The sequence below is a fragment of the Duganella sp. Leaf61 genome (genome assembly GCF_001421905.1).
GTDB classification, from domain to species: domain Bacteria; phylum Pseudomonadota; class Gammaproteobacteria; order Burkholderiales; family Burkholderiaceae_D; genus Rugamonas; species Rugamonas zoogloeoides.
On record NZ_LMLM01000030.1, the window covers coordinates 230,685 to 287,675 of the forward strand.

Here is a 56,991-nt window from a genome sequence, read left to right on the forward strand (position 1 = left end):
CAAGAAGTGGTACAGCGCAGTGAGCGCGAACTGCAGCCTGGATAAGGCGACGATATCGAAGTCCATGATGTTTCCCTGGTTATTACAATTTACAATAGTTGATTGCTGATTCAGTCCTGCCGCAGCGCAGCCAGCGCGGCGTCGAAATCCTGCGTTCCCCGCCGCACATCGAACGCAATGCGGCCGTTGCGCACGCCAACCAGCCGGTCGGCCAGCGATGCTTCGCGCCGCAGATGGGTGGCGATGATCACGGTCTGCCCTTCAGCGCGCGCGTGCCGGTCCAGTCTTTGCAGGACGTCGCGGGCAGTGGCGGCGTCCAGCGCTTCGGTTGCTTCATCGAGCAGCCACACCCGCGATGGATGCAGCAGCAACCGCGCCAGCGCCAGCCGGCGCGCCTGGCCACCCGACAGTCCCAGCCCGCCCTCGCCCAGCATGGTGTCCAGCCCCTTGCCGAAGGCGCGCACTTGCACATCGAGCCCCGCCGCTTGCAGCGTGTGCCACAGGCGGTCGTCATCGGCATCGGGCGCGGCCAGGCGCAGGTTGTCGCGCACGCTGTCCTGGAACACTTCCGTGCGCTGGGTGAACAGGCAGGCTTGGGCTGCCTGCACGCTGCCGGCGAGCGGCGCGATCTCGCCGGCCATCAGCGCCAGCAAGGTCGATTTGCCGGCGCCGCTGGGGCCGACCAGCGCTACCCGTTCTCCGAGGGCGATGCGCAAGTCGATGGCGTGGACCATCGGCGTGCGGCCCGACTGCGCGGCCGCTACGTGTTCGAAGACGATGGCGGCGCCGGGGTTGGCATGGCCGGCGACATTCGCGTCGGTCGGCTTGGCCGCTACCGTGTCAGCAGCAGCGCTCGTGGTCGCACCGGCCGGCGCCAGGCCCTGCTCCAGCCTGGGCCCAAGCCGTTTCATTGCCAGCCACAGTCGCCCTGCTTCCAGCGCACCGCGCCGCAGGCCGGCGAACGGTTCCATGGCAGCGAGCGCAATCAGGATCGCCAGCGCTGCCAGCGGCACCGGCATGGCGCGGTACTCGACCAGCGCGGCGGCGGCCAGCAACACCGCAGCAAGGGTGGCGCTGCCGGCGATGCCGAACGCCGCACCGGCGCGGGTGTCGCGCTGCATCAAGGCCAGGTCGGCGCGGGCCAGCGCATGGTCGGTGCGGGACAGGGACTGGCACTGGGCATTCAGGCGTCCGGCCATGGCCAGTTCGGTCTGGCCGGCCACCAGGTCGATGGCGCGGGCGCGCAGCGCTTCCACGGCGCGCGAGCGGGCCAGACCGGGACGGATCGCGCCTTTTAACAGCAGCAAGGTGATCGCGCCGCCGCACACCAGCAGCCACAGGCCGAGCACCACGCCCAGCTGCCACTGCATGAAAGCGACCACCACGCCGGCCAGCACGGCCGCGCACAACGCTGTGGCAGCCGGTACCAGCAGGCGCAGGTACAGCGACTCGAGCGCATCGATATCGGCGGTCAGGCGGAACAGCAGCTTGGCCGGGCTGCGCAGCAGGCGGCTGGCGGCATCGGGCAGCGACCAGCCCCGGAACAGCCGTACGCGCAGTTCGGCCAGCGCGCCGAAGGTGGCGTCGTGCGTGACCAGCCGCTCGGCGTAGCGGGTGCCGGTACGGCCCAGCGCCAGCAGGCGGATCCCGGCCGAGGGCGCAAACACGTCGAACATGAACGCGGTCGAGGCGCTCATGCCGGCAATGGCGGTGGCAGTGATGAACCAGCCGGACAGCCCGAGCAAGGCCATGCCGCCCAGCGTGGTCAATGCCGCCAGCACAGCGCCCAGCAGCAGGCGTTTCGGTTCGGCCAGCAGCAACTGGCGCAGTGCGGCATACGATGCGGCGTTCATGCGATGCTCCTATGTGGAGTGATGCGCGCGGACAGGTCGATGGCGCGGTGCAGGCGCGCGGCCAGCACCGGGTCGTGGGTGGCGACCAGCATGGTCTTGCCCTTGGCGAGCGTCAGCAGCGCATCGGTCACGCGGGTGGCAGTTTCGCTGTCGAGGTGCGCGGTCGGTTCGTCCACCAGCAGCAGGTCGGCGTGCGGCCACACAGCCACCCGGGCCAGTGCCAATCTCACGGCCTCGCCGCCGGACAGGCCGTGGCCGCCGTCACCCAGCATCACTTCCGGCCGTGCTTGCGCCACGGCGCCCAGGCCGGCCAGGTGCAGCGCGTCGGTCACGGCCAGGCCGGCGTCCACCGGACGGCCAAGGGTGATGTTGTCCGCCACCGGGCCGGTGAAGACGTGCGGGCGTTGCCCCATCCAGGCCATGCGCCGGCGCAGCGTCGCAGCGCTGGCGTGATCGAGGATGGTGCCGCCGATGCGGATTTCTCCTGCTTGCGCTGGCAGCAGGCCCGCCAGCATGGCCAGCAAAGTGGTTTTTCCAACGCCGCTCGCACCCAGCAGCGCCACGTGTTCGCCTGGGCGCACGGTGAAGGAGAAGTCGTCAAACAGCGGTTGCTCGCCGACGTGAGCGAAGTGCAGATTGCGGACCTCAACCGACGGCGGCATCCTTAAGGGAGCGACTTCGGCATGCAGGCAGAGATTATCACCGGCACCGACCAGCATCACCCCATCTGCCGCCAGGTCGCGCAGGCTGGCCAGTCCCGCCTCGCCGGCCGCCTTGTCGTGCCAGACGGCGGCCAGTTCGCGCAGCGGCTCGAAAAAGGCTGGCGCCAGCAGCAGGATAAACAGGCCCTGGGCCAGCGTCAGTCGTGTGCCCCATGCGCCAAAGTCGAGGGTGCCCAGCAGCGAGAAGCCGATATACACGGCCACCATCGCCACGCCCAGCGCCGAGAACAGTTCCAGCACGGCGGAAGACAAGAACGCGATGCGCAGCACGGCCATGGTGCGGCGGCGCAGCGACTGCGCGGTGTCGCCCAGGCGGGTGGCGGTGGCGTCCACGGCGCCCAGCGCGCGCAAGGTTGCCAGGCCGCGCAGGCGGTCGAGCAGGAAGGCGTTCATGCCGCCCAGTTCCACCATGTGGGCGCGACTGGCAGCTTGCGCGCCCATGCCTACCAGCGCCATGAAAACCGGGATCAGGGGCGCTGCCACCAGCAACACCAGCGCGGCGATCCACGAAAGCGGCGCGATGGCCGCCACGATGGCCAGCGGTGCCAGCACGGCTTTCCAGCGCGCCGGCTGGAAGCGCACCAGGTGAGGCACCACGGCTTCGGCCTGCTCGGCCAGCACGCTGGCCGCTTGCCCGGACCGGGCGCGATCGCGGTCCAGCGGCGAACGGCGCGCCAGCGCGGCCACGGCATGTGTGCGCAACGCCGACAAGTGGCTGCGCGCCGCCCCATACATGGCGCGGGCGCCCCAGGCCTCGGCCAGCGCGCGCAGCACGCCCAGCGCCAGCACGGCCGCCGCCGGCAGCAACGCCGCACGCCATCCGGCACCTTGTACCATGCCCTGCACCGCCCAGGCCAGCAGCGCCGCCTGCGGCAACCACACGAGGGCGGCGGCGCCCTGCACCAGGGCGGGCAGGCGGGGAACGACGAATACCGGCAGTGAAACGCTTGCGGAAGACATGGTAAAACATCCTGTAATTACTGAGTTTTCAGAAATTCTTGTAAATTCGATTTTTAGTATAATACGCCGGAACGATGATGTACATCAATTTTTATAGCCGGAGACGTCCACCATGCCCAATACGCCAGCCACGCCGACACCGAACAACTTCCAGATGACGCCACTGGCGCAGGGCTTCATCAGCCACTTTGGCGAGATGGGCAGCCGCTGGGGTTTCAACCGCACGGTGGGACAGGTCTATGCGCTGCTGTTCGTGTCGGAGCAGCCGCTGCACGCGGACGAAATCGCCGAGCACCTGACGTTCTCGCGGTCGAACGTGAGCATCGGCCTGAAGGAATTGCAGGGATGGGGACTGATACGGCAGACGCGCCTGCCGGGCGACCGGCGCGAGTATTTTTCATCGCTGGGCGATGTCTGGCAGATTTTCAAGGTGGTGGCGGCCGAACGACGCCGGCGCGAGGTGGCGCCGACGTTGACGGTGCTGCGCGAATCGCTGATGGCGCCAGCCGGCGAACCGGGCGACCGCTACGCCCAGCAGCGCATGCGCGAGATGTACGAACTGGTGGACCTGGCCAACACCTGGTTCGAAGAGATGCAGCACCTGTCGCCCGAATCGCTGGCGCAACTGATGAAGATGGGCGCCAAGGTGCAAAAGCTCCTCAGCACCAAGGACCGCCTGTTGGGCGGCAAAAGCAAGGCTAGCCAGGACTGAGCGGTTTGCTCATGCTGGTAACGCCATATGGGTCGCGTCAGTTCCTTTTGCCAGGTCGAGTCGGTTCCGCACGCAGCAGCGGATACGGATTGATTGCGCCGCCCATGTCATAGACGCCGTAATGCAGGTGCGGCGGCGTGCCCTTGGCATTGCCGGTATCGCCAACGTAGCCCAGCACAGTGCCCGCCTCGATGCGCATGCCCGCTGCCACGTCCGCGTAGCGATCGAGGTGCGCATAGTAATGACGCTGGCCGCCCGGTCCCATTACCCACACCACCTGGCCCCCTAGGCGATTGGTACCGACACGGGCAACGATACCTTCGGTCGTGGACAGCACGGGCGTGCCGCGTTTGGCGAAGATGTCGATGCCCTCGTGCTTGCGCCCCTCGCTGCGCGCACCGCCCCAGGTGTCGCGCAAGGCGCGCGGCTTGATGCCTTCGACCGGCACCGGCAGCGCGGCCGGCTTGTCCATCGCTGCCAGGTGCACGGTGTACATGGCGCGTTCGATGCCTGGTCCGAGAAACACGTAGCCCACGATGAGGACGACGGCAATCACCAGCATGCGTAGAAAAATCCGAACAGCCCTCATGTTTGCGCTTTGCTTCGATCAAATCCGGATGTTACCTCTTTCGCCTGATCGACTCGTTTTCTATTCGGGGCGCCATCCCCTGCCCCCGCCAAACCCCGCAAAAAATTCCGCGCGCGTCGTGTAAGCCGCCCTGGCCTCCTGCGCATCGAGCACCCGGCCAAACTGGCGCGCGCTGGTGTCGAGCGGTCGGCCTGCCAGGTCCATGCTGCCGTACTCGCGCCAGCCGGCGGTGGCGGTGGCCTGGCCCGGGTTGGGCGCCGGCTGCCTGACGTTCGGCCCGGCCCAGCCGACCGGTGCGATGTGCGGCCCCATGCGGCAGTTGATGAAGGCCACGTGGTCCCAGGTGGCGGCGTACCCGGGACTGCGGGCCAGCCAGGTGGCGCCAGCCGGCACGTCGTTGCCGGTGGGGCCGGGACCGTGGGTCAGGCGGCTGTTGACGAACATGAAGCCCTTGTCCTGCGCGGAGACGGTGCGCGCCTGCAGCAGGTAGCCGCCGCTCTTGCCATTGCCGCTGTCGCCGACGGTGCGCAGTTCGCTGTCCTCGAACAGCGCGGCGCGGTTGTTGCCCCAGATGTAGTCCACATTACCGGCGATGAGCGAGCGGTAGAACCACGAATAGCCGCGCACCTGCACCGTATCCTGCTCGCTGAACAGGCTGGCGTTTTTGACGATCAGGCGCCCCTCGCTATTGAAGAACAGCGCCTCGGCCTGGCCGCCGGTGGGTGAAGCGCGCAAGGCGCTGTTGCGCAGCGTGAGGCCGTCGATGGTCACCAGGTCCGCATCCTCGATCAGGAACACCGCGCGCCCGCCGGTGATGCCGGGCGCACGCGCTTCCTGCGCCGTACCGGAGCCGGGGTTGACGCCGTCGCTGTTGACGGCGTCGATCACTGTGCCATCGCGGCTCTGGCCGCGCAGGGTGAGGTTGTCCTTGCCGCGCAGGTAGAGCAGTTCCTGGTAGCGGCCAGCGCGGATGGTGACCGTGACCGGCGCCGTGCGCGCGGTGTGCTGCATGGCGTAATTGAGCGCGCCCTGCACCGTGCGAAAGTCCGCTGCACCGTCATCGTCCACCACCAGCGCCTGGGCGCCCGGCGGCAAGGCGGCGCGGGTGTGAAAAGTCCAGCCCTGCGCCATCGTGACACCGGTAAACGCCGTGCCGCCGATGGCGCCAGCCAGCACGCCGTCATCGACCGTCACCCGGTACTGTTCGCCCGGCGCCAGTCTGGCATTGTGCAGGTGGATGACGGCGTCGCGTCCTTCGATGGCCACCGGCTGCCAGCGCACCGCGCGCCGCAGCGGCTGGCCGGCGTAGCCGAGCAAGTCGGACTCGCTGCCGGTGCGGACGGTATCCACCAGCGCGCCATCGCGCACGCGGTACACGCGGATGGCGCCACCGGATTCTCCCAGCACCGGCGCCTGGTCGAAACGCAGCCGCAGCGGCGTATCGAACGGCACGTCACGTTCGCCGATGGCCGGCAACACCGCGCCTGCCAGTTTGATAGCGGACCGGCGCGCCGGGCTGGCGGCAGCTACCCGCACTTCCAGCACCGATTGCACATTGGGGCTGTCCGGGCTGGCCAGGGTGACGGTGGTGACGCCGGCCGCACGCGGCGCCAGCACCAGCGCGCCATCGGCCACCGTGGCAGTCACCAGCGCCGGCTGCGCGACACTGGCCATAAAGCGTATCGTTTGTGCGCCGTTCGCAGGTGCGGCCATGGCGGCGTCCTGCAGCGCGCTCGGCGTAAGGTAGCCCGACACGGCTAGAGACGTCTTGGCGCTGGCGGTGCCGTTGCCACTGGCGTTGGAACCGGCATCGGCAGCAGCCACGATGCGATACGGTCCCAGCGCGCTCACCGCCAGCGACACCGGCGCATCCCCCACCGACAACTGCACCCGCTGCGGCGCGCGCGCCAGCGCCAGGCGCGCCGGCTTGTCGGTGGCGGCGCCCGTCACCGGCACACTGATCTCGAACGGCGCGCCCTGCGCCACCACGCCGTAGCCGCCCGCCTGCGCCAGGCCGCCATCGATCACGCTGGTGATGCGTTCGCCGTCGAGGTAGGCGGTGAGGCTGTTGCCGGCCATTTCGAGCCGCACCGTGTAAAAGCGCGCGTCGGTGGCACCCGCGCGGTTGAACTGCTTGAGGCGCGTAAGGCGGCCGTCCTGCATGCGCACGATCTCGATCTGCATGCGTCCCTTGGCCTCCTGCCAGCCCAGGCCGGCGCCGTACCAGTTGCCGGCATCCTGGTAACGTCCCACCACGTAGACGCGGCCATCGGCGCCGGCAGCGGGCAATCGCCGCAACCGCGCCTCCACGTAAGCGTCGGCATCGGATTTGCCGAGTATGCGCACCGGCGCATCGGCGTCGATCCGCAGCGACTCGCTGGTTTCGAGGGGTGCCGCTGCATGCACCGGTGGGCGATCTCCAGCAACAGCGGGGGCCTGGGCGGCAACGGGTGCCAGCGCGGCCAGCGCCAGCAGAGCGGTCAAGGACATCGGGTCTCCAGGTTAAACGTTTTATTTGCCGCCCATTCTAAACCATGCGCAGTCAGTAACGAATACCCTCCCGCTTCAAAAAATCGAGCAGCGGCCCCGGTTCGTCGGTCTGGATGGTGTCCACGCCGGCGGCGATCAGATCGCCCCAGGCGCGGCCCGATGTGCGCAGCGCTTCGAGGTCGCCGCCCATGCCGATCACGCTGATCACGCCCACCGACGTCAGGGTATTGGCCCACAGCCGCACGCCGCCGGATGCCGCCAGCTTGCGCACTGGCGCCAACTGCTCGCGCGGCAGGAATACCAGCTCCACGCCGGCCGGCCGCCGCTGCGCTGCCAGCTGGCGCGTCACCACCTGCACCGCACTGGCACCCCCGCCCTTGGAGGTCCACGCGCCCACAATCGGCATATAAGGGACTGCGGCAAACGACGGATCGTCGGCGCCCACGCCGGCAGCATCACGATCGACAAAGCTCTTGACCAGCACATAACGCGCCATGCCCTGTGCTGCTGCTTCGGCGATGGTCTGGGCGTAGATATCGTCGTCCTTGATGTCGAGGTTGATCATGATGCGTCCCCTGGCGGCGGCCAGCATCTGCGCCAGCGTGGGCAACCGTTCGTCGGTCAGATCCGGCGACATCTGGGCGCCCATGTTTTGCTTGAGGCGCAGCGCTTGCAACTGCGCCAGCGTCAGATCGGACACCTTGCCCTTGCCGTCGGTGGTGCGATCGACGGTGGCGTCGTGGATCACCACCAGGGCGCCATCGGCGCTGCGGCGCACATCGAGCTCCATCATGTCCACGCCCAGCTTCACGCAGTGCTCGAGCGCGGCCAGCGAGTTTTCGGGCGCCGCCTCCAGCTTCTGGTGCGGCGACGCATTGTGGCAGCCGCGGTGCGCGGCGATGAACACGCCGGCGGACGGGTCGTCGAACTTGCGGCGAATATCATCGGCGCGGTCGGCCGCCATGGCGGACATCGAGCAAGCGAGCAGCAGCGCCGCCCGGCCGCAGGCATACAATAAGCGGCTCATGTCAAAACTCCGGCGTGTAGCGCAAGCCCACCCACGCCACCTTGGGCACCGAGTAAGTATCCTTGAGCAGGTTCATCGACGGACCGGTGAGGCTGGTCATGCGCTTGCCGGTGACGTTCTGCACCTGGCCAAACAGGGTCAGCTCGCGCGTGAGCTTGTAGCTGGCCTGCAGGTCCACCTGCGAGCGCGGCGCCCAGTACAGGTCCTGCCAGGCGATATCGGGCACGATCGAGCGCAGCGCCTTGCCCTGGCGGTTGTAGGCTGCGCGCAGTTCCAGGCCGGCGCTGGCGTAGAACACGGTGAGGTTGGCGGTGCGGTCAGGCTGGCCCACCAGGCGGTCAATATCGCGTGCGGCGCCATCGGAGCGGCGCACCGTCATCTTGCCATCGAGCGCGCTCCAGTTGGCACTGAAACCCATGTCGGCGATCAGCGGATGTATCCAGCCCAGCGAGTTGACCACCGCACTGAGTTCGGCACCCCGGATCGATGCCTTCGAGGCATTGGCCGGCCGCGTCACCACCGCGTTCACGTAGTTGACTCCCTGGTAGGTATAGCCCTGCGAGGCCTGGTTGAAGATCTCGTCCTTGATGTCCTTGTTGAATACCGCCAGCGACAACAGGCCGTTGGCCGCCTTCGGCAGCCGGTAGTTGAGCGCCAGGTCGGTATTGGTGGACAGGCGCGGCTTGATGTCCGGGTTGCCCACCGTGACTGCGATGCCGGTGGCGTTGGGGTTGCCCGTGTCGCCGACGTTGGTGAAGCTGATGGCGCTGCGCGCAGCGTAGGAATCGTAGGTAGGCCGGCCGATGGTCTGGCTGGCGGCCGCGCGCAGGTCGAGGTCCGGTTTGACCTGCCACGTGGTTTGCAGCGATGGCAGCAGGAAGTTGTAGCGCGACGAAGTGGGCAGCGGCGTCCAGGCACCGGCCACCAGCGCACGACCGGCGGTATTGAGCAGCGTGCGGTCTTCGCGCACACCGACCAGGGTTTTCCACTGCTCCGTGTTGAAGCTCACCTGGGCGTAGGCGCCCAGCGTGCGTTCGCGGTGCTCGAAGTTATCCTGGTTGCTGAATGCGGTCTGGTTGGTGGTGTTCAGGCCGCCGGCCGCGCGCAGCGCCTCGATCTGGGCGCTGGCCGCCTGCGGGTCGATGGTGATCAGCCCCAGGCCGTTCTGGCTGTAGCGCAGCGGCGCGGAGGGCCCGGTCACCCCAAGCAGCGTGAGCGCAGGCTGGCTGGTGTTCGGTTCCAGGTCGTTGCGGTAGATGTTGTAGCCGGGACGGTCCACCGTGTAGGCTGCGCCCACGGCAAAGCCCACGCCCGGCTGATCGAGATCGCGCCGGTAGTCGGCACGCACATTGCCGATGGTGTCCTGCGCCGAGCGGCGGTAGTCGTCGCGGTAATACAGCAGCTTGTAATTGGACAGATTGTTGTAAGCCGCTGGCGAGACGTTGAACGAGTGATTCAGGCCGCTGGTGTCGTAGTCGAACGCGTATTCCGGCGTGGCTACGGGAATTGCGCCGCCGGTGCCCGGTGCGCTGTAGCGCGCGTTGGTACCGTACTTGATCATCCTGATCGGTTCGCGGTATGTGGCGCGCGAAATATTGGCGCGCAGGCCCAGCGTCTCGTGGTCGGCGATCTGCCAATCGACGCCGCTTTGCAGCAGCCGCGTGGCGCTGGTCATGTCCTGCTGCGAATAACCCACTTCCACGTCGCCGCCGGGATATCGGCCCGACGTAGCGGTCTGGTTCAGCACCGTGAGCGTGTTGCGCGGGTCGATCAGGTTCTCGTTGCGCACCATCTGGTCGCGGAACCGGTAGTAGCCGCCGGTGACAAAGCCATACACCGATTGCCACGGCTTCGCTTCCAGCTTGACGGTCAGGCCCAGGCGCGAGCGCTCGTCCTGCACATACCAGTACTTGTCCTGCTGCGGCACGGCGTAGCCGTTGCCGAGGTTATTGCCGCTCACGCGATTGCCGGCAGCATCATAAAAATTCTCGAACACCGTGTCGGTGGTCATGTGCGTGTCGGTACTGGTGTCGAGCTTCTGGTAGTTGGCCGATACCACCATGCCGTACTGTTTGTCGTCGCCAAAGGTGAAGCTGCCGGTGGAGATCACCCGCTGTCCGAGGCGATCCTGCGGCCGGGGGCGCGAGCCGTCGCTGGCGGCGCCTGCCGCCCCTTCGATGGTGAAGAACGGACGGCCGCCGCGCTCGAAGGCGCTGCGCGTCTTGAGGTCGATGGCGCCGCCGATGGCATTCGGTTCCTGGTCGGCGCCAAAGGTTTTCGACACCACCAGTTCGCTGATCATCGACGACGGCAGCAGGTCGAGCCGCACGCCGCGTCCGATGGAACCGAGGTTGCCGTTGGGCGTGCCCGGCGAGGCCAGCGGCGAACCGTCGATGGTGACGTTGTTGTAGGCCGCGCCCAGGCCGCGCAGCACCGGCGTGGCCGCTTCGTCGCGCGGGTGTTCATTGTCCAGCGTGGGCAGTACCGACAGCCCCGGCACGCGGCGCAATGTTTCGACGATGGTATTGTCGGGCAAGCCCTGTACCTCGTTGGCGCTGACCACGTCGGCAATGCCGTTGCGATCAAGCTTGCTCTCGATCGCTTTCAAATAGGCGCGCTTGATGCCGGTGACGGTGACGACGGTGTCCGGCGTCGCATTGTTCTCAAGGCTGGCCTCCTGGGCGTGGGCGCTGGCGGCCATGCTTAATGCCACGGCGGTGGGCGCCAGCAGCCAGCGGTGTTTGGTCATGGTGTACTTCATGTTGTTCGATCCCCTTGCAGATGGTGCCGCGCCGGCTGGAATGCCTGCTGCGGTCGGAATCGAGTGTAGGGTCGGCGCTACTCGGTGTGGCGCGTTTCACGGTCAAATCTCACCGTGAAATACGCAGTCAACACCACTGTTTTCAGCGCGGCGCCACCCGTGTGCCCAGCACCGCGATATCGGTGCTGCCGTTGGCCTGCAACACGCATTGCAACAGCACTTCGAAAGCGCCGATGCCGCCGTCCGCGCGCTGCGCCTGCCGGATCAACGGCGCCAGTTGAGCGGGGTTCATCATGAATTCAATCGCGGCGTCGGTGCCGGCCGACGTGGTGCCGCCGATCAGCAGCGTGTGGCCGTCGTCGCTCAGGTTGCGCTTGAAGCCGATCAGCGCGTACCCGCGCCGCGCCGGGTCGCGCGCCGAGAACGGATAACGGGCGCGCTCGCCGTTGCGCGGCTGGTCGTTCAGGATGAGAAAATCGCCCGTTTCACTGTCCCAGTCGATGTGAAAATTGAACTGGTTGCGATACAGCGCCCACCAGGGATTGGACTGCTCCACCCCGACGAGGATGGTGTTGTCGTGCTTGAGGTCTGCCAGTTTCACATCGCGTGAAAAACGCACGTGATATCGCTGCGGTGCGGCGCTGGCCAGCTTGCCCAGTTCCGCCGCCAGGGTGACCGACGACATGCCGGTGTAACGGCGCGCGTTGTAGCGCTCCACCTCCGGCGCCGGCGTGTCCGCCGCGCCGGGGCGATTGGCGATGTAGTCGGCCAGCGGCACTTCGCGGCGGGTGTCGCCCTGGTACATCACCAGGCCGTTGTCGGAAACGATCAGCGTGGTATCGCGGTCGGCCGGCAGCATGGTGGACCAGAACCGCGCACTCGCTTCCTGCGCCGGACCATGCGCCGCATCGTCGCGTGCCTGCCACCACAGGCCGGTCATGGCGGCCAGCACCAGCAGCATCACTGCGGGCGCCAGCGTCGACCGGCACCAGCGCTGCCAGCGACTGGTTTCGACGGCGGCAGCATGCGCGGCTATCGGCATGGCGGCGGGCGCAGGGCCGGCCGCGGGCGGCGGCATGGCAGCGCTGTGGAACGATGTTGCGGGATCGTCAGCGGCGTGCGGCGCGGGCGCTGGCACGAACACCGGCACATACGCGCCGCGCGGAATGGCGATACGAAACGCTTCGGTGCGTCCCTCGTTGTCGTAATACTGGTCGAGCCGCTGGCGCAGCAGCCGCGCCGTGCTGCGCACGATGGTGTCGTCGGATGGATTGTAGTGGTCGGGGCGGCCAAACACGGCGGTGCCGATGCGCTGCTCGGAGAGCTGCTTTTCCTGACCGTCGAGCGCGGACACGCACACGTGGCGCAGGAATGCCGTCAACCGCCCGCTGCGCGAAAACGCCTGGCTGGCCAGGATGCGCTCCAGGGCGGCGGTGAATTCGTCACGCTGCCCCGCCAGTCCGCACGTGGGCAGCTGCGCGCTTGCGATTGCTTCCGTTGCCATCCGCTTCCATCTCCAGCCGAACATGATCGCGCACAGGCTAGCAGCCGAATGTGACATCGTCATGAATTGAATTAATTATTGTCTCGCGCTCAACGATTCTACGCCATATACACGCCAGTTCACCAAATACCGCTAAAATCCACAAATTCATTGATTAAAATGATTTTTACCGATAATCTCGAATTTCCTTGATTGCTGGTAGTTGCGTGTAATGAAATCTGTAACTGAAAACGACGAAGTCTGCACCACCCAGCGCGCCGCCGAAATTCTCGGGGTATCGGTTTCCTCGGTCCAGCAACTGGTCGAATCGGGCGCCATCGATGCCTGGAAAACCCGGGGCGGCCATCGCCGCATTCCGATGACGGCGGTGCTGGCGTACAAGGGCCATGCGGGTGCCACAACCCCGGCTGCGCCCACGGCACCGGCTGCCCGCCAGCCGGGCCGCGAGCAAGCGACCATCCTGGTGGTGGAAGACAACCCGATGCAGCGCACCCTGTACCAGAAACACCTGGGCGCCTGGAACCTGCCGGCGCAACTGGTCTTCTGCGAAAACGGCTACCAGGCCTTGCTGGAGGTGGCGCGTCGCCAGCCCGACATCGTCGTCACCGACATCGTCATGGACGGCATCGACGGCTACGAACTGCTGAACACCATCGTCAACGACCCGCAACTGCGTCCCATGCACATCGCCATCGTCTCGGCGCTGGGCGAGGCCGATCTCGACGCGCGCGGCGGCCTGCCGCCGGGCGTGGTCTTCTTCAGCAAGCCGGTCAACTACGACGAATTGCGCGGCTACCTGCGCGCCGGCTGCGCCCAGTTCGTGCGGGCCGCAAAATGAGCCCGTACCGTTACCAGAGCATCGACCCCACCGTGCTGATGGAAGCGGCCGGCGACCACGGCACTTTCATCACGCTGTCGCACACCTTCCTCGAGCATGCGCCGGGATTGTTCGCCCGCCTGGAGCAGGCGTTCGCGCGGCGCGACCATGCCGCCATCGCCGCCAGCAGCCACGCGTTGAAGGGCATGGCGATGCTGATCGGGGCGAACGAACTGTCGAGCCAATTGCAACGCCACGAGTCGGCCGCGCGCCAGGGCTGCGCACTCGATGCGGCGCAGGCAGAGCTGTCGCCGCTGCTCGCGCTGGTGATGCGCGAAGTCACCCAGAGCATCGTGCGCGCGGTGCCGCAGCACTGAGGCGCGGCCTGCCATGATCATCGCCAGGCGCCGCTGGACCGCCCTCACCGCGCGCCGCGCCACCGTCATCGTGTGCGTGGTGCTGCTGGCCATGCTGGGCGCCACCACGGCGCTGGTAAGCTGGCGCCTGTATGTCCACGAAATTGCCGACTGGCGCGATGAACTGGACAACCTCACCCTGGTACTGGCCGAGAACACCGCCCAGACCATGACCTCCACCTACCAGGTGCTCGACAGCATAGACGCGCTGGTCGCGGACGCCGCCCGCGCGGCCGGCCCGTCGCCGGCCGCGCGCCGGGCAGCCTTCGGCAGCGCCCGCATGTACCAGGCGCTGCGCGACCGCATGAGCGTGTCGCCGCAGATCGGCGTGGCCACCATCATTGCCGCCAACGGCGACGTGATCAACTTCACCCGCAGCCACCCGGCGCCGGCCATCAACCTGGCCGACCGCGACTACTTTGTGCACCACGCGCAGAACGACTCGCCCAAACCGTTCCTCTCCACCCCGGTGCGCAACAAGGGCAACCAGACCTGGACCTTTTATGTAAGCCGGCGCCTGAACGACGATGCCGGCCGTTTCGCCGGCGTGATCCTGGTGGGCGTGTCGTGCGATTTCTTCGGCGAGTTTTTCCGCAACGTCAGCCTGGGCGAGCATGCCGCCATCTCGCTGTACCGCAGCGACTTCACGCTGCTGGCGCGCTGGCCCGTGCGCGAGGCCATGATGGGCAAGCGTAACCTGGGCGGCCCCACGTACGATGTCATCACCGCCGGCAAGCAGCACGACGTGGTGCTCACCAGCAGTGCGCGCGTGGCCGACGGCATGCGCAAGGTGACCCGCATGGGTGCCGTGCGCGTGGTGCGCGACTACCCGCTGATCATCAACGCCACCATCACCGACGACCTGCTGCTGGCGGGCTGGCGCAACAACCTGCGCATGCTGGGCGCGGTGGTCCTGCCGAGCATGATCGCGGTACTGGTGGCTTTTGTGCTGATGGCTTTCCTGCTCAAGCGCCGCGAGGAAGATGCGCGCCAGGCACTGGCCCTCAAGGCCGACGCCGACGCCGCCAACGCCGCCAAGTCGCGCTTCCTGGCAGTGACCAGCCACGAAATCCGCACGCCGATGAACGGCATCATCGGCATGAGCGAATTGATGCTCGACACCCGGCTCGATGCCACCCAGCGCACCTATGCCGGCAATGTACACCAGGCCGCGCTGGAACTGCTCCACATCATCAACGACGTGCTCGATTTTTCCAAGGTTGAAGCGGGCCACATGCAGCTCGAACGGCAAGCCTACGCGCCGGCCCAGCTGATCGAGCAGGTGCTGGCACTGCACCGCGCCAGCGCCGAACGCAAGCAGCTGCGCATCACCGTCGATGTGGACAGCCTGCCGGGTCTCGTGGAAGGCGATCCGGCGCGGATGCGCCAGGTGCTGGGCAACCTGCTCAACAACGCCATCAAGTTCACCCCGTCGGGCGCCATCGGCATCGGCTTCCAGGCCATTGCACCGGCCGCCGGCACGGACGGCGGGCAGTGGCGGCTGCGCTACACGGTCACCGACAGCGGCATCGGCATCTGCCCGCAGGCGCAGTTGCACCTGTTCGAGCCGTTCCGCCAGGCCGACAGCAGCATCGGCAACCGCTACGGCGGCACGGGCCTGGGACTGGCCATCTGCAAGCACCTGGTGGAACTGATGGGCGGCACCATCCACTGCACCAGCGCGCCGGGCCAGGGCTCCAGCTTCAGCTTCGAGCTGCCGGCGCGGCTGGTACCGGCGCCTGCGGCCGGCAGCGAGCCCGCACCGGAGCCGGTCTCCGCGTCCGCTCCGGCGGCGGCAGGCCATGCGCTGCTGGTGGAAGACACCGAAATGAACCGCCAGCTGGCGCGCATCCTGCTGCGCAAGCTTGGCTGGACGGCCGACGAGGCGCACGATGGCCAGCAGGCACTCGAAGCGCTGGCCGCGCGGCGCTACGACCTGGTGCTGATGGACTGCATGATGCCGGTGATGGACGGCTACGAAGCCTGCCGGCGCTTGCGCGCGCAGGAAGCCGCCAACGGCTGGCCGCGCACGCCGGTCATCGCGCTCACCGCCAACGCCATCGACGGCGACCGCGCCCGCTGCCTGGAGGCCGGCGCCGATGGCTATCTCACCAAGCCCTTCACCGCCACCGCGTTTGCCGAAGCCATCCGCCGCTGCACCATTACAGATAAGTAACATTCTCACCAAAAATCACCAAACAATCATGTATCACCAAGGAAATTAGCGTATATTTGACACAATCAGTGAATATAACGAATTTACCAATTTACATGCTTAAGAAAATTACCATCGAACAGCTTGCCCTCGGCATGCACGTCCACGCCGTGTGCGGCTCCTGGTTCGACAATCCTTTCTGGAGCAATTCGTTCACCATCGAATCCCTGCTCGACCTGGCCAAGCTGCAGGGCGGCCGCGTGCGCCAGGTCTGGATCGACACCAGCAAGGGTTCTGACGTGACCACGCCGGCATCGGCCGCGCCAACACCGGTCGTTCCACCAGCGGCAGTGCCAGCGCCGGTGGCGGCAGCGGAAACGCGGTCGATCCCGGAGCGCTCCGAACGCCCCACTAGCGGCACCGCCGACGAACTGGCGCGCGCCGCACGCATCATCGCCCAGTCGCGCCGCGCGCTGACCACCATGTTCGGCGACATCCGCATGGGCCGCCTGATCGACGTCGGCCAGGCCACGCCGCTGGTGGACGATATCTCGGCCTCGGTGCTGCGCAATACCGGAGCGCTGATCAGCCTGGTGCGCCTGAAGCAGGCCGACGACTACACCTATCTGCACTCGGTGGCCGTGTGCGCGATGATGGTGGCGCTGGCGCGACAGCTGGGCCTGGACGAAGACGAGGTACGCCAGTGCGGCATGGCCGGGCTGCTGCACGACGTCGGCAAGATGGCCGTGCCGGCTGCGGTCCTCAACAAGCCGGGCAAGCTGACCGACGACGAATTCTCCAGCGTCAAGCAGCATCCGCTGGCCGGCCACGCGCTGCTGCTCAAGTCGGGCAATGTGCACCCGGTGGCGCTGGACGTGTGCCTGCACCACCACGAACGGGTGGACGGCGCCGGCTATCCGCACGGGCTGCGCGGCGATCAATTGAGCCTGCATGCGCGCATGGGCGCGATCTGCGATATCTACGACGCCATCACCTCCAACCGTCCGTACAAGGCAGGCTGGAGCCCGGCCGTGTCGCTGCGGCGCATGGCCGAGTGGACCCGCAGCGGCCACCTCGACGCCCAGGTGTTCGCCGCCTTCGTCAAGTGCATCGGCATCTACCCGCTGGGCACCCTGGTGCGGCTGCGCTCCGAGCGCCTGGCGGTGGTGGTCGATAACAGCCGCTCGCTGCTGGCGCCAGTGGTGCGGGTGTTTTTCTCGATCCGCAAGGACATGCACATCCCGCCCATCACGCTGGACCTGATGCATGACCAGGGCACCGAAGGCATCGCCGGCTATGAAGAACCGGACACCTGGAACCTGGGCGACCTGTCGCATTTCTGGACCTGAGCCGATTCCGTCTAGAATGGAGCTACTGTTCAACCAACAATAGCGAGACACTTTTCGATGCCGGACATCTCTCAGGCAAGCGCGCGCCCGCTGGGCCGCCAGGACTACAAGACGCTGTCGCTGGCCGCCCTCGGCGGCGCGCTGGAATTCTACGACTTCATCATCTTCGTGTTTTTCGCCACCACTATCGGCGCCCTGTTCTTCCCGCCCGATATGCCGGACTGGATGCGGCTGTTCCAGACCTTCGGCATTTTCGCCGCCGGCTACGTGGTGCGCCCCATCGGCGGCATGGTGATGGCCCATTTCGGCGACCTGCTGGGCCGCAAGAAAATGTTCAACCTGTCGATCCTGCTGATGGCCGTGCCCACGCTGCTGATCGGCCTCCTGCCCACCTACGCCAGCATCGGCCTGGCCGCCCCGCTGCTATTGCTGCTGCTGCGCGTGGCGCAAGGCGCGGCGGTGGGCGGCGAAGTGCCGGGCGCCTGGGTATTCGTGTCCGAGCACGTGCCGGCGCGCCATATCGGCTACGCGTGCGGCACGCTCACGGCAGGCCTCACCATGGGCATCCTGCTCGGCTCATTGATGGCCACCGGCATCAACAGCGTGTTCACCCCGCAGCAGGTGCTCGATTACGGCTGGCGCCTGCCCTTCCTGCTGGGCGGCGTGTTCGGCCTGGGCGCGATGTACCTGCGCCGCTGGCTGCACGAGACACCCGTCTTCACCGAACTGAAACAGCGCAAGGCGCTGGCCGCCGAACTGCCGCTCAAGGCCGTGCTGCGCGAGCATCGCGGCGCGGTGGTGCTGTCGATGCTGCTCACCTGGATGCTGTCGGCCGCCATCGTGGTCGTGATCCTGATGACGCCTACCCTGCTGCAGAAGGGGTATGGCTTCGATGCCCGCACCGCGCTCATGGCCAACACCGCCGCCACCCTGTGCCTGGCCGTGGGTTGCGTGGTGGCCGGCGTGCTGGCCGACCGCCTGGGCGCGCGCCGCATGCTAATCGGCGGCGCGCTGCTGCTGGCCGCCTGCACCTACGCGTTTTATACCACGGTGAAGGTGCGCCCCGACCTGCTGCTGCCGCTGTATGCACTGCTGGGCTTTGCGGTCGGCGTGGTGGGCGTGGTGCCGAGCGTGATGGTGCGCGCGTTCCCCGCGCCGGTGCGCTTCTCCGGCCTGTCGTTCTCGTACAACCTGGCCTACGCCTTGTTCGGCGGCCTCACCCCGGTGATGGTCACGCTGATGCTCAAGGTGCAGCCGCTGGCGCCAGCCTGGTACGTGATCACGCTGTGCGCGGTGGGCATCGCCACCGCGCTGTTCGTCAGGGACGGCCAGCGCTAGCGACCTGGAGATCATCGGTCCAGCCGCCGCCCAGCGCCTGGAACAGCGCCACCGTGTCCGCATACCGCGCGGCGCGGGCGGCAATCAACGCCACGCTGGCCTGCTGCCACGACTGCTGCGCCAGCAGCACCGCCGGGTAGGCCAGCGCACCCAGTTGCCACTGGCGCTGGGCGATGCCGAGACTGCGGCGCGCGGCCTGTTCGGCGGCGTCCGCACTGCGCAGCGCACGCGCATCGGCATCTACCGCGTGCAGCGCATCGGCCACGTTCTGGAAAGCGGTGAGCACCACGCTGCGATACTGGAACGACGCCTGGGTGTACGCCGCCTCCGCCGCACGCTGCTGGTGCCGCAAGGCGCCGCCCTTGAACAGCGGCTGCACCAGGTCCGCGCCGATGCTCCAGAACCCTGCCCCCGACTTGAACAGCGTACCGGCATCGAGCGCCGAACTGCCCAGCGTGGCGGTCAAGGCGATATTGGGCAGGCGCGCGGCCCTGGCCACGCCCACCTGGGCGCTGGCCGCATGCAGTTGCGCTTCGGCGGCGCGGATGTCGGGCCGGTGTTCCACCAGCCGCGCCGGCACGCTCACCGGCAGCGTGTCGGCCAGGGCCAGGCTGTCGAAGTCCAGCGCAGCGGCGCCGGCGCCGTCGGCCGGCATGCGCCCGCCCAGCACCGCCAGCAGGTTGCGCTGCTGGGCCGCCTGTTTTTCCAGCGGCGGCACGCCGGCTTCCGCCTGCGCCAGCGCCGCCTCCTGCGCCGCCACGTCGGCGCTGCCGACCTGGCCGGCGCGCTGCATGGCGCGTGTGGCGTTGAGCTGGCGCCGGGCCAGGTCCGCCAGCTCGCGCGTGACGTCGAGCTGGGCGCGCAACGCCGCCTCGTTGATGGCGGCCAGTACCACGTTGGCCGCCAGCGTCAGGCGCGCGGCATCGCCCTGGTAGCGCGCCACGTCCACCTGGGCGCGGGCCGCCTCCACCTGCCGCCGCACGCCGCCGAACACGTCGGGCGAGTACCCCACGTTCAGTTGCGCCGTGTGCAGCGAATACAGGTTGGCGCCAGCAGCCGTGGGGCTCGACAGCGTATCGGCAATGCGCTGACGCGTGGGCGATACGTGCAGCGTGGCGTCCGGCCACCACAGTCCTTGCTGGGCGGCGGCGTTTTCGCGCGCGGCTTGCAACGCTGCCTGCGCGGCCTGCAAGTCCGGGTTGGAGGCCAATGCCGCAGCCACCAGTGCATTGAGCGGTTCCGAGCCGAAGCTGGTCCACCAGTGCGCCGGCACCTCCTGGCCTGCCGCCAGTTTCTGGGTATGCTCGGGCTGCGCGGCTTCGCCGTCGAGTATTTGCGCCGTGTAGCGCTGCACCGTGGGTGCGGCGGGGGCGACGAAATCGGGACCGGCGGCGCAGCCGGCGATCAGCATGGCCAACGCGATGGCGACCATTTGGGCAGCAATCACTTTTTTCATGCGGCTTCCTTTTTCATACGTTGTTCGATCAGGTAATACAGGGCCGGCAGCAGCACCAGCGTCAGCGCGGTGGCGGTCACCAGGCCGCCCACCACCACGGTGGCCAGCGGGCGCTGGACGTCGCTGCCCAGGCCATGGGCCAGCGCCGCCGGCACCAGACCCAGCGCGGCCACGGTGGCGGTGGTGAGCACCGGGCGCACCCGCTCGCTGGCGCCCTTGATGACGGCTGCACGCAGGTCGTCCGGCAGCAGCAAGCGCCAGCGGTTAAGATTCGACAACATCACCACCGCGTTGAGCACCGCCACGCCGAACAGCGCGATAAAGCCCACCGCCGACGACACATTCAAGGTCATGCCGCGCAATTGCAGCGCCACCAGGCCGCCCAGCAGCGAGAGCGGCACCACCAGCAGGATCAACCCCGGCTGGCGCAGGTTGCCGAACGCCGAGAACAGCATCACGAACATCAGCGCCAGCACCGCCGGCACGATTACCGCCAGGCGGGCCTGGGCGCGCTGCTGGTTCTCGAACTGCCCGCCCCACGTAACCTGGTAGCGCGCATGGTCGTACGGGATCTCGCGCGCGATGCGGCCCTGCGCCTCGGCCAGGAACGAAGACAGGTCGCGCCCGCGCAGGTTGGTGCGCACGGTCAGGTGGCGGCGGTTCATCTCGCGGGTGATGGTGGTCTCGCCCTGCGCCATGCCGATATGGGCCACCTGCGACAACGCCACGTGGGCGCCATTGGGGCTGGTCAGCACCAGGTTGCCGATCGCCTGCGGATCGCTGCGGGCAGCACCGGCGAAGCGCGCGACCACGTCGTAGCTGCGGTCGCCCACGTACACCTGCGCCACCGGGCTGCCGCCGATGCCGGTCTGGATCAGCGCCATCACGTCGGCCACGTTGATGCCCAGGCGCGCAGCGGCGGCGCGGTCCACATCGATGCGCACCTGCGGCAGCGGCGGCTCCTGGTCGATGATCACGTCCTGCGCACCGGGCACGGTGCGCAGCAGCTGTTCCACGGCGCCGGCCAGCTTGCGGGTCTGCTGGAAGTCGTCGCCATACACCTTGACCACCAGGTCGCTGTGAGCGCCGGCCAGCTTGTCGAGCACGCCGTCGATCATCGGCTGCGAGAAGCCGACGTCGGTGCCGGGCAGGTCGCGGTAACGCGAGGCCAGCCGATCGACGAGGTCCTGCTTGGCCATGCCTGACGGCCACTGGTCGTAAGGCTTGAGCGTGACCGCGCACTCGATGTGCGATGGCGTAAACGGATCGGTGCCCTCGTCGTTGCGGCCCAGTTGCGTGACCACGTGGGCCACCTGCGGCTCCTTGAGGGTGGCGTCGCGCAGGGCGTCGGCCATGCGGGTGGCCTTGTCCAGCGAAATCCCCGGCGGCAGCGTCACTTGCAGCCAGATCGAGCCTTCATCGAGCGCCGGCAGGAAGTCGCGGCCGATGGCGCTGCCCAACAGCACCACTGCCGCCAGCGTGGCGCCGGCAAGCGCCAGCACCAGTCGGGATTTGCCGACCAGCCGTTGCAGCAGCGCTTCGTAGCGCGGCATCAGCCATTCCAATACCGGGTTATGGAAAATCTTGCGGGGCTTGCGGAAGGCCCAGTGGGCCAGGCCCGGGATCACCATCATCGTCATCAGCAAGGCGCCCAGCAAGGCAAATCCTACCGCGAACGCCATCGGCGAGAACAGCTTGTACTCGATACGCTGGAACGCGAACAGCGGCAGGTACGCCACCATGATCACCAGCATGCCGAACAGCGTGGGCTTCATTACCTGGCTGGTGGCGGCCAGCGCTTCGCCTTCGTCCAGCAGTCCTTCCGGCTGCTCTTCGCGCCGGCGCAGGATCGCCTCCAGCACGAAGATGGCGCCATCGACAATGATGCCAAAATCGATCGCGCCCAGCGACAGCAGGTTGGCCGGTACCTTGAAGTGGTGCATCAGGATGAAGGCCGTCATCAGCGATACGGGAATGGCGGCGGCCGCGATCAGCGCCGCGCGCACACTGCCCAGGAACAGCACCAGCACCAGCGTGACCAGCACCACGCCTTCGATCAGGGTCTTACCGACCGTGTGCACGGTCGCTTCCACCAGCGCGCTGCGGTCCATGTACGCCACCACTTTTACATCCTTGGGCAGCAGGTGGTCGTTCAGGTCGGCCACTGCTTCGTGGACGCCGGCGATCACGCGCGACGGATTCTGGTTTTTCAACAGCAGCACGATGCCCGAGACGGTATCCGACACATGGTCCTTGCCCAGGATGCCGTGGCGTTCCTGCTGGCCCAGCGTGACCGTGCCCAGGTCCTTGACCAGCACCGGCGCCCCGCCCTTTTGCGCCACCACGATATTGCCCAGGTCGTCGAGGCTGCGGATCAGGCCCACGCCGCGCACGACCATGCCCTGCTCGCCGCGCGTGAGGATGCTGCCGCCGGCGTTGGCGTTGTTGGCCGATATCGCTGCGGTGATCTGCGCCAGCGACAGGCTGTACTTGCTCAATCTGGCCGGATCGAACTCGATCAGGAACTGGGTGGTCACGCCACCGAAGTTGGTCACATCGACCACGCCGGACGCCTGCTTCAGGCGCGGCACCACGGTCCAGCGCTGCAATTCGGACAGTTCGCGCAGGCTGCGCGACTTCGACTCCAGCGTGTAGCGATAAATCTCGCCGATCGGCGACGTCAGCGGATCGAGCGACGGCTGGGCGCCGTACGGCAGCGTGACGCCGGCAATGCGTTCCTGCAGGCGCTGGCGCGACCAGTAATCTTCGGCGCCGTCCTCGAACACCACGGTGATCAGGGACAGGCCGAAGGTGGACTTCGAGCGCATCACGTGCATGCCGGGCGTGCCCATGATTTCGCGCTCGAGCGGTATCGTGATCTGCTGCTCGACCTCCTCGGCGGCCAGGCCGTTGACCTGGGTGACCACTTGCGACGTGGTGTCGGCGATATCGGGATAGGCTTCGAGCGGCAGCTGGGTCCAGCACCAGGCGCCATACAGGGTGGCGAGGAGAAAAATCAGGGCGACGATGCCACGCTTTTTGAAACACAGGTGGACGATGCGATCAATCATTGAGCAGCACTCCATCCTTGACCACGATGCGCGCGCCGGCAGCCAGCCCGGACAGCACTTCGATGTTGTCGCCCACCTGTGCGCCCAGCGTCACCTCGCGCGCCGCAAAGCGCCACGGCGCCGTTTCGACAAACACGCGGCTGGCAAAACCGCCCTGCACCACGGCCGTCAACGGCACCAGGATGGCCGGGCGCGCGCGCGCACTCAAGGTCGCCGTGGCGAACATGCCGGGTTTTAACCAGCCGTCGCGATTTTCGAACGGCACCCGCAGCTTGACGGTGCGGGTATCGGGATCGAGCATCTCGCCCACGTAGCGCACGGCGCCCTGCAACGGTTCGGGATACGCGTCGAGGCGGATAGCGGCCGCCTGGCCGACATACACCTGGGCCAGGTCCTTTTCCTGGGCATTGATGGCTACGAAGACGTGAGACAGGTCGGCCACCGTCATCAACGGCGCGGTGGCGTCGTTCCAGTACATGCCGCGCGCGGCGGACAGTTCCACCACCCGGCCGGCGATCGGGGCGCGCACGGCCAGTGTGCCGCCTTTCACGTCGCCGCCATGGGGAACGCCGCTCTGACGCAGCCTGGCGGCGGCACGCGCAGCCTCGCTGGCCGCCTGCGCATAGTCGCTCTGCGCCTGTTCCAGGTCGCGCCGTGCCGTCAGCTGCTCGTGGTCGAGCGCCTGCTGGCGTTGCAGGCTGCTCGCTGCCAGCGTCAGTGCCGCCTGGGCGCGCGCGGCATCGGCGCCGGCCTGGGCCAGGTCGGGGGCGTCGATCACGAACAGGATGTCGCCAGCTTTTACCGCGTCGCCCAGTTGCTTCTCCAGGCGTACGACGCGCCCCGCCATCGGCGTGGTGATTTTCACCAGGCGCGCGGGATCGGCTTCCACCGTTGCCGGCAGCACGAACGGCGCGGCCAGGTTTTGCGACTGAACTGGCGCCACCACCAGCGTGCGGCGCAGCGGCGAGGCCGCCGGCACGACGATGGCGTCGGCTTCGCGCACCAGTTCGGGCGCAGGGGGTGCCGGCGCGGCGGCATTGGCGGTCTGCATCGCGTGCATGCCATGCGCGCCCCAGGCGATCAGGCCCACGGCAACCAGCCCGGCCAGCAGGAACGGGCCGGGGATGAAACGGGACCAGCGGCGGTCCGCGACAGTGTGTTTGGTATTTTTCATGATGGTTCTCCCTGAATCTACGGCCGCCATGGTACGAATTTATGCTGCACTGCATCCTGAATACTTCTTCAGGATTTTTGCTCGCGCGCGCTGCTATACTCGGGTTCCAGTCGAGGGCCCCCATGCACATCCTGTTGGTAGAAGACGATCACAAAGCGGCGCGGCTGCTGGCGCGTGGCCTGGAGGAAGAAGGCTTCCGGGTGCAGGTCGCGCACGGCGCGCACGAAGCGGCCACGCCGGCCGGCTTCGACCTGGCCATCCTCGACTGGATGATGCCGGGGAAGGACGGCGTGACCCTGTGCGCGGAATGGCGGCAAGCCGGCCACGAGCTGCCGGTGCTGATGCTCACCGCGCGCGACGCCGTGGCCGACCGCATCACCGGCCTCAATACCGGCGCCGACGACTACCTGACCAAACCGTTCGTGTTCGACGAACTGCTGGCGCGGGTGCGCGCGCTGCTGCGCCGCTTCGACCGTGCGCAGCCGGCCGTGCTGAAAGTGGCCGACCTGGCGCTGGACTCCCGCACGCGCACGGCCACGCGCTCCGGCGCCAGCTTCGCTCTCACGGCCAAGGAATATGCCCTGCTCGACCTGCTGATGCGCCATGCCGGCGCCGTCGTCACCCGGCTGCAACTGGCCGAGCAGGTATGGCACGCGGATCTGATCGCCATCGACAACCTGATCGACGTCCACATCAAGAACCTGCGCCGCAAGGTCGATACGCCCGGCGCCGCGCCGCTGATCGAGACCGTGCGCGGGCGCGGCTTCCGGCTGGCCCCACAGACGGACACTGGCGATGCTTAGCCTGCGCCAGCGCCTGATCGCGGTGCACCTGCTGGCGATCCTGGCCGCCGTGGGCGTGACGGCGGGCGCCGGCTGGTGGGTGCTGTCGCAATCGGTCAACCGCCAGCTCGACACTGCGCTGCTGGCACTGGCCGAAGCCGAGGCGGCGATGCTCACCGATGGCGGCGCCGCCGTCATCCGCGTGCACGAAGCGCCGCAAGGCAGCGCCCCGCCCTCGCTCACGCGGCTCGACCGGCTGGTGCAGATCATCGACAGCCAGGGCTGGATACTGGCGCGCAGCAGCAACCTGGGCACCGAAGATTTGCCGGCATCGTCGCAGCTGCTCGAGCAACTGGCGGCCGGGCGCACCGTGTTCGAGACCCTGCCCGACACCAGCGAGGAGCCGCTGCGCATGGTATCCGTGCCCGCACGCGTCAAAGGCCAGCTGTACGCGGTGCAGGTGGCCGGTTCGCTCGACGACGCCAACAGCACGCTGCGCTCGGCCGCGCTGCTGTTTGCCGCGATGGCGCTGGCGCTGATGGCGGCGCTGGGCTGGGCCGGCGCGCGGCTGTCGCGCAAGCTGTTCGTGGCGATCGAGAATATCGTCGAACAGGCCGGCCGCATCGAAGACAACCACTTGGACCGGCGCCTGCCGCACCCGGGCGGCGACGATGAAATCGGCCACCTGGTCACCACGCTCAATGCCATGCTGGAGCGGATCGAAGGCGCGTTCGAAACCCAGCGCCGCTTCACCGCCGACGCCTCGCACGAACTGCGCTCGCCGCTCTCGCGCCTGCGCGCGGAAATCGAAATCACGCTGCGCCGCCCGCGCGAGAGCGGCGATTACGTGGCCGCGCTGCGCTCGTGCCTGGAAGAAGTCGAGCGCCTGACCACGCTGGTGGAGGAACTGCTGATGCTGGCGCGGATCGACGCCGGCCAGGAACGCGGCCCCGGCCAGCGGGTGGCGCTGACTTCATTGGTGTGCGACACCATCGCCCGCATGGAAGCGCCGGCGCGCGAGCAAGGCATAGCCCTGTCGTACGCGGGCGCCGTGGCCAACGACATGCAGGTGGACCAGGTGGCGCTGGGACTGGTGCTGCGCAACCTGCTGGAAAACGCGCTGAAATTTTCGCCGCCGGGCGGGCGCATCGAGATCGGACTGGAACGGAAAGAAGGCGCCGTGCTGCTGACGGTGGCCGACCAGGGCCCGGGCATTGCCGCCGCCGAACTGCCGTACGTGTTCGACCGCTTTTTCCGCGGCACCGGCGCGCGCGCCAGCGAAGTGGCCGGCGTGGGCCTGGGGCTGGCGCTGTCGCAATCGATCATGCGCGCCGGCGGCGGCACCATCACGGCCGCCAACCGCCCCGGCGGCGGCGCGCTGTTTACCGTACAACTACAAGAGACACCATGACCCCATCGCACCGATCACCCGACGCCGTCACCCTGCTCGAACAACTGCGCGCGGGCGCCCTCACCGCCGAACAACTGGTGGGCCAGCACCTGCACACGCTGGCGCAGGAGCAGCCGCGCCTGAACGCCGCCACCAGCATTTTCCACGACGCGGCGCTGGCCGAAGCGCGCCGGCTCGATCGCGAAGGCGACCGGTCGCTGCCGCTGTTCGGCCTGCCGTGCAGCGTGAAGGAGACCTTCGGCCTGGCCGGCCAGCAGGTGACAGCAGGCTCGCAACGGATGGCGCCCGAACACCATGCGCAGGACGCCGAGATCGTGCGCCGCTTGAAGGCTGCCGGCGCGGTGGTGATCGCCCGCAGCAATGTGCCGGAACTGGCGATGACGGCCGAATCGACCAATCCCCGCTACGGCCGCACGAATAACCCGCTGGCGCCGGACCGGGTGGCGGGCGGCTCAAGCGGCGGCGAAGGCGCGCTGGTGGGATCCGGCAGTTCGGTATTCGGCGTGGGGTCGGACATCCTCGGTTCGATCCGGATACCGGCCGCGTTCTGCGGCGTGGTGGGCTTCAAGCCGCATTCGGCGGCGGTCGATGGCACCGGCACCTGGCCCACGGTGACCGGCACCACCCGCACCTGGCTGGGCCTGGGGCCGCTCACGCGCAGCGTGCGCGACGCCCGGCTGGTGTACGACGTGATCGCCCGGCGGCCGCTTGGGGCGGGCAGCAATGCAGGCGGCGAGTCCGGTGGCCGGCTGGTGGTGCCGGGCGGCTTCCCGATGACGATACAGGATGCCTGCATCGGCCAGGCGCTGGCGGCAGCGAGAAGCGCCCTGGTGAGCAGTGGCTACCGCGAGCAAGCGCAGGATTTTTCGCAGGTGCGCCACCTGTTTCTGCAAATCCCGAAAGTCATCCTCGACGATTTTTACGATACCTGGATCCGGCTGTTGTCTGCGCCGGGCGCGGCGCCGTTCTCGCCGTGGCGCGAACTGGCAGCGCAACTGCTGCGCCGTCCCACCATCGACGACGGCCTGTTGACGTGGATGCTGATCGCGCCGCTGATGAAGCCGCGCCGCCAGTCCACGGTGGCGCGCATCGCCGAAGAATACGCCAGCGCGCGCGCCCGCTACCACGCCATGCTGGGCGTTGACGGCGTGATGGTCCTGCCCACGCTGGGATTGCTGGCGCCGCCCCACGGCAAGATGAACCGGCAATCGCTGAAACCCGGCGTCAACGGCCTGTTTACCGCCCACACCATGGGCAACTACCTGGACTTGCCGGCCATCGCAGTGCCGGCCTGGAAGTACCGCGATGCGGCCACCGGCCTGGTGCCCAGCGTCTCGCTGCTGTGCGCGCCGGGCGCCGAAGCGCGCCTGTTCGACGCCGCCGGCACCGTCGAAGCCGCCCTCAACTGAACTGCGGGGTCAACGTGCCGCCGCAGCTTTCTCTTTTTTGACGTCGGCTTCGGCCATGGACTGGGCGAAGCGCAGCGCTTTCTGGACCTTGTCGATCAGGCGTTCGTCTGCGTCGCGCTGGCTGTCCTGAGCAGTTCCTCGATACGCTTCTTGATCATCTCGATCCGTTCGCGCGCGGCCGCCTTGGCCGCCTGCGCCGACGACGTGCGCAGCGCTCGGATTACGGCGGCGCGTTCGCGCGCCTGGTCGGCCTGCTTCTGTTTGAGCTTGGCCATCGCCTCCAGCGACTGCGCCTGCAGGCGGCTGGCGGTATCGCCGCCCGGCGTGAGGGGCTCGGCCCGGGCGGCGCGGGATAACGGTGAGGACAACATGGCGTTCTCCGGTGCGGAAGAATGATCGGTACCGGTAACAGGCGACTGCGGCAGGAATTAGTTAAATGTCACCTCCTGCTTGACCTCAACATAAGTTGAGGTTTTATAGTGCGTTCATCGCTTTCATCGAGATGTCCGCATGCATTCCACCCAGACCATTACCCCTGCTGCCACCCTCACCACTCCCGTGCTGCTGCTGATGGCGGTCGCCACCGGCCTGTGCGCCGGCAGTAATTACTTCAACCAGCCGCTGCTGCATTCGATTGCCATGGCGCTGGACGTGAGCGACGCCACCGCCGCGCTCACGGTCACCGTGTCGCAGCTGGCGTACGCGCTGGGCCTGCTGCTGTTCGTGCCGCTCGGCGACATGCTGGAACGGCGCAGCCTGGCCAGCGGCCTGATGCTGCTGGCTGCCGCCGGCCTGTTCATCAGCGGCTATGCCGGCAGTTTCGCCATGCTGGTGGCGGGCACCGTCATGACCGGGCTGTTCTCGGTGGCCGCGCAAACCCTGGTGCCGATGGCGGCCACGCTGTCCGAACCGCAGCGCAGCGGCCGCGCCGTGGGTCTCGTGATGAGCGGCCTGCTCAGCGGCATCCTGCTGGCGCGCAGCGCGGCCGGGCTGCTGTCGGACCTTGGGGGCTGGCACACCGTGTACCGGGCGGCGGGCTGCCTGATGGTGCTGCTGGCGCTGGCGCTGTGGCACGCGCTGCCCGCTTCGCGCAATCCGGTCGCGCTGCGCTACGGACAGGTACTGCGTTCGCTCGTGGCGCTGGCCGCGCACCATCCGCGCCTGCGCAGCCGGACCTTGCTCGGGGCGCTGACCTTTGCCTCGGTGAGCGTGCTGCTGTCGTCCACCACGCTGCTGCTCTCGGGTCCAGTCTTCGCGCTTGGTGACAGCCAGATCGGCCTGGTCGGCCTGCTGGGCGTGGCCGGCGCCATGATGGCCAGCGTGGCCGGGCGCCTGAACGACAGGGGCTGGGGAACGGCTACTTCGGCCGGCTGCCTGCTGCTGTTGCTGGTGAGCTGGGGCGCGCTGCGCCTGGGGCTGGCCAGCCTGCCTTGGATCTTGCTGGGCACCCTGTTGATCGACATCGCCCTGGCGGGCATCCACATCAGCAACCAGGGCGTGATTTACCAGCTAGACCCCGGCGCCCGGTCGCGCATCAACGCGGTGTACATGACCGGTTATTTCGCCGGCGCGGCAACCGGTTCGGCACTGGGGTCGCTGGCCTGGCGCCTGGGCGGCTGGAACGGCGTATGCGTGGCCGGCACAGTCCTGGCACTGGCCAGCGCCGCCGCGCTGCGGTACGACTACGAGCTGGCGCGCAAGCGCTGAGCGGCGGGCGCCAGCCAGTCGGTCAGCTGTGGGGCGGGCATGGGGCGGGCAATCCAGTAGCCCTGCCCCTCGTCGCATCCCCAGCTGGCCAGGAGCTCGTATGCTTGCGCCGTCTCGATCCCCTCGGCCACCACGCGATGGCCGAACTCGTGACCCAGCCGTATCATGGCGCACAGGATGGTCACGTCGTGCATGTCGGAGGGCAGCGTGCGGACGAACGATTGATCGAGCTTGAGGGTGGTGGCAGGTATCTGCTTAAGGTAGCTGAAGTTGCTGTGGCCGGTACCGAAATCGTCGATGGCGATCTGCAGCCCCAGCGCACGCAGGCGGCGCAGCTGTACGCCGACGGATACCGGATCGTCGGCCACGGCGCTTTCGGTGAATTCGATCTCGATCAGCGCCGGATCGACGCGGATTTGCCCCAGCAGGCGGTCGAGCAGATCGGCAAAGGCGGCGGTGGCCAGGTCCAGGGCCGAGACGTTGAGTGACACGGTCAGGCGCAAGCCGGCGCCGTGCCAGATTTCTGCCTGTGCCAGCGCCGCACGCACCACCCATGCCGTGATGTCGCCGATAAGCGCAGTCTTTTCGGCCAGCGGAATGAACTCGGCGGGACTGATGGCCCCAAGCTCGGGATGGTCCCAGCGCAGCAGTGCCTCGACGCCGGTGCACACGCCATCGGCCAGGTCGATGCGCGGCTGGTAATGCAGCTGCAACTGGCCCTCTGCAGCCAGCGCGCCGGGGATGGCCGCGAGGATGCGGAACGCGCGTTGCTGCGCGGCGTCCAGTTGCGGATGGTAGATCGCCCAGGGCCGGTGCGCGGTGCGCGCGTGGGCCAGCGCGGCACCCAACACGCGCGCGGTATCGACCATCGGCGTGGCGTCGGGCATGGCCAGCGCTACGGCACCCAGCGTGACGGCCGGTGCATGCGGTATGCCCTGGTACTCGCACGGCTGGGAAAGCTGCGCTTGCAGCGCGCGCAACTGCTCCTCGAGCGCCGCCTCGTGCTCGGCGGCCAGCACGCAAGCCATTACCGTGGTGTCGATCCGGTACACGGGCGCCGGACCGAGTGCGTGCGCCAGCCGCCGCGCTGCGACTTGCAGGAAGCCGTCGCCGTGATCGGCGCCGAATGCCGACTGCATCTGCTGAAAATAAGCAGGGCCGCAAACGTCCACGGCCACCGCGAACAGGTGGCGGCCATCATCCGGCGCATCGTTGATCCACAACCCCACGTCTTCGAGGAAGCGGGTGCGATTGGGCAACTGGGTAAGCGTATCGGCATAGCCGATGCTGCGCAGGGTTTCGATGCGCATCATGGCCAGCCGCGCGAAGTGGCGCAACTGGGTCACCTGCCGCGCATCGAACGCAGTGCGCGGCGCGGCGTCCAGCACGCAGAACGTTCCCAGGCACAGGCCTTCCTTTGTAATCAAGGGCGCGCCGGCATAAAACCGCAGTCCGGGCGATCCGGTCACCAGCGGATTGTCGACAAAACGCGGATCGAGCAGCGTGTCGAGCACGATCAGCGGCTCGACGCTATGGAGCGCATAGGCGCAAAATGCCTGCGAGCGCGGCGTTTCGCGTACAGCCATGCCGATGCGCGACTTGAACCATTGCCGCCCATCGTCCACCAGCGAAATGAGCGCCATCGAGGTGCCGAAAACATGCGTGGCAAGCAAAGTCATCTCGTCGAACGCCGGGTCGGTCGGCGTGTCGAGCAGGCACAACTCGCGCAAGGCGGCAAGACGCTCGTTTTCGCTGCGCAATACGGGAGGAGAAAATGTCATGGTATGGAAATTCGGACAATCGCTCATTGTAACCCAGCGCCGGCTAAATTTCTTCTTAACAATATAAAGACATTTTTTGCAACATGCAGCGCCGGGACATGGTCAGGCTGCTGATTGTTTCCTGAGATCATGCAGCCAAAGCCACGGGAAAGCGTTATATTTAGCTTTCCGATAACAAATACTCTGGAGATATCATGTTGCCAGCCATGCGGGTGATGGGCAGTCCTTTCAAGTTACTGGGTCTGCTGTTAGCCCTGCAATCCGCACTACTGTGTTCACCCGCAGGCGCCCAGCAGGCGGCGCAGTCTGCCGGAGAGACCGCCACCCGGCCGGAAGTCGTCGTGACCGGCAAGCGCAAATTGCAGGATCCGACCGAGTTCATTGCCGCCGACAGCCGCGTGCTGGGCCGCAAGTTCGCGTCGTCGTGCGCCTTCATGTCCGGCTACGACGCCAAGGATGACGACCTCGTCATCGACTACATCATGAGCTTCCATGGCATCTCCAACGACATCAATACCATCCGCGACGTGGCGCCGATGGGCGATGCTTCCGGCAAAAACACCATGGGCTATGACTTCGCCGAGAAGCCGTCCGGCTCCGACTTCGGCACCGGCACGACGCAGGCCCCGGACGCCATGACGCCGTCGGTGCAGTGCTCCAATACCGACCGCCGTTTCGCCGCCGGCCGCAACAGCATCGCGCGCAAGGACAAGACGCTGAACCTGGCCCTGGACGCCTACGACAAGGGCGACTACGTGGAAGCGATGGCGCAGTTCAAGCAAAACTACAGCAAGCTGGGCAACGATTTCTCGGCGCTGATGCTGGGCCGCATGTACCTCGAAGGCAAAGGCACCGCCGTCGACAACAAGCAGGCCCTCTACTGGCTCGACAAGTCCGTCAACCAGCGCTTCGGACCGGGCGACCGCATGCACTTCGACCCGAAACATCCGCAACTGATGAACACGCGCGCCGAAGCGGCCATGACGCTGGCCAAGGTGTACATGGTGGGTTCCGGCATACAGCGCGATCCACGCAAGTCCCTCGAATTCTATGAAGTAGCGGCCGACTCCGGCTACACACCGGCCACTGCCATGCTGGGCAGCGCCTACCTGTCCGGCTTTGCCGGCCAGAAGGATGTCAACAAGGGCATCAAGTACCTGAAGGAAGCCGGCGAAGCGGGCTATGCACCGGCGCTGTTCCAGCTCGGCAAAGCCTATTACGACGGTAACGAAGTACCCAAGGACCTGAAAATGGCGGGCGCTTACTTCACCGCCGGCGCCAAGGAAGGCCACCCGGGCGCGCAACTGGCGGCAGCCCGCATGTACGACTTCGGCGAAAGCGTGGCGCCCGATCCCAAGCGCGCGCTGGTCTATTACAGGGAAGCCGCCATCAAGGGCGTGCCGGCGGCGCAAAACGCACTGGGCACCTATTTCTACAAGGGCGAAGTGGTGGGGCAAAACCTGGAAACCGCGCGCAAGCTGTTCAACGCCGCCGCCATGCAGGCGCAACCCGACGCCATGTACAACCTGGCCATCATGACCCGCAACGGCGAAGGCGGCGCCAGGGACCTGTCGATGGCCTACGTCTGGTTCAGCCTGGCCAAGCAGGCGCGCTACCCGGAAGCCGACGCAGCGCTGGCCGACGTGAAGCCACAGCTGTCGCAAGCGGAACTGGCCAGGGCCGACGCCATCCTCAAACCGGCCGGCGGTACCAGGACCAGGTAAGCATGTTTCGGCGGGGAGGCGGCCGCCCTCCCCTCGGCGACCGCGTCAGGCGACACCGGACGGCCATTGTTGCGCCGTATGCTTAACGCGCAGTATTTCGACTTTGTTGGCAAGCACGCGATAAATCACGACATAGCTTTCGTGTGCCACCAGCTCGTAGGTACCATGCTTGCGGCCGGTCCTGCCGAGTTGCGGATGACTAGCCAGCGGTTTCACCTTAGCCTCGATGAGATCGATCATTTTCGCGGCGCTGACCGGGCTGTCCCCGGCGATATGCAGACCGATTTTGATCAGACGTTGATTGCCTGCTTTTTCCAGTGGATGGCATGCATCCTCGCACCTTAGTTGCGCTTGATCGCGGCCTGCACCGCGTGCATCGCTTCGTCATGCGGAATGGTCGGACTGGTATCGTCAATCGCCTCTTGCACTTCGGAATTGAGCCACTTGGTGTAGGCAGCCGCTGCATGGGCATCCTTCATCGCGCCGGCCCTGTCCGGGCGCTTTGTAGCTGTGACGCTGTGTGGGGCGTAATTCACGGCATCGACATCAAAGCGGGGTATGCCGACCCCTTTTAAGTATTCAACCAAGGTTTCGAGCTTGCGGAAGATGCGTACTTGTTGACTACGCTGAGCTGTCAACGCCCGCTCCGTGGTACCGTACTTCACCATCACGCCCCATCCCCCACCCTGCCCGGAAACATGAGCGCTGCGCACAACACCAGCCTCGGCCAGTTTGACCAAGGTAGCGTGATCGATGGTTTCGGTAGTCATGCCTTTCCCATGTCATTGCGATAATTTGAACTGGTAAATTATCCGCAAATTATAGAAGATTGCAAGGAAGATTCCGCTGCATCGCCCCGCCGCATCACGCCAGCGTTGCCACCAGCGCCACCAGGCTGGCCGGGTCGATCGGCTTGACGAAGTGGTGGTCGAAGCCGGCGATAGTGGCTTGTTGTTTGGCTCGCTCGTCGCCGTAGCCGGTGACCGCGATCAGTACCACGCCGTCCAGGCCCGGCGTGGCGCGCAGGCGGCGGGCCAGTTCGTAGCCGTCCATGCCGGGCAGGCCGATGTCGAGCAGGCATACGTGCGGCTTGAATGCCAGCGCGCGTTCCACCACGCGCGCCGGGTCGTCTTCGGTCAGCACCTGGTGGCCGTGGATTTCGAGGAACATGGCCAGCATGTCGGCAGCGTCCTCGTTGTCGTCCACCACCATGGCGCGCAGCGCGGCACTGCTGGGTAATACCGGCGCGGGCGAGGCGGCAACGTCGCCGGCTACCGCAACGGGCGCCGGTTCTTCGACGATTTGCGGCAGCGTGATGGTGAAGCGGCTGCCCTGCCCCAGTCCAGGGCTCTGCGCGGCCACCGTGCCGCCATGCAGTTCCACCAGGCTTTTCACCAGCGCCAGGCCGATCCCGAGGCCGCCTTGCGAGCGGTCGGTTTCGCGCTCGGCCTGCACGAACAGGTCGAACGCGTGGTCCAGCACGTCGGCCGTCATGCCGATGCCGTTGTCGATCACGGCCAGCCTGACCTGACCGCCGCCGGTGTCGAGCCGCAGCATGATGTCGCCGCCGCCTGGTGTGTACTTGACCGAGTTGCTCAGCAGGTTGGCCAGCACCTGCACCAGGCGCTTGGCGTCGCCCATCACCAGTGCCGGTGCCGGCGGGGTGCTGACGGTGAGGCGGTGGCCGTGACTGTCGATCAGCGGGCGCACCTGCTCGATGGCGTCGGCCACCACGCGCCGCACGTCGGTGGCGCTGGCATTCAAGGGGATCATGCCCCGCGTGACGCGCGACACATCGAGCAGGTCGTCGATCAGGCCCGTGATGTGGCGCACCTGGCGCGCGATCACGGCGCTGGCGTTCTGCACGCGCGCCGCATCGGCGCCCGGCATTTGCAGCAGTTCGGCGGCGGCCGAAATGGGCGCCAGCGGGTTGCGCAGCTCGTGCGCCAGCATGGCCAGGAATTCGTCCTTGCGGCGGTCGGCGGTGCGCAGCGCCTGCTCGCTGCGGGTGCGGTCGGTAACGTCGCGGAACATCAGGGCGACCATCAGGTCTTCCTTCGAGCCCACCGGCGTGGCGTACACCTCGAACCAGCGGTTCATCGGCTCCGAGCCCTCCAGGAAGCGTACCGGTTCGCCTGTGAGAGCCACGTTGCCGTAGATCTGAAACCAGCGCTCCTCGAGGTCGGGCACCAGGTGGCGCGCGGTCTTGCCGACCACGTCCACCAGGCCGGTCTGCCGTTCAAACGACGGGTTCACTTCGAGGAAGCGGTAATCGCAGGGCCGGCCGGTTTCGTCGAGGATGATGCGGATCACGGCCAGGCCTTCCTCCATCGATTCGATCACCGTCACGTACGATTGTTTGAGTATCTGCCTGGTGCGCATGTCCTCGGTGACATCGGAGCACACCACCAGCACGCCACGCACGCGCTCCTCATCCTGGATCGGGCTGTAACCGTAGGTCCAATAGACTTCTTCGCGCTTGCCATTGCGAGTCAGCGGAATGAGGGCGTTTTCGTGCCAGGTGGCGCCCTGGCCGGCCATCACGTGGTCGATTTCCGGACCGATGATGTGCCATGCCTCTTCCCAGCAATCGATGCCACGCTGGCCCAGCGCCGCCGGATGGCGCTCGGCACCCAGGGTGCGCCGATAGGCGTCGTTGTAGAACTGGTAAAGGTCGTCGCCCCACCAGATGAACATCGGGTGGTTGCTGGTGAGGATCAGGCGCAGGGTGGACTTGAGCAGCGACGGCCAGCCGGCCGGCGGTCCCAGCGGATGACGGCTCCAGTCATGGTCGCGCGTGAGCACGCCCATTTCGCCGCCGCCGTCGAGAAAGCCGGGCAACGCGTGCACGGTATTGGATGTCATCGCCAAGCTCCACATGAATAACCGGGGCGATCTTACCACGCGACCTGGCGGCGATATGGCGCAAATGCTACGAGGCGATGCCGACGGCAGCGTAAAATATCCGCAGCACCGCTCTTTGCACATAACCGCCAGCCCATGCCCCCGACATTGCCCGCCTCTCCCCTCGACGACATCGGCTTCGACACCCTGTTCGACGCCGCGCCCGCTCCCTGCCTGGTGCTGTCGCTCCAGTTGACCATCCTGGCTGCCAACGCCGCCTACCTGGCTGTTGCATGCCGCGACCGCGCCAGCATCGTCGGCCTGAATATTTTAGACGCGTTTCCCGACAACCCGGACGATCCGCACGCCGACGGCGTGGCCAATCTGCGCGTCGCTGCAGCGGGTGCTGGCCACCGGCCGGCGCGACAAGATGGCCGCGATGCGCTACGACGTGGCGCCTGAAGCTGGCGGCACCAACTTCCTGCCGCGCTACTGGCGGTCGGTCAACACGCCGGTGCTGGCCGCCGACGGCAAAGTGCGCTGCATCATCCAGTCGGTGGAGGAAATGACCGCGGCCTTCCTCACGCGCGGGCGCGGCATGCGCGAGGTGCTCTCCAACCTGACCGACGTGTTGCGCGACCTGAAAACGCCCGAGGACATCGGCTACCAGGCCGCCGCCATTCTCGGCGATGCACTGGGCACCAGCCGGGTGGGCTTCGGCACCATCGACACGGTGCGCGACACCCTGCACGTGGTGCGCGACTGGTGTGCGGACGGCGTCGAAACACTGGCGGGGCAAACCGAATTGCGCCACTACGGCCACTTCATCGACGACCTCAAACTGGGCAAGCTGATCGTGATCGGCGACGTCGATCAAGATAGCCGCACCGCGCAGGCGGCAGCGGCCTTGCGCGAGCGCAGCGCCGGCGCTTTTGTCAATGTGCCGGTGGTCGAACATGGGGCCCTGGTCGCCGTGCTGTTCGTCAACAACGCGGCCGTGCGCGACTGGTCGGTGGAGGAACTGCTGCTGATCAAGGAGGTGGCAGCCCGTATCCGCACGGCCAGCGAGCGCCTGCGCGTGACTGCCGCGCTGCGCGAGAGCGAGGCGCGCTTTCGCCTCATCACCGAGGCCATGCCGCAGATGGTGTGGTCCAACCTGCCCGACGGCTACAACGACTACCACAACGAACAGTGGCACGGTTTTACCGGCGCCCCGCGTAACGCCACCGACGGCCACCGCTGGAGCGAGATGTTCCCCCCGGACGACCGCGCGCGGGCGTGAGAACTGTGGCAGCACTGCCTGCGCACCGGCGACACCTATGAAATCGAGTACCGGCTGCGCCACCACAGCGGCGCCTACCGCTGGGTGCTGGGCCGCGCGCTGCCGCTCGACCTGCGCGACGTGCTGCACCACGCCGTGGAACAGGCGCAGCCGACGATCGACGCCCGCCTGCACCGGCTGGTGCTCGACCTGGCGCCCGGCGCCACGCTGGTGCTGGGCGACCGGCTGCGGCTGGTGCAGGTGGTGGTCAACCTGCTCAACAACGCCGCCAGGTACACGCCGCCCGGCGGCGCCATCACCCTGGCGCTGGCGGTGACGGACGGCCAGGCGCGTATCGAAGTCACCGACACCGGCACCGGCATCGAGCCGGCGCTGCTGCCGCACGTGTTCGACCTGTTCATCCAGGCCAAGCGCACGCCCGACCGCCAGCAGGGCGGCCTGGGACTGGGCCTGGCGCTGGTGCAGCGCATCGCCGCCCTGCACGACGGCAGCGTGCGCGCGTTCAGCGACGGCGCCGGCCTGGGCAGCCGCTTCGTGATCACCTTGCCGGTGTTGTCAGCGTTGCCGGGGGCCGACACGGCTGGTTGAAACAAGCGCGCGCCGATTCTGGTATTGTCGATATGGGAATGCAAACATTGTCCCGTATCCGGTGCCGCAACCGCGCACCGGTCTCACTAATCGACCTGAACGGAGAATCACGATGGCTTATGAATTACCGCCTTTGCCGTACGCGTACGACGCCCTCGAACCGCATTTCGATGCGCGCACGATGGAAATCCACCACACCAAGCACCACCAGACCTATGTCACCAGCCTCAATAACGCAGTGAACGACGCCGGCATCGAGCCAGTGGCGGTCGAAGAACTGATCAAGGACATCGGCGCCCTGCCCTCAGCGGCGCAAACCGCCGTGCGCAACCACGGTGGCGGCCATGCCAACCATGCGCTGTTCTGGACCGTGCTCAGTCCCAAGGGCGGCGGCGAGCCGACCGGCAAACTGGCAGACGCCATCAATAACGACCTGGGCGGTTTCGAGCGGTTCAAGGAACAATTCATCAAGGCGGCGCAAACCCGCTTCGGTAGCGGCTGGGCCTGGCTCACGGTGGGCAAGGACGGTAAATTGCTGGTGGAAAACAGCGCCAACCAGGACAGCCCGTTGATGGGTGAATTGGTCGGTTTGTCGGGCGGTACGCCCATCCTCGGCCTCGACGTATGGGAACACGCGTACTACCTGAACTACCAGAACCGTCGTCCCGACTACATCTCGGCCTTCTTCAACATTATCAATTGGGAAGAAGTAGCGCGCCGTTACGAGCAAGCTGTTACTTCCTGATCAACGGTTGCATGTAACTTTTGAGGGCAAGCCAACGAGGAACCGCCGTGTTCGCTCCTAGCCACCCTTTATTATCGCCTGGCAGGCATGCGCGCGCGACCGTCACTTGCATCACACTATATAATGGACATAATTTTAACAGTCCAGCAGGCGCTGCTTTTCGCAACCGCCTGATCCTTCGATGAATTTAAGCGCACGAAACAATGTCAAGATTCATGGAGGCGATGGCCTGCCCACCATGATCATGGCCCATGGCTTTGGCTGCGACCAGAGCATGTGGCGGCACCTGGTCCCCGAATTCGCCAGCCGCTATCGCGTCGTGCTGTTCGACCTGGTGGGCAGCGGCAGCTCCGATCTGGCTGCCTACGACCGGCAAAAATATGGCTCGCTGCAAGGCTATGCCGACGACCTGCTCGAACTGATCGACGCGTTTGCCACCGGCCCGGTGATTTTCGTGGGTCACTCCGTCAGCGCCACCATCGGCGTGCTGGCGTCGAACCTGGCGCCGGAAAAATTCGCGTCGCAGATCATGGTCGGTCCGTCGCCGCGCTATATCGACGATGACCCGTACCGCGGTGGTTTTTCCGAAGAAGACATCGCCGACCTGCTCGACACCATGGAAGCAAACTATCTCGGCTGGTCCAGCACCATGGCGCCCGCCATCATGGGCGCGCCCGACCAGCCGCAACTGGGCGAGGAACTGGCCAACAGTTTCTGCCGCACCGATCCCGCGATTGCCAAGCATTTCGCCCGCGTGACGTTCCTGTCCGATCACCGTGCCGACTTTGCCCGGTCGCGCACCCCGGCACTGATCCTGCAATGCAGCGATGACCTGATCGCACCGGTGGCAGTAGGCGAATTCATGCACCATGCCATGCCCGACAGCACGCTGGTGATAATTGCCAATCACGGCCACTGCCCGCACCTGAGCGCGCCCGATGCCAGCATCGCCGCCATGCAGGCATTTCTTTCACCGCCACCGCCCACGGCATGATCGCTGCGGCGCCGGCGGCGACAGACAGGTGGGACGATACCCCATGCGGCCTGCTGGTCGTCGGTGTCGATGGCGTCATCGTGCGCGCCAACCTCACTGTATGCCGCTGGCTCGGTTATGAGCAGGCCGAACTGGTTGGGAATAAACGGTTCTCCGAGCTGATGCCGATGGGCGCGCGGGTATTCCTGCATACCCACTGGACGCCGCTGCTGCAAATCCAGGGCTCGGTCTCGGAAGTGCAGCTGGACCTGTTCGACAAGCAGCGGCGCCGCCTGCCAATGATGCTCAGCGCCATCCGGCGCCAGCATGACGGCGTGATCCACGACGAGATCGCGCTGCTGGTGGCCACCGACCGCAAACTGTACGAGCGCGAATTGCGCGCCCAGCGCGAACGCGCCGAAGCCGCCACCGCCGAGCTGGCCATGGCACAGGCCCAGCTCAGCGCTGCCAACGCAGCGCTGTCGCTGCAGCATCGCCACAAGGACGAGTTCCTGGCCACGCTGGCACATGAACTGCGCAACCCGCTTGCGGCCATGCACAACGTCATCGAGATACTGCGGCTGCGGGCACACGCAGCGAACGGCAGCGATCGCCCCACCGAGATCCTGGGCCGGCAGATTGCGCAGATCACGCGCCTGGTGGACGACTTGCTCAACGTCTCGCAGATCGGCCAGGGCAAGGTGTCGCTGGCAATGGTGGCTACCGACATTATCCCTACCCTGCGCCACGCGGCCGACGAGGCGCTGCCGGCCATGCTGACGGCCGGGCAGCACCTGACGGTGGACCTGCCGGCGCAGCCGCTGCGGGCAATGGTGGACCCTGCACGCCTGACGCAAATCCTCGCCAACCTGCTCAACAATGCCAGAAAATACAGCCCTGCCGGCGCCGCCATCGCGCTGCGGGCTGGCACCCGCGACGACCGGCTCTGGATCGAGGTCAGCGATACCGGCATCGGCATCGCACCGGAACAACTGGCGCTGGTTTTCGACAAATTTCTACAGCTGGCGCCCGGCCTCGACCTGGCCCAGGGCGGACTGGGCATCGGCCTGTCGCTGGTCAAGGGGCTGGTGGAGCTGCACGGCGGCGACGTCTCCGCCCATAGCGACGGCGCCGGTGCCGGCAGCCGTTTCACGGTCTGGCTGCCGCTGCTGGACAACCGCACCAGTTGAGGCGTGGCTGGACCACCACAGCGCCAACACTTTCCGCTCGGAAATAAGCTAGAATGAGGCACCGCCGCAATTGCGGTACCTTTTTGCGGCCCCATCCCCGCCGCCTTTAGCGTTTCCAGCAAATATCCCAATCCATGCCGCCCCGGTCTCATCGGCGCGCGGCGGCAGGCCGCCTGCCGATCAGGCAACCGGGAACGCACTTAACATATCTACAAAGGTGGTCCTGTGAAACTCGGCAACTTGAAAATCGGTGTCCGGCTCGGCTTGTTGTCCGCGCTGTTCTTTATCGCCCTGTTGATCGTGGGCGTCGTCGGCTGGCGCGCAGTTGACGCGGGCAATACCCGCGCCAGCGCAGCCATGGCGCGCCTGGTGGCAATGGCCGAGGCCAGCGACACCGCGCGCAGCGCCCAGGTGGCATTCAAGATCCAGGTGCAGGAATGGAAAAACATCCTGGTGCGCGGCGACAACCAGGACACACTCGACAAGTACCGCACCGCCTTCATCAAGGGCGGCAATACTACCCACGCCGAACTGGCGAGACTCGACGCCATGCTCGACAAGCTGGCCATCGCCACGCCGATGGTGGACGATGCCCTGCGCACCCAGGAAGCGCTGACCCAGCGGTACCTGGCGGCACTCGAACAATTCGACCCGGCCCAGGCGACATCGGCCGACAAGGTCGATGCACTGGTCCAGGGCGCCGACCGCGAACCGACCCGCAAGATCGACGACATCGTGGCCTATATCGGCAAGCAGGCCCAGGAATTGACGAAACGCATCGAGGCCGACAATGCGGCGGCGCACCAGCGCGCCACGCTGACCATCGCCCTCGCGCTGGCGCTGGTGCTGGCGGTCGGCTCGATCACGGTATTGTGGCTTATCCGCAGCATCACGCTGCCGCTGTACGCGGCGGTCGCCGTGGCGCAAACGGTGGCGGCCGGCGACCTGCGCACCGAGGTGCGCGCCGACACCACCGACGAAATCGGCGACCTGCTGCAAGCGCTGCGCCAGATGCAGGACAACCTGTCCGGCATCGTGGGCCGGGTGCGCGACGGTACGGTCGCCATCCACGCCGCCTCCACCGAAATCGCCACCGGCAATCTCGACCTGTCCTCGCGCACCGAGCAGCAGGCCGGCGCGCTGGAAGAAACTGCGGCTTCGATGGTGGAACTGACCAGCACCGTCAAGCAGAACAACGACAACGCCAGCGCCGCCGGCGAGCTGGCCGACAGCGCCTCCGCCATCGCCGTCAAGGGCGGCCAGGCGGTGGAACAGATGGTCTCCACCATGACCGCGATCAGCGCCTCGTCCAACAAGATCGTCGACATCATCAGCACCATCGACGGCATCGCCTTCCAGACCAATATCCTGGCGCTGAACGCTGCGGTGGAAGCGGCGCGCGCCGGCGAACAGGGGCGCGGCTTTGCCGTGGTGGCCACCGAGGTGCGCAATCTGGCGCAGCGCTCGGCCACGGCAGCGCAGGAAATCAAGGCGCTGATCAACGACTCGGTGGGCCGCATCGCCTCGGGCAACGACCAGGCCGCAGTGGCCGGCGCCACCATGGGCGACGTGGTGGCCAGCGTGCAGCGGGTGACGGCGGTGATTGCCGAGATCACGGTGGCGGGCCAGGAGCAGACCGAGGGCATCGCCCAGATCAGCTCGGCCATCAGTCACATGGACGGCGTCACGCAGCAGAACGCTGCGCTGGTGGAAGAAGCGGCAGCGGCGGCCGACGCCCTGCAACAGCAGGCAGCAGCGCTGACCGAGGCAGTGGCCGTGTTCAAGCTGCGGGCGTAGCTGCTCCCGGAGCGGCAGGAAACGCTACCACCACCCGCAAGCCGGTTGGCGCCAGCGGCGCCATATCGAAGCTGACCGTGGCACCGGCCTTGTCGGCCACCGCCTTCACGATCGCCAGGCCCAGGCCCGAGCCGGTGGCTTCGCCGCTGCCCAGGATGCGGTAAAACGCGTGGAACACCCGCTCGCGCTCGGGCTTGGGGATGCCCGGGCCGCTGTCATCGACAATCAGGTCCACGCCAGCCGCGTGGCGGCGGAACGCTACATCGACGCGGCCGCCAGGCGGCGTGTAGCGCAGCGCGTTGTCAACCAGGTTTTTCACCAGCATGTGCAGGTCGAGCGGTGCGGCGGCCACTTGCGCGTCGTCGGTGCTGAGCACGCCGAGGTCGATGCCGCGCTGCTCGGCCAGCGGGTACAAGTCTTCGATCACTGCGCGCACCACCTGCTGCAACGATACCGGCGCTGGCGCGGTGAGGTCCGGCGCGCCCTGCTGCGAGCGGGCCAGCGCCAGCAACTGGTCGAGCATCACGCGCGTGCGCTGCAGGCCGGCGGCCAGCGTCTGCATGCGCCGGCGCGCTTCGTCCGGCATATCGGCAGCCGCCAACCGTTCCGTTTGCAGCGACATGGCCGTCAACGGCGAGCGCAGCTCGTGGGCGGCGTCTGCCACGAAGCGGCGCTGGGTTTGCATCGCCACGTCCACCCGCGTGAGCAGGCGGTTGATTTCGGCCACCAGCGGCTGCACCTCGTCGGGCAGGCCGGCGGCGTCGAGCTGGCGCAGGTCGTAGTGGGAGCGGCGGCCCGCCTCGTCGGCTACCGCACGCAGGGGTCCGAACAGTTTGCGGATCAGCCAGTGCACCAGCAGCGGCAGCAGCAACGCCAGCAACCCGAACGGCACCAATGCCCGCCAGGCGTTATTGATCGCCACCGCGTTGCGCACGCGGGTTTGCTGGGCCACGGCCAGGCGTACCCCGCTGTTATCGGTGCGCACGAACACGCGCCATGAATCGCGTTCCATGTCCACCGTTTGCAGGCCATCGACCAGCGGCGTGGAAAACACGGGCAGGCCGTCGGCGGCCTCGGGTTCGCCCGGGGTGGGATTGAGAAAGCGCACCACGATGCGTTCGTCGAGCGTGATGCCGCTGATCTTCTGGCGCGCGGCCAGCGTAACGGGCCCTGTTTGCAGGCGGCCGATCAGGTGGGCGATCTGGCGCAGCTGCTTGTCCTGGGCGATGTGGGCATCGTTCCACGATGCGATCAAGGTGAACATGGCGGCGCTGCCGGCCATGAGCACCACGGCCAGCGCGATGGTGGCCGACAGCCGGTACTGGAGCGAGGTGCTCATGGCGTCTTGGAGACCATCCAGCCCACGCCGCGCACGTTCTTGATGGCGTCGGCGCCGAGTTTTTTGCGCAGCGCGTGGATCAGGAATTCGACCGCGTTGCTTTCCACTTCCTCGTTCCAGCCGTAGATGCGGTTTTCAAGTTCGCTGCGCGAGAGGATGGCGCCGGGCCGCACCATCAGCGCCTGCAACAGCGCGAACTCGCGGCCGGTCAGGCGCACTTGCCGCCCTTCGCGGCACGCTTCGTGGGTGGCCGGATCGAGCGTGATGACGCCGTTGCCCAGGTTGGGACCGACAGCGGCCGCCTGGCGCCGGGTGACGGCGCGCATGCGCGCCAGCAGTTCCGACAGCGCGAACGGTTTGACCAAATAGTCGTCGGCGCCGCCGTCCAGGCCCGCCACGCGGTCCTCGGTGGCGTCGCGCGCGGTGAGCACCAGTACCGGCACGCCACGGCCGGCGGCGCGCAGCGTGTGCAGCACCGACATGCCGTCGCGCCGGGGCAGACCCAGGTCGAGCAGCACCATCTGGTATGGATTGCAGGCCAGCGAATCGAGCGCGGCGTCGCCATCGACCACCCAGTCCACGCCATAACTGGCCTCGCGCAGCGCCTGCTGGATCGCATTGCCGATCATGTCATCGTCTTCCACCAACAGCACCCGCATCGCATCCCTTCGATTTCCGCGCCGAATGGCGGCACAAGCGCGGTATTTTAACGGCTTCGTTCATCGAACGTCCGCTAAGTGACTGCTAAGTGTGCGTGCCTACCATCCGGACGTTGTTATTCCAGCCCGGGCCCCGCTGCATGAAAAGCATGAAACTACTGAAGCCGTTGATTTTTTCGTTGATTTGCCTGGTGGGCCTGCAAGCGCCCGTCGATTCGTATGGCGCCGAGTCGCGCCAGAAACAAAGTTCCGGCAGGACTACAAAGGCGAAGGCCACCAAGGCGAAAGCCACCAAGGCCAGCAAGGCCAAGCCGGTGAAAGTCAGACGGGTCCAGGCTGTCAAGCCGCTGCGCCAGCGCAAGATGGCGCAGGCGGTGGCCGCCTCGCAAGCCCCCAACGCGGCGCACCTGGCGGCGCTGCGTTCGAGCGCGGTGGTAATCATCGATCCGAAGACGCAGGACGTGCTGTACCAGAAAAACCAGAACACGGTGATGCCGATCGCCTCGCTCACCAAGCTGATGACGGCGCTGGTGGTGCTCGACGCCAACCAGAGCATGAGCCAGCAACTGACAGTGACCAGCGCCGACGTCGATCGCCTCAAGTATTCGACCTCGCGCCTGCAAGTGGGGACCACGCTGTCGCGCACGTCGATGCTGCACCTGGCGTTGATGAGTTCGGAAAACCGGGCCGCATCCGCGCTGGGCCGCAACTACCCCGGCGGCACCCGCGCCTTTGTCGCCGCGATGAACCGCAAGGCCCGCGCACTGGGCATGCGCAACACCCTTTACGTGGAACCGACCGGCCTGTCGAGCGCCAACGTTTCGACGCCAAGCGACCTGGCAAAACTGGTGATTGCTGCCGAAAAGAGCGCCCTGATCCGGCGCTACTCGACCGACCACCAGTTCAGCATCCGCCAGGGCCGCAGCACCAGCGTGTACCACAACACCAACCGCCTGACCGCAAGCAGCAACTGGCGCATCCGCCTGCAAAAGACCGGCTACATCTCGGAAGCCGGCCGCTGCATGGTGCTCTACACCATGGTCAACAACCGCCCGACGGTAATGGTATTTCTCAACTCCCAAGGCAAATACTCGCACGCAGCCGATGCCAACCGGGCGCGGTCGTGGCTGGCGGGGTATCGGGGTGCCAAGGTGCAGCGAGCGGTAAAGCGGCGGCAATAACGCCGCTTCACCTTAGAAGTAGTACCCCGCCTGCAAATTGATCCGGCGGCTATAACCGGGATGCTCGGCCGAGGTCGCGCCGAGGCCGCCGAAGTCGGGCGAGATGTATGGGTGGTGCTTGCCCAGCATGAAGTCGGCGGAGAACGACCATTTGCCCGCCGAGAAGCTCAGGCCCGTAACGTTTTGCGCCGAGTCCTTGTAGCCGCCCACGCGCTTGTGCAGCATGCTGTAATCGTTATAGACCTTGAAGCCGGAAAACGGTCCCACCTTGCCGCCGAGGTCGTAGCTGGCGTTGGCGATGTAGATGTCGCCTTTCGATGCCACCGGGTACGGGTAGCCGAAGCCGCCGATCATGACGAAGCTGTTGGCGTCCAGGCCGCCGTAGGTCTGAGTTGCTTCGTGACTGGTGTGGTAGTCGTAGCGCATCGCTTGCAGCATGACGTTGACCGGCCCCGACTTGCCCTTGAAGTGCACCGCGAACGCGTTGCGGCGGGTGTTGACGGCGCCGTTGGCGCGCGCTTCGTTGCGGATCTCGCCGGTCAGCGCGGAGACGCCCACCTCGTGCTGGCCCTGGTCGCCCACCTTGAAAGCCAGGCGGCCGATAAGGGTGTTGCGCTCGGTGTCGCGCTGGCCGGTGCCAAAGCCTTGCGCGTCGTCGTCGGCAACGATGTTGTACGAGTAGCGGTTGGCCGAGGGTGCGGTGTTGCTGCCGCCGCCATACGAGCCGCCATCGCGCGGGTAAAAGCCCAGCTGCCATTCGACCGGACCCGGCTTGCTGAGATAGGTCACACCGAGGTCGTACTTGTCTTCGAAGCCGGCGTAAAACGCGATCGACTCGTAGAAATTGTTCGATGCATACGGTTGCAAGCCGAACAGGTTCTTGTCCACGCCAATGTGCAGCTCGCTCTTGTCGGCAAAGCGCCGGCCGATCCAGCCGTGGTGCAGGAAGTGCTGCCAGTAGCCGCCCTGGCCTTTCGGGAAATTATTGTAGCGATACTGGGCCGAACCGAGGTTGGTGCCGTCGTCGTAGTTGACGTCCAGCCGCGCGGTATCCAAACCGAAGAAGCCGTTGCGATACTCGTCCTGCCAGCTTTTGTACACGTAATTGAAGCGGATGGCGCCGCCCACGGTGAGGGGCGAAGCGCCCGCGTCGGCCGCCATGGCAACACCGCCGGGCAATAGAAGGGTAGCGGCCGCTGCGCATGCGCACCAGCCTTTGACATTTTTCGACAACATATTATTTCCTTTAAAACGGTGGCGGCGCTTCCTGTGCATCGATCTGCCATTGGCCCGAACAGGTGCGCAACTTGGCTGCGCGCCGGGACCGGAAGCTGTTGCGGGTGGCTTCGATAGCCTGCGCCCGCTCCGCCTGGAACGAAATCCCTGCCGTGCGCTGGATAGACCGGGTGTAAACGCCGGTCGCGCGGGTCAGTCACTGCACCGTGACCAGTGCAGGCATGGTGAACAAGGCCTGCCGCGAGCGAAACGAGCGATCGGATCGCAGCATGACTACTGACAGAAGTTGGCAGGAGGGGCCGATATAGTACCACCGGTCGCGACCATTACCCCGTCCGGTTGACCGGCAGATACCGGCCCGTAACACTCATCACCAAGGAGAATCTTGCATGTCCATCAAGTCCGTAGCCCATATCAACCTGCGCGGCGCCGCCCGCCAAGCCCTTAACTTTTACCAGGCGGTATTCGGTGGCCAGGCCACGCTGGTCACCTACGGCGACGGCGGCATGCCCCACGATCCGGCCGATGCCGACCTGCTTATCTGGGGCCAGGTCATGGCCGACAGCGGCTTTTGCGTGATGGCCTTCGACGTGCCGGCAGCGATGCCGTGGGACCCGGGCCAGAACGCCTACTACGTTTCCGTGGGCGGCGACAGCGCTGACGAGATCGCTGGTTACTGGGCCAGGCTGGCCGAGGGCGCCACCGTCATCGTGCCGCTGGCGCCATCAAAGTGGTCGCCGCTGTACGGCATGCTCAAGGACTGCTTCGGCGTGACCTGGGTGCTCAACGTCGCTATTGCGCCAACCGGGCAAGCTGACTTCAATTGAGAATGATTCTTGTTCTGCCTTGAAGGCATGCCAGCGACCAACCACCTGCCCCAGCCGGACATCGGCGCCCTGTACAGCGACCACCACGGCTGGTTGCAGGGCTGGTTGCGCCGCAAGCTGGGCAATGCGGTCGATGCCGCCGACCTGGCGCAGGACACCTTCATCCGGGTGCTGAGCAAGCACGAAGCGCCCGACGTGCTGGTGCCACGCGCCTACCTGAGCACCATCGCGCGCGGCCTGGTGGCTGATTTTTTCCGCCGCCAGGACCTCGAACGCACCTATCTCGACACCCTGGCGGCGCTGCCCGAACAGCACACGCCCTCCTCCGAGACGCGCGCCCTGATCCTCGAAGCCTTGAGCGCCATCGACGCCATCCTCGACGGCATGAAGCCGGCCATGCGCCAGGCGTTTTTACTCTCGCAACTGGAAGGCCTGACCTATCCGGCGATCGCCGAACGGCTCGGCGTGTCGCTGCGCACGGTGAATACCTATATGGCGGACGCCATCGCGCACTGCCACCGGGTGGCGCCCGGCATGGACTCGGTGCGCGCCATGATGCAGGCGATCCCGCCGCACATCGGCGCGCCGGTGCTGCAGGCACCGCTCAAGGGCCGGCGCCAGGCGCTGCGCGGGCTGGCGTTGCTGGCCTCCGGCGGCGCCATCGGCTACGCAGTGTATGGCAGCGTCGATGACGCCGCGCCGTGGCGGGCGGCGCTGGCCGAATACCGCACCGGCGTCGGCGCACAGCGCACAGCGCACAGCGCAGCGTGCGCCTGGCCGACGGTTCGCTGCTGATCCTCAACACCGACAGCGCGGTCGATGTACGCTTCGACGCCGGCCAGCGCACGGTGCCGCTGCGCAGCGGCGAGATCGTGATCGAAACCGCGCACCGGCCGCACGCGGGCGCGCCGCGCGATACGCGGCCGTTCGTGGTGCAGACCGCGCACGGCGCCATGCGGGCGCTCGGTACACGCTTCACGGTGCGCCACGCACCCGAGTCCACCACGCTGGTGGTGCTCGAACACGCGGTGGCCGTGCGCCATGCCCGTGCGTCGCTGCAAACGCCGCCAGTGCTGGTGCACGCGGGCCCGCGGCACTGGGCACGTGGGACATGCGGCGCGCCGAAGTGGATGTATCGGGCCCGCTCAACGCCAACGGCACCGTGCGTGGGCGCATGGTGGCGGCGCACCAGCAAAGCGACAGTTTTATCAATTACTACTCGCAAAAGAAGCAGGTGCTGTATGGGATCGTGGAGGCGGACCTGGCGCCAGGCACTCTGGTGTCGGCCGGCGTCGACTACACCCGGTCCGATCCGCGCGGCGTGTCGTTCGCCAGCTTCCCGCTGTTCTGCAGCGACGGCGGCCAGACCGGTTTTCCGCGCTCGGTCAACCCCGCTTCGCGCTGGAGCAGCCGCAAGCAAAATACCTTGAACGCGTTTGCCACGCTCGAACACAAGCTGCCGTCCGACTGGAGCGTCAAGCTGGCGCTCAACCACATGTACAGCGAAACCGACCGACGACCTGGCCGTGATCGTTGGTGCGCGCACCAGCAACTACCGCTACCACTACACCTTTGATTACCTGCAGCCGGGCTACGCCGACCAACTGACCGAATACCGGGCCTCCGGCGAGGTCACGCCGTATGCGGGCGTGGTGTACACGGTGACACCGGACCACCCGCTATACGCCAGCTACACCAGCATCTTCAAGCCGCAAAGCGTGCGGGATCGCAACGGCGTGGGACTGGACCCGCGCGAAGGAAAAAGCTACGAAGCGGGCTGGAAAAGCGCGTGGCTGAACCGGCGCGTGGATGCGGCTGTGACCATGTTCGAAACGCGCCAGGACAACCTGGCCGAACGCGATCCCGGCCAGGTCGTTCCCGGCAGCCTGAACCAGCCGGCTTACCTGGCCGTGGCCGGCGCCAGAACGCGCGGCATCGACCTCGAAGTGACAGGCCAGCTGGCGCCGGGCTGGAACCTCAGCACCAGCTTCAGCCACAGCACCACCGAGGACAGCAAGGGCGTACGCATCGCCACGGCCGCGCCGGTGAACCTGTTCAAGCTGTGGACCACGTACCGCCTGGGCAGCGCCTGGCAGGGCCTGACCATTGGCGGCGGCGCCAACCGCCAGAGCAGCATGCACTTCACCGCCACACCGTGGCAGTTGGGCAAGGCGGTCACGGCGCGCCAGCAAGGCTACACCATCGCCAACCTGATGGCGCGCTACCAGTTCAACCCGCGCGTGGCACTGACGGTCAACGTCAACAACCTGTTCGACAAAACCTACCTGAGCTCGCTCGATACGACGTTCTACGGCGGCTACTTCGGCGATCCGCGCACAGCACCATCGTAAAAAGTTTTGTCGATGGTGACTTCGTCATCCTGCACGTCCACGCCGTACGCGAGCCTGGCACGCGTGGCAACGCCATCATCGATATTTTCAAACTGGAAAACGGCAAAATCGTCGAACACTGGGATGTGACCCAGGCCGTGCCGGAGCGCACTGCCAGCGGCAACCCGATGTTCTAGAACAATCGGCTTACCCTTTGAACAACTCCAGTACTGCGCTCTGCACTGCCGATCCATTGCGCAGATGTGCACTACAATGTACTGTTGTTAGCACATTTTGTCGTGTTTCGAATCAGGAGGTGCACGTGGGAACCGTACATAAGACCATCACGTTAACGGATCAGCAGGATCTGTGGATCAAGGCCCAGATCGACGCGGGAAATTTCGCCGATGACAGTGAGTACATCCGGGATCTGATACGGCGGGAGCAGGAACGCAGTGCCGAGCTGGATGCAATCCGCGAAGCGCTCGTTGCAGGTGAAGAAAGCGGCGAACCGCAGCCGTTTGACGCTGCCGAGTTCAAACAGCGCATGCTGGCGACTCATGGCTGAATATCGGCTCAGTCCCGCTGCAGCGCGGGACATGGAATCGATCTGGAGTTATACATTTTAGCGGTGGGGCCAAGACCAGGCCGACCGTTATGCCGATCTGCTGACCGCAACCTTCGCCGAGCTAGCCATAAAGCCGAAGATGGCGCCGGCATGCGATCATATTCGACCTGGCTATCGGCGCCGCAGCGTCGGTCGGCACATCGTATATTTTCGCATCAGCGATTACGGCATTGCCATTATTCGTATCCTGCATAGCAAAATGGACGCCGCCAGCCGCCTTTAACAAGGTTATCCATGGCGATAAGTGGGGTAATACGGCCAGCATTTATTAGGAGACCTTATAACGCGCCGTCATCGGTGGTAAAGTCTGATGCCATGGCACAAAACAATCTCAATGACATCCTCGCCTTCATCGCGGTCGCGCGCGAAGGCAGTTTTACCAAGGCGGCGGCCAGGCTCGGTGTGTCGCAATCGGCGCTGAGCCAGACCGTGCGCGCGCTGGAACAGCGCCTCGCCCTGCCGCTGCTGGTGCGCACTACGCGCAGCGTCTCGCCCACCGAGGCCGGGCTGCAGATCATGGCCAATATCGCCCCGCATTTCGAGGAAATCGAAGCGCAACTGGCGTTGCTGGGCGAACGCCGCCTGAAGCCGGCCGGCACCATTCGCGTCAGTGCGGGCGAGCACTCGGCTCTGACCATTTTGCAGCCGGCGCTGAACAAGCTGCTGCCCGACTACCCCGACATCCGCCTGGAAATCCACTCGGAAAACCGCCTGACCGACATCGTCGCCGAACGCTACGACGCCGGCGTGCGCATGGGCGACCAAGTGGACAAGGACATGATCGCCGTGCGCATCAGCGCCGACTTGCGCTGGGCCGTGGTGGGGTCGCCCGGCTATTTCGCGCGGCGCCCGGCGCCGCAGGTTCCAGGCGACCTGACCGAGCACAACTGCATCAATATGCGCCTGCCCACCCACGGCGCGATCTATACCTGGGAGTTCGCCAGGGATGGCCGCGAGGTCAAGGTCAAGGTGGACGGGCAACTGGTGTTCAACAACCTGGCGCTGCGCATCCAGTCGGCGCTCGACGGCCTGGGTTTGGCTTACATTCCGGAAGACCAGGTGCAGCCGCACATCGACGCCGGCCGGCTGGTGCGGGTGCTGGATGACTGGTGCCCCGCCTGCCCCGGCTACCGCCTGTATTACCCGAGCCGGCGCCACCCGTCGGCCGCGTTTACCCTGTTCCTCGACGCGGTGCGCTACCAGCCTTAGCGGGACGCTCGCGGCCGATAAAGGCCAGCACCAGCAGCAAGCCATTACCAGCAAGCCGGCGGAACAGGCCAGCTTGGCTAATGTGAAGCATCGGGGCGGGCGGCCTCATTGGCGCACCGCTCGATCAACTCCTGGTACAACTGCGGTTCGCTGGCTTCGAGCTGCTTGAGGGCATCGACCGCCGTGTGCAGCACGGTCGACGCATGGATCTTCTTGATCTCGTTGATATCCTCTACTGCCTTTTTCACCTTGTCGAGTACATCGACATCGACCGCCTGTTGTTCCGCCAGTTTGATGACCAGTTCGTTGAGCCAGCCTATCTGCTTGCCGTAACTGGCCACCTCCGACACCACTTGCTTCTCGATCCCCGCATCGCCGGCGAAATTGAAGGTGGGAGAAAACCACGGCAAACTGATGCGCTGCATAACGTCGCCCGACAGCGGCAGCTTGAACAACCAGAATGGATCGAATTCGGTAGCCATGATTCCTCCACGTGAGTGTTGAAAAAAAATCAAATGACTCTGCATTCTAGTTCAACGATCGGCGCTACCCCTGGCGCAGCCGATCATCAACTTGACCCATGCCAAAGCGCGTCGCGCGGTGTGGATCCGCGCAAAAAATCGGCCACATTGTCGAGCGCGCGATGGCCCATCGACGTGTGCAGGCCTGCGTCGGCGGTGGTATGGTGGTTCAGGCGGCCAGCTTGACCATTTCGCGATACAGGTCGGCCTTGCCCTCGAAACCGATGCCCGGCAATTCCGGCAGCAGGATGTGGCCGTTATCGACTGTCACGCCGTCGGGGAAGCCGCCGTAGGGCTGGAACAGGTCGGGGTACGACTCGTTGCCGCCCAGCCCCAGGCCGGCCGCGATGTTGAGCGACATCTGGTGGCCGCCGTGCGGGATGCAGCGCTTGGGCGACCAGCCGTGTTCGCGCAGCATGTCGAGCGTGCGCAGGTATTCGACCAGGCCGTAGCTGAGCGCGCAGTCGAATTGCAGCCAGTCGCGGTCCGCGCGCATGCCGCCGTAGCGGATCAGGTTGCGCGCGTCCTGCATCGAGAACAGGTCTTCGCCGGTAGCCATCGGGTTTTTATAGTAGTTGCGCAGCGTGGCTTGCAGTTCGAAGTCGAGCGGGTCGCCCGGCTCTTCGTACCAGAACAGGTCGTACTGCGACAGCGCCTTGGCGTATTTCACCGCCGTGTCGAGGTCGAAGCGGCCATTGGCGTCCACCGCCAGTTTCTGGCCGTCCTGCAGCACGCTGAGCACCGAGTCGATGCGGCGCAGGTCTTCGTCAAGGTCGGCGCCGCCGATTTTCTTTTTCACCACCGTGTAGCCGCGGTCGATATAGTTGCGCATCTCGTCCTTGAGCTTGCCGTGATCCTGGCCCGGGTAGTAATAGCCGCCGGCCGCATACACGAAAATCTTGCGGTCGGCCTGGCCGTTGCCGTAGCGGTCGGCCAGCAGCTGGAACAGCGGCTTGCCTTCGATCTTGGCCACCGCGTCCCACACTGCCATGTCGATGGTGCCGATCGCCACCGAGCGCTCGCCGTGGCCGCCCGGCTTTTCGTTGGTGAACATGCAGTTCCAGATTTTATGGGGATCGAGATTGGTGCCGGCATCGTCCACCAGGCTGGCCGGGTCGGCTTCCAGAATGCGCGGGATGAAGCGCTCGCGCATCAGGGTGCCCTGGCCGTAGCGGCCGTTGGAATTGAAGCCGTAGCCGATCACCGGCTTGCCGTCGCGGATGACGTCGGTGACCACGGCCACCAGGCTCAGGGTCATCTTGCTGAAGTCGATGTAGGCGTTGCGGATCGGGGAGCTGATCGGAACGGTTTTTTCGCGGATTTCTACGATTTTCATGCGGTTCTCCTGTCAAAGTGAAACCAGTCTACTCTTGAATTACACTAGTAAAATTCACCTGAATTGAAACCTTTATTCACTTTAAATGAAAACTGATGAATGAAAACTGACTCCGCTCCCGACCTGACCTTTTTCGTGCTGCTGGCCAAGCTGGGCAGCATGAGCGCCACCGCCCGGGAGCTGGGTGTCACTCCGCCGGCCGTCACCAAGCGTTTGAGCCTGATGGAGCAGCGCCTTGGCGTGCGCCTGGTCAACCGCACCACCCGCCGCATCAGCCTGACCAACGAGGGCGAATCGTACCTGGCGCAAGCCTCGCACATCCTGCACCAGATCCGCGAGATGGAGGAGTCGGTCGCCAGCGGGCGCGCTGCGCCCAAGGGCCTGCTGCGGGTAAACGCGACGCCGGGTTTCGGCCGCACGCGCATCGCGCCCATCGTCTCGCGCTTTGCCCATGCCTACCCGGAAGTGGAAGTGGAACTGCACCTGACCGACCGCCCCATCAGCCTGGTGGAAGAAGCGTACGACCTGGCGATCCGCTTCGGCGAGCTGCCCGACACGCGCCTCACCGCCCGCAAGCTGATGGCCAACCGGCGCTTTTTATGCGCGTCGCCCGGCTACATCAGAAAGGCGGGCGAGCCGCACACGCCGGCCGAACTGCACCGCCACCGCTGCATCCTGCATCGCCAGAACGACGACGTGTACGGCAGCTGGCGCCTGCAAAGGGGCAAGGTGGAAGAACTGGTGAAGGTGCGCGGCGCCGTCTCCAGCAACGACGGCGACATCGTCATGCTGTGGGCACTGGCCGGCCACGGCATCGTCCAGCGCTCCGAGTGGGACGCCGCCAGGTACCTGGCCAGCGGGCGCCTGCGGCAGGTGATGCGCGACTACACCCTGCCCGACGCCGACCTCTATCTGTATTACCTCAGCCGCCAGAACCAGCCGGCCAAGGTGCGCGCGTTTATCGACTTTATCGCCGGCGAATTCGAGCAGGCATCAAACCTCGCCTGATGCTTCAAGCTGCGCAACGTGCGCCAGCCAGCGGGCCACGGTGTCCAGTTCGGCCGCAGAGAAGCCGTCCGCCAGCCGCACATTGAGCTCCTTGAGCACGGCGCCGGCCTGCACGCTGGCTTGCGCGCCGGCGGCAGTCAGTTGCAGACGCGTGAGCCGGCCATCGTGCGCATCGTTCACGCGCTCCACCAGCAAAGCCGCCTCCATGCGCTTGGAAAGGTTGGTGACCGCCGCCGGCGCCACTGCCAGCGCGGTCGCGATCTCGCCCACCGTGGCCTGGTTGCGCGAGGCCAGGAAGAACAGCAAGCCCGCCTGCGCCGAACTGGCGCCGTCCCACGCCTGCGGCCGGGTCTCGACCCAGCGCTGCAAGGCGCGCTGGGCGCGGTTGAGCAGGAACACCAGGCGCGGCCTGGCGCACTGCGCGCTCATGGCGCTTCCTTCGGCGCGGTTGCCTTCTCGCGCAGCCAGTCCACCACCTGTGGCCACAGCGACACGCCGGCGCGCTGGCGGAAAAACCCCATGTGACCGATGGCGGCCAGGCCGGCATCGCATGGTGCGACGTGGCGCCGCGCCACGCTGGCATTGACCAGCGGCGCCACCAGCATGCCGATGGCATGCGGATTGGCCCACGGATCGTCCGCAAAGCCCAGCACCAGCAGCGGAATGCGCACGCGCGCCATGCGCGCCTGCGCATCCATCGCCGGGTCGTCGAAGAAATAGCGGGGCAGCGCAGTCCAGCGACTCCATTGGCGCATCACGCCGGCCGGCAGATCCTCGCCCAGGCCCAGTTTGCGCGCGGGCATATAACCGCAAATGGTGGTGAGCAGCGGCGTAAGCACCCGCATCACGAACCGGATACGCAACCGCTCGGCCAGCCCGGTCACTGTAGCCGTCACACCCGCGTGGGAGGCCACCAGCACCGCGCCGTGCAGCAGGTTTGTTATGCTGTTCAGGGCCAGCGCGTGCCCGCCCAGGCTGTGGCCTACAGCCAGCAGCGGCAGTTCAGCAAACCGCGCGGCAGCCCAGCGCGTGACGGCGCCCACGTCATGCTCGATCCAGTCGGCCATGGTGACGTCCATGCCCCGCAGACTGGCCGGGCGCGAACGGCCGATGCCGCGATAGTCGTAGGTCACCACGCAAAAACCGGCTGCGGCCAGGTGGCGGGCGAACGGCTCGTAATAGCGCTGGCCGATGCCGGTGCCGGGGTGAACCAGCACCACGGCGACAGGCGCGGTGCTGGTCCACACGCTGGCGGCGATGGTTTGCCGGTTGGGCAGGACGATGCTGACGGATTCCATGAACCTCCCATTTTCGTTAACGTGTTAACGACTTTATAGCATGGTTTGACCGACTTGGTGAAATTGCCACAATCGCCGGCACCCGGTATCATGGCGCAGTTTTGGTGCTCGCGGTCGTCATCGGCCGCAGTTAAACGGGAAACACGCGTCGGGAGGCCGGCGGCAAACGTGTGCTGTCCCCGCAACGGTAAAACAGGCGCCAGCGCATTGTCACGATGCGCCGGCCGGTCAGCTCAATAGTCCACTGTGCAGTGAGGGTTTACTCGGCATGGGAAGGCGGGGTGATTTGTCCTGTTAGCCCGGATACCGGCCAGGACGGATGGAAGCAAGCGGCCGGGACCTGTCGTATTGGAGGAGCATGCATTGCCGGCACGGCCACCCGTGGCGCGTCAGTGCATCGCCCGCCCCTGGCTGCATTGCTTCTTTTTACTCGGCCCACGAGGATGGGCCGAAGAAAAAAGACCGCAATCCGGTCGCGACCTTGTCACCCAATGAAAACCACACCACGCATCACACCCCAACTGCTGCTGCCGGCGCTGCTGCTGGCCGCCCTGCCCGCGCTTGCCAATGCCAATGCCGCCGACGACAACCAGCCACTCCAGCAAGTCGAAGTCTCCGCCAGCCTGATCCCGCTCGGCGTGGCCGATTCCGCCAACCAGGGCACGGTCACCGCCAAGCAGCTGGAAAACCGCCCGCTGCTGCGCACCGGCGAACTGCTCGAAGCCGTGCCGGGCCTGATCGTCACCCAGCACGCCGGCGACGGCAAGGCCAACCAGTACTTCGCGCGCGGCT

At 66.2% G+C, this 56,991-nt stretch carries 49 protein-coding genes, 4 pseudogenes and 1 riboswitch (2 of these 54 running past the window's edge); of the genes and pseudogenes, 30 read left to right on the plus strand and 23 right to left on the minus strand.

Annotation, left to right across the window (positions count from 1 at the left end):
* The 3 genes in view from ASF04_RS21200 to cydD are tightly spaced (at most 44 nt apart) and all read right to left on the minus strand, a layout consistent with a single transcriptional unit that may run on beyond the window.
* A protein-coding gene (locus ASF04_RS21200; protein ID WP_056146392.1) for a cytochrome ubiquinol oxidase subunit I crosses the window boundary here: on the minus strand, positions 1-66 show its beginning. The gene continues 1,539 nt to the left of window position 1, outside the view; only the first 66 of its 1,605 coding nucleotides appear in the window; the start codon lies at positions 64-66; its stop codon lies beyond the left edge, outside the window.
* A gap of 44 nt (positions 67-110) precedes the next feature.
* Positions 111-1,853, minus strand: coding sequence for an amino acid ABC transporter ATP-binding/permease protein (locus tag ASF04_RS21205; RefSeq protein WP_056146394.1), 1,743 nt, complete (start codon positions 1,851-1,853; stop codon positions 111-113).
* Entirely contained in the window at positions 1,850-3,535 is a 1,686-nt protein-coding gene (cydD, locus tag ASF04_RS21210) for a thiol reductant ABC exporter subunit CydD (RefSeq protein WP_056146397.1), read from the minus strand. The genes ASF04_RS21205 and cydD overlap by 4 nt, the downstream gene beginning before the upstream one ends.
* A 112-nt stretch (positions 3,536-3,647) precedes the next feature.
* On the opposite strand from cydD, the gene ASF04_RS21215 reads away from it, so the two are divergent.
* Positions 3,648-4,247 carry a GbsR/MarR family transcriptional regulator gene (locus ASF04_RS21215; protein ID WP_019920031.1) on the plus strand — a complete coding sequence of 200 codons (600 nt, stop codon included), beginning with the start codon at positions 3,648-3,650 and terminating at the stop codon, positions 4,245-4,247.
* Between the two features lie 37 nt (positions 4,248-4,284).
* Here the strand turns inward: ASF04_RS21215 and ASF04_RS21220 are convergent, their stop codons facing one another.
* From ASF04_RS21220 to ASF04_RS21240, 5 genes are all read right to left on the minus strand, one after another.
* Entirely contained in the window at positions 4,285-4,809 is a 525-nt protein-coding gene (locus ASF04_RS21220; RefSeq protein WP_056146400.1) for a M23 family metallopeptidase, read from the minus strand.
* An 87-nt stretch (positions 4,810-4,896) separates the two neighbouring features.
* The gene (locus tag ASF04_RS21225; protein ID WP_056146403.1) at positions 4,897-7,326 is read right to left on the minus strand and encodes a pectinesterase family protein; all 2,430 of its coding nucleotides are present in this window, start codon (positions 7,324-7,326) and stop codon (positions 4,897-4,899) included.
* Positions 7,327-7,378: 52 nt separating this feature from the next.
* On the minus strand, positions 7,379-8,353 hold the full coding sequence (locus tag ASF04_RS21230) for a glycerophosphodiester phosphodiesterase family protein (RefSeq protein ID WP_056146406.1): 975 nt from the start codon (positions 8,351-8,353) through the stop codon (positions 7,379-7,381).
* Position 8,354: 1 nt separating this feature from the next.
* Complete coding sequence (locus ASF04_RS21235) at positions 8,355-11,102, minus strand: TonB-dependent receptor (protein WP_200931127.1); 2,748 nt, start codon at positions 11,100-11,102, stop codon at positions 8,355-8,357.
* Positions 11,103-11,256: 154 nt separating this feature from the next.
* Positions 11,257-12,618: a hypothetical protein gene (locus tag ASF04_RS21240; protein WP_056146412.1), complete on the minus strand. Its 1,362-nt coding sequence runs from the start codon at positions 12,616-12,618 to the stop codon at positions 11,257-11,259.
* A 211-nt stretch (positions 12,619-12,829) separates the two neighbouring features.
* Between ASF04_RS21240 and ASF04_RS21245 the strand changes: the two genes are divergently transcribed.
* The 5 genes from ASF04_RS21245 (at position 12,830) to ASF04_RS21265 (ending at position 18,693) form a co-directional block, all read left to right on the plus strand.
* Positions 12,830-13,456 (plus strand): response regulator, encoded by a 627-nt coding sequence (locus ASF04_RS21245; protein ID WP_056146415.1) that lies wholly within the window; start codon positions 12,830-12,832, stop codon positions 13,454-13,456.
* Positions 13,453-13,812, plus strand: a complete 360-nt coding sequence (locus ASF04_RS21250) for an Hpt domain-containing protein (RefSeq protein ID WP_056146418.1) — start codon at positions 13,453-13,455, stop codon at positions 13,810-13,812. Before ASF04_RS21245 ends, ASF04_RS21250 begins: the two co-directional genes overlap by 4 nt.
* Before the next feature lie 13 nt (positions 13,813-13,825).
* Positions 13,826-16,027, plus strand: a complete 2,202-nt coding sequence (locus tag ASF04_RS21255; protein WP_056146421.1) for a hybrid sensor histidine kinase/response regulator — start codon at positions 13,826-13,828, stop codon at positions 16,025-16,027.
* A 95-nt stretch (positions 16,028-16,122) separates the two neighbouring features.
* Positions 16,123-17,355: an HD-GYP domain-containing protein gene (locus ASF04_RS21260; protein ID WP_056146423.1), complete on the plus strand. Its 1,233-nt coding sequence runs from the start codon at positions 16,123-16,125 to the stop codon at positions 17,353-17,355.
* Positions 17,356-17,412: 57 nt separating this feature from the next.
* Entirely contained in the window at positions 17,413-18,693 is a 1,281-nt protein-coding gene (locus ASF04_RS21265) for an MFS transporter (RefSeq protein ID WP_056146425.1), read from the plus strand.
* Here the strand turns inward: ASF04_RS21265 and ASF04_RS21270 are convergent.
* Genes ASF04_RS21270 through ASF04_RS21280 form a run of 3 tightly spaced genes read right to left on the minus strand, consistent with a single transcriptional unit; the run spans position 18,674 to position 24,394 of the window.
* The gene (locus ASF04_RS21270) at positions 18,674-20,149 is read right to left on the minus strand and encodes an efflux transporter outer membrane subunit (protein ID WP_056146427.1); all 1,476 of its coding nucleotides are present in this window, start codon (positions 20,147-20,149) and stop codon (positions 18,674-18,676) included. The genes ASF04_RS21265 and ASF04_RS21270 overlap by 20 nt on opposite strands.
* Positions 20,146-23,220 carry an efflux RND transporter permease subunit gene (locus ASF04_RS21275; protein WP_056146430.1) on the minus strand — a complete coding sequence of 1,025 codons (3,075 nt, stop codon included), beginning with the start codon at positions 23,218-23,220 and terminating at the stop codon, positions 20,146-20,148. The genes ASF04_RS21270 and ASF04_RS21275 overlap by 4 nt, the downstream gene beginning before the upstream one ends.
* The gene (locus tag ASF04_RS21280) at positions 23,213-24,394 is read right to left on the minus strand and encodes an efflux RND transporter periplasmic adaptor subunit (protein WP_056146433.1); all 1,182 of its coding nucleotides are present in this window, start codon (positions 24,392-24,394) and stop codon (positions 23,213-23,215) included. The genes ASF04_RS21275 and ASF04_RS21280 overlap by 8 nt, the downstream gene beginning before the upstream one ends.
* Before the next feature lie 122 nt (positions 24,395-24,516).
* On the opposite strand from ASF04_RS21280, the gene ASF04_RS21285 reads away from it, so the two are divergent.
* From ASF04_RS21285 to ASF04_RS21295, 3 genes are read left to right on the plus strand one after another with little or no spacing between them, the layout of a single operon-like run.
* Entirely contained in the window at positions 24,517-25,197 is a 681-nt protein-coding gene (locus ASF04_RS21285; RefSeq protein ID WP_056146435.1) for a response regulator transcription factor, read from the plus strand.
* Entirely contained in the window at positions 25,190-26,587 is a 1,398-nt protein-coding gene (locus tag ASF04_RS21290) for a cell wall metabolism sensor histidine kinase WalK (RefSeq protein ID WP_056146438.1), read from the plus strand. Before ASF04_RS21285 ends, ASF04_RS21290 begins: the two co-directional genes overlap by 8 nt.
* Complete coding sequence (locus ASF04_RS21295) at positions 26,584-27,996, plus strand: amidase (protein ID WP_056146441.1); 1,413 nt, start codon at positions 26,584-26,586, stop codon at positions 27,994-27,996. The genes ASF04_RS21290 and ASF04_RS21295 overlap by 4 nt, the downstream gene beginning before the upstream one ends.
* A gap of 95 nt (positions 27,997-28,091) precedes the next feature.
* Here ASF04_RS21295 and ASF04_RS21300 read toward each other — a convergent pair whose 3' ends face one another.
* The gene (locus ASF04_RS21300; protein WP_056146444.1) at positions 28,092-28,367 is read right to left on the minus strand and encodes a hypothetical protein; all 276 of its coding nucleotides are present in this window, start codon (positions 28,365-28,367) and stop codon (positions 28,092-28,094) included.
* A 139-nt stretch (positions 28,368-28,506) separates the two neighbouring features.
* Between ASF04_RS21300 and ASF04_RS21305 the strand changes: the two genes are divergently transcribed.
* Positions 28,507-29,703, plus strand: coding sequence for an MFS transporter (locus ASF04_RS21305; RefSeq protein WP_056146446.1), 1,197 nt, complete (start codon positions 28,507-28,509; stop codon positions 29,701-29,703).
* Here the strand turns inward: ASF04_RS21305 and ASF04_RS21310 are convergent.
* Positions 29,679-31,484 carry a sensor domain-containing phosphodiesterase gene (locus tag ASF04_RS21310; RefSeq protein ID WP_056146448.1) on the minus strand — a complete coding sequence of 602 codons (1,806 nt, stop codon included), beginning with the start codon at positions 31,482-31,484 and terminating at the stop codon, positions 29,679-29,681. The genes ASF04_RS21305 and ASF04_RS21310 overlap by 25 nt on opposite strands.
* Before the next feature lie 194 nt (positions 31,485-31,678).
* Between ASF04_RS21310 and ASF04_RS21315 the strand changes: the two genes are divergently transcribed.
* Positions 31,679-33,208: a tetratricopeptide repeat protein gene (locus ASF04_RS21315; RefSeq protein WP_056146450.1), complete on the plus strand. Its 1,530-nt coding sequence runs from the start codon at positions 31,679-31,681 to the stop codon at positions 33,206-33,208.
* Between the two features lie 45 nt (positions 33,209-33,253).
* Here ASF04_RS21315 and ASF04_RS27010 read toward each other — a convergent pair whose 3' ends face one another.
* From ASF04_RS27010 to ASF04_RS21330, 3 genes are all read right to left on the minus strand, one after another.
* Positions 33,254-33,526 (minus strand): type II toxin-antitoxin system RelE/ParE family toxin, encoded by a 273-nt coding sequence (locus tag ASF04_RS27010; protein WP_082488919.1) that lies wholly within the window; start codon positions 33,524-33,526, stop codon positions 33,254-33,256.
* Positions 33,527-33,549: 23 nt separating this feature from the next.
* Positions 33,550-33,978 (minus strand): hypothetical protein, encoded by a 429-nt coding sequence (locus ASF04_RS21325; protein ID WP_056146455.1) that lies wholly within the window; start codon positions 33,976-33,978, stop codon positions 33,550-33,552.
* 94 nt (positions 33,979-34,072) lie between these two features.
* Entirely contained in the window at positions 34,073-36,073 is a 2,001-nt protein-coding gene (locus ASF04_RS21330) for an ATP-binding protein (protein ID WP_056146457.1), read from the minus strand.
* Positions 36,074-36,208: 135 nt separating this feature from the next.
* On the opposite strand from ASF04_RS21330, the gene ASF04_RS21335 reads away from it, so the two are divergent.
* The 7 genes from ASF04_RS21335 to ASF04_RS21365 all read left to right on the plus strand — a co-directional run bounded on the left by ASF04_RS21335 (position 36,209) and on the right by ASF04_RS21365 (position 42,627).
* A complete protein-coding gene (locus ASF04_RS21335; RefSeq protein WP_156368728.1) occupies positions 36,209-36,514 on the plus strand; it encodes a PAS domain-containing protein in 306 nt (101 codons plus the stop codon).
* Positions 36,483-37,334: a GAF domain-containing protein gene (locus ASF04_RS28340; RefSeq protein ID WP_229205152.1), complete on the plus strand. Its 852-nt coding sequence runs from the start codon at positions 36,483-36,485 to the stop codon at positions 37,332-37,334. Before ASF04_RS21335 ends, ASF04_RS28340 begins: the two co-directional genes overlap by 32 nt.
* Positions 37,335-37,352: 18 nt before the next feature.
* Positions 37,353-37,922: an ATP-binding protein gene (locus tag ASF04_RS28345; RefSeq protein WP_373922150.1), complete on the plus strand. Its 570-nt coding sequence runs from the start codon at positions 37,353-37,355 to the stop codon at positions 37,920-37,922.
* Positions 37,923-38,034: 112 nt separating this feature from the next.
* Positions 38,035-38,667 (plus strand): superoxide dismutase, encoded by a 633-nt coding sequence (locus ASF04_RS21350; protein WP_056146464.1) that lies wholly within the window; start codon positions 38,035-38,037, stop codon positions 38,665-38,667.
* Between the two features lie 181 nt (positions 38,668-38,848).
* A complete protein-coding gene (locus tag ASF04_RS21355; RefSeq protein ID WP_056146465.1) occupies positions 38,849-39,661 on the plus strand; it encodes an alpha/beta fold hydrolase in 813 nt (270 codons plus the stop codon).
* Positions 39,658-40,830, plus strand: a complete 1,173-nt coding sequence (locus tag ASF04_RS21360) for a PAS domain-containing sensor histidine kinase (RefSeq protein ID WP_056146467.1) — start codon at positions 39,658-39,660, stop codon at positions 40,828-40,830. Before ASF04_RS21355 ends, ASF04_RS21360 begins: the two co-directional genes overlap by 4 nt.
* 225 nt (positions 40,831-41,055) lie before the next feature.
* Entirely contained in the window at positions 41,056-42,627 is a 1,572-nt protein-coding gene (locus ASF04_RS21365; RefSeq protein WP_056146469.1) for a methyl-accepting chemotaxis protein, read from the plus strand.
* Here ASF04_RS21365 and ASF04_RS21370 read toward each other — a convergent pair.
* Together ASF04_RS21370 and ASF04_RS21375 are read right to left on the minus strand one after the other, a co-directional pair.
* Positions 42,611-43,966 carry an ATP-binding protein gene (locus ASF04_RS21370; protein ID WP_056146471.1) on the minus strand — a complete coding sequence of 452 codons (1,356 nt, stop codon included), beginning with the start codon at positions 43,964-43,966 and terminating at the stop codon, positions 42,611-42,613. The genes ASF04_RS21365 and ASF04_RS21370 overlap by 17 nt on opposite strands.
* On the minus strand, positions 43,963-44,625 hold the full coding sequence (locus ASF04_RS21375) for a response regulator transcription factor (RefSeq protein ID WP_019920086.1): 663 nt from the start codon (positions 44,623-44,625) through the stop codon (positions 43,963-43,965). The genes ASF04_RS21370 and ASF04_RS21375 overlap by 4 nt, the downstream gene beginning before the upstream one ends.
* A gap of 149 nt (positions 44,626-44,774) precedes the next feature.
* Between ASF04_RS21375 and pbpG the strand changes: the two genes are divergently transcribed.
* The gene (gene pbpG / locus ASF04_RS21380; RefSeq protein WP_056146473.1) at positions 44,775-45,806 is read left to right on the plus strand and encodes a D-alanyl-D-alanine endopeptidase; all 1,032 of its coding nucleotides are present in this window, start codon (positions 44,775-44,777) and stop codon (positions 45,804-45,806) included.
* Between the two features lie 12 nt (positions 45,807-45,818).
* Here the strand turns inward: pbpG and ASF04_RS21385 are convergent, their stop codons facing one another.
* Positions 45,819-47,042: a hypothetical protein gene (locus tag ASF04_RS21385; protein ID WP_056146475.1), complete on the minus strand. Its 1,224-nt coding sequence runs from the start codon at positions 47,040-47,042 to the stop codon at positions 45,819-45,821.
* A 389-nt stretch (positions 47,043-47,431) separates the two neighbouring features.
* Between ASF04_RS21385 and ASF04_RS21390 the strand changes: the two genes are divergently transcribed.
* From ASF04_RS21390 to ASF04_RS21415, 9 genes and pseudogenes are all read left to right on the plus strand, one after another.
* Positions 47,432-47,869 carry a VOC family protein gene (locus ASF04_RS21390; protein WP_056146477.1) on the plus strand — a complete coding sequence of 146 codons (438 nt, stop codon included), beginning with the start codon at positions 47,432-47,434 and terminating at the stop codon, positions 47,867-47,869.
* 27 nt (positions 47,870-47,896) lie between these two features.
* Positions 47,897-48,400, plus strand: a pseudogene (locus ASF04_RS28350) (sigma-70 family RNA polymerase sigma factor); the annotation flags it as partial.
* A 236-nt stretch (positions 48,401-48,636) separates the two neighbouring features.
* Positions 48,637-48,840: pseudogene (locus tag ASF04_RS27020) on the plus strand (FecR domain-containing protein); the annotation flags it as partial.
* 140 nt (positions 48,841-48,980) lie between these two features.
* Entirely contained in the window at positions 48,981-49,445 is a 465-nt protein-coding gene (locus ASF04_RS27785) for a hypothetical protein (RefSeq protein WP_056146479.1), read from the plus strand.
* On the plus strand, positions 49,396-50,220 hold the full coding sequence (locus ASF04_RS21405) for a TonB-dependent siderophore receptor (RefSeq protein ID WP_056146481.1): 825 nt from the start codon (positions 49,396-49,398) through the stop codon (positions 50,218-50,220). The genes ASF04_RS27785 and ASF04_RS21405 overlap by 50 nt, the downstream gene beginning before the upstream one ends.
* Positions 50,202-50,396: pseudogene (locus ASF04_RS28355) on the plus strand (polyketide cyclase); the annotation flags it as partial. The gene ASF04_RS21405 and the pseudogene ASF04_RS28355, both read left to right, overlap by 19 nt.
* 125 nt (positions 50,397-50,521) lie before the next feature.
* Positions 50,522-50,767: a type II toxin-antitoxin system ParD family antitoxin gene (locus ASF04_RS27030; RefSeq protein WP_082488925.1), complete on the plus strand. Its 246-nt coding sequence runs from the start codon at positions 50,522-50,524 to the stop codon at positions 50,765-50,767.
* Between the two features lie 73 nt (positions 50,768-50,840).
* Positions 50,841-51,050 (plus strand): annotated as a pseudogene (locus ASF04_RS28820) (type II toxin-antitoxin system RelE/ParE family toxin); the annotation flags it as partial.
* A gap of 92 nt (positions 51,051-51,142) precedes the next feature.
* Positions 51,143-52,036, plus strand: a complete 894-nt coding sequence (locus tag ASF04_RS21415) for a LysR family transcriptional regulator (protein WP_056146632.1) — start codon at positions 51,143-51,145, stop codon at positions 52,034-52,036.
* 77 nt (positions 52,037-52,113) lie between these two features.
* Here ASF04_RS21415 and ASF04_RS21420 read toward each other — a convergent pair whose 3' ends face one another.
* A complete protein-coding gene (locus ASF04_RS21420) occupies positions 52,114-52,518 on the minus strand; it encodes a hypothetical protein (RefSeq protein ID WP_056146485.1) in 405 nt (134 codons plus the stop codon).
* 208 nt (positions 52,519-52,726) lie between these two features.
* Positions 52,727-53,893 (minus strand): mandelate racemase/muconate lactonizing enzyme family protein, encoded by a 1,167-nt coding sequence (locus ASF04_RS21425; RefSeq protein ID WP_056146487.1) that lies wholly within the window; start codon positions 53,891-53,893, stop codon positions 52,727-52,729.
* 99 nt (positions 53,894-53,992) lie between these two features.
* Here ASF04_RS21425 and ASF04_RS21430 point away from each other — a divergent pair, with 99 nt between their 5' ends.
* On the plus strand, positions 53,993-54,901 hold the full coding sequence (locus ASF04_RS21430; RefSeq protein ID WP_056146489.1) for a LysR family transcriptional regulator: 909 nt from the start codon (positions 53,993-53,995) through the stop codon (positions 54,899-54,901).
* Here the strand turns inward: ASF04_RS21430 and ASF04_RS21435 are convergent.
* Together ASF04_RS21435 and ASF04_RS21440 are read right to left on the minus strand one after the other, a co-directional pair.
* A complete protein-coding gene (locus ASF04_RS21435) occupies positions 54,887-55,330 on the minus strand; it encodes a MarR family winged helix-turn-helix transcriptional regulator (RefSeq protein ID WP_056146492.1) in 444 nt (147 codons plus the stop codon). The two genes, ASF04_RS21430 and ASF04_RS21435, sit on opposite strands and share 15 nt — an antisense overlap.
* The gene (locus tag ASF04_RS21440) at positions 55,327-56,199 is read right to left on the minus strand and encodes an alpha/beta fold hydrolase (protein WP_056146494.1); all 873 of its coding nucleotides are present in this window, start codon (positions 56,197-56,199) and stop codon (positions 55,327-55,329) included. The genes ASF04_RS21435 and ASF04_RS21440 overlap by 4 nt, the downstream gene beginning before the upstream one ends.
* 85 nt (positions 56,200-56,284) lie before the next feature.
* Positions 56,285-56,529: riboswitch (cobalamin riboswitch) on the plus strand.
* Positions 56,530-56,690: 161 nt separating this feature from the next.
* Here ASF04_RS21440 and ASF04_RS21445 point away from each other — a divergent pair.
* On the plus strand, positions 56,691-56,991 hold the beginning of the coding sequence (locus tag ASF04_RS21445) for a TonB-dependent receptor (RefSeq protein WP_056146497.1). The gene runs 1,790 nt beyond the window's last position; 301 of the gene's 2,091 nt are visible here — the first part of the coding sequence; the start codon lies at positions 56,691-56,693; its stop codon lies beyond the right edge, outside the window.

Coding starts and splice junctions, on each gene's coding strand:
- ASF04_RS21425 (WP_056146487.1), bottom strand. CDS start 53,893: ATGAAAATCGTAGAAATCCGCGAAAAAACCGTTCCGATCAGCTCCCCG.
- ASF04_RS21255 (WP_056146421.1), top strand. CDS start 13,826: ATGATCATCGCCAGGCGCCGCTGGACCGCCCTCACCGCGCGCCGCGCC.
- ASF04_RS21220 (WP_056146400.1), bottom strand. CDS start 4,809: ATGCTGGTGATTGCCGTCGTCCTCATCGTGGGCTACGTGTTTCTCGGA.
- ASF04_RS21250 (WP_056146418.1), top strand. CDS start 13,453: ATGAGCCCGTACCGTTACCAGAGCATCGACCCCACCGTGCTGATGGAA.
- ASF04_RS21360 (WP_056146467.1), top strand. CDS start 39,658: ATGATCGCTGCGGCGCCGGCGGCGACAGACAGGTGGGACGATACCCCA.
- cydD (WP_056146397.1), bottom strand. CDS start 3,535: ATGTCTTCCGCAAGCGTTTCACTGCCGGTATTCGTCGTTCCCCGCCTG.
- ASF04_RS21335 (WP_156368728.1), top strand. CDS start 36,209: ATGCCCCCGACATTGCCCGCCTCTCCCCTCGACGACATCGGCTTCGAC.
- ASF04_RS21430 (WP_056146489.1), top strand. CDS start 53,993: ATGAAAACTGACTCCGCTCCCGACCTGACCTTTTTCGTGCTGCTGGCC.
- ASF04_RS21205 (WP_056146394.1), bottom strand. CDS start 1,853: ATGAACGCCGCATCGTATGCCGCACTGCGCCAGTTGCTGCTGGCCGAA.
- ASF04_RS21390 (WP_056146477.1), top strand. CDS start 47,432: ATGTCCATCAAGTCCGTAGCCCATATCAACCTGCGCGGCGCCGCCCGC.
- ASF04_RS21260 (WP_056146423.1), top strand. CDS start 16,123: ATGCTTAAGAAAATTACCATCGAACAGCTTGCCCTCGGCATGCACGTC.
- ASF04_RS21235 (WP_200931127.1), bottom strand. CDS start 11,102: ATGACCAAACACCGCTGGCTGCTGGCGCCCACCGCCGTGGCATTAAGC.
- ASF04_RS21280 (WP_056146433.1), bottom strand. CDS start 24,394: ATGAAAAATACCAAACACACTGTCGCGGACCGCCGCTGGTCCCGTTTC.
- ASF04_RS28340 (WP_229205152.1), top strand. CDS start 36,483: ATGGCCGCGATGCGCTACGACGTGGCGCCTGAAGCTGGCGGCACCAAC.
- ASF04_RS21245 (WP_056146415.1), top strand. CDS start 12,830: ATGAAATCTGTAACTGAAAACGACGAAGTCTGCACCACCCAGCGCGCC.
- ASF04_RS21285 (WP_056146435.1), top strand. CDS start 24,517: ATGCACATCCTGTTGGTAGAAGACGATCACAAAGCGGCGCGGCTGCTG.
- ASF04_RS21315 (WP_056146450.1), top strand. CDS start 31,679: ATGTTGCCAGCCATGCGGGTGATGGGCAGTCCTTTCAAGTTACTGGGT.
- ASF04_RS21355 (WP_056146465.1), top strand. CDS start 38,849: ATGAATTTAAGCGCACGAAACAATGTCAAGATTCATGGAGGCGATGGC.
- ASF04_RS21300 (WP_056146444.1), bottom strand. CDS start 28,367: ATGTTGTCCTCACCGTTATCCCGCGCCGCCCGGGCCGAGCCCCTCACG.
- ASF04_RS21325 (WP_056146455.1), bottom strand. CDS start 33,978: ATGACTACCGAAACCATCGATCACGCTACCTTGGTCAAACTGGCCGAG.
- ASF04_RS21225 (WP_056146403.1), bottom strand. CDS start 7,326: ATGTCCTTGACCGCTCTGCTGGCGCTGGCCGCGCTGGCACCCGTTGCC.
- ASF04_RS21240 (WP_056146412.1), bottom strand. CDS start 12,618: ATGGCAACGGAAGCAATCGCAAGCGCGCAGCTGCCCACGTGCGGACTG.
- ASF04_RS21385 (WP_056146475.1), bottom strand. CDS start 47,042: ATGTTGTCGAAAAATGTCAAAGGCTGGTGCGCATGCGCAGCGGCCGCT.
- ASF04_RS21265 (WP_056146425.1), top strand. CDS start 17,413: ATGCCGGACATCTCTCAGGCAAGCGCGCGCCCGCTGGGCCGCCAGGAC.
- ASF04_RS27785 (WP_056146479.1), top strand. CDS start 48,981: ATGCGGCGCGCCGAAGTGGATGTATCGGGCCCGCTCAACGCCAACGGC.
- ASF04_RS21440 (WP_056146494.1), bottom strand. CDS start 56,199: ATGGAATCCGTCAGCATCGTCCTGCCCAACCGGCAAACCATCGCCGCC.
- ASF04_RS21415 (WP_056146632.1), top strand. CDS start 51,143: ATGGCACAAAACAATCTCAATGACATCCTCGCCTTCATCGCGGTCGCG.
- ASF04_RS21420 (WP_056146485.1), bottom strand. CDS start 52,518: ATGGCTACCGAATTCGATCCATTCTGGTTGTTCAAGCTGCCGCTGTCG.
- ASF04_RS21310 (WP_056146448.1), bottom strand. CDS start 31,484: ATGACATTTTCTCCTCCCGTATTGCGCAGCGAAAACGAGCGTCTTGCC.
- ASF04_RS21290 (WP_056146438.1), top strand. CDS start 25,190: ATGCTTAGCCTGCGCCAGCGCCTGATCGCGGTGCACCTGCTGGCGATC.
- ASF04_RS21295 (WP_056146441.1), top strand. CDS start 26,584: ATGACCCCATCGCACCGATCACCCGACGCCGTCACCCTGCTCGAACAA.
- ASF04_RS21230 (WP_056146406.1), bottom strand. CDS start 8,353: ATGAGCCGCTTATTGTATGCCTGCGGCCGGGCGGCGCTGCTGCTCGCT.
- pbpG (WP_056146473.1), top strand. CDS start 44,775: ATGAAACTACTGAAGCCGTTGATTTTTTCGTTGATTTGCCTGGTGGGC.
- ASF04_RS21275 (WP_056146430.1), bottom strand. CDS start 23,220: ATGATTGATCGCATCGTCCACCTGTGTTTCAAAAAGCGTGGCATCGTC.
- ASF04_RS21270 (WP_056146427.1), bottom strand. CDS start 20,149: ATGAAAAAAGTGATTGCTGCCCAAATGGTCGCCATCGCGTTGGCCATG.
- ASF04_RS21435 (WP_056146492.1), bottom strand. CDS start 55,330: ATGAGCGCGCAGTGCGCCAGGCCGCGCCTGGTGTTCCTGCTCAACCGC.
- ASF04_RS21330 (WP_056146457.1), bottom strand. CDS start 36,073: ATGACATCCAATACCGTGCACGCGTTGCCCGGCTTTCTCGACGGCGGC.
- ASF04_RS21375 (WP_019920086.1), bottom strand. CDS start 44,625: ATGCGGGTGCTGTTGGTGGAAGACGATGACATGATCGGCAATGCGATC.
- ASF04_RS21350 (WP_056146464.1), top strand. CDS start 38,035: ATGGCTTATGAATTACCGCCTTTGCCGTACGCGTACGACGCCCTCGAA.
- ASF04_RS21370 (WP_056146471.1), bottom strand. CDS start 43,966: ATGAGCACCTCGCTCCAGTACCGGCTGTCGGCCACCATCGCGCTGGCC.
- ASF04_RS21215 (WP_019920031.1), top strand. CDS start 3,648: ATGCCCAATACGCCAGCCACGCCGACACCGAACAACTTCCAGATGACG.
- ASF04_RS21305 (WP_056146446.1), top strand. CDS start 28,507: ATGCATTCCACCCAGACCATTACCCCTGCTGCCACCCTCACCACTCCC.